Annotated in this window: 52 protein-coding genes and 1 pseudogene (2 of these 53 running past the window's edge); 26 read left to right on the forward strand and 27 right to left on the reverse strand. The window is 73.6% G+C overall.

Annotation, left to right across the window (positions count from 1 at the left end; translation table 11 throughout):
* Together amrS and AB0E19_RS01725 are read right to left on the reverse strand one after the other, a co-directional pair.
* On the reverse strand, positions 1-895 hold the 5' portion of the coding sequence (gene amrS / locus AB0E19_RS01720) for an AmmeMemoRadiSam system radical SAM enzyme (protein WP_362171478.1). 542 nt of this gene lie to the left of the window's left edge; the window shows 895 of its 1,437 coding nt (coding positions 1-895); the start codon lies at positions 893-895; its stop codon lies off the left edge, out of view.
* Positions 896-1,325: 430 nt separating this feature from the next.
* Positions 1,326-1,910, reverse strand: coding sequence for a S1 RNA-binding domain-containing protein (locus tag AB0E19_RS01725; RefSeq protein ID WP_362171481.1), 585 nt, complete (start codon positions 1,908-1,910; stop codon positions 1,326-1,328).
* Positions 1,911-2,045: 135 nt separating this feature from the next.
* Between AB0E19_RS01725 and AB0E19_RS01730 the strand changes: the two genes are divergently transcribed.
* Positions 2,046-2,609 (forward strand): GNAT family N-acetyltransferase, encoded by a 564-nt coding sequence (locus tag AB0E19_RS01730; protein WP_362171484.1) that lies wholly within the window; start codon positions 2,046-2,048, stop codon positions 2,607-2,609.
* Between the two features lie 123 nt (positions 2,610-2,732).
* Here the strand turns inward: AB0E19_RS01730 and AB0E19_RS01735 are convergent, their stop codons facing one another.
* The gene (locus AB0E19_RS01735; protein WP_362171487.1) at positions 2,733-3,725 is read right to left on the reverse strand and encodes a helix-turn-helix domain-containing protein; all 993 of its coding nucleotides are present in this window, start codon (positions 3,723-3,725) and stop codon (positions 2,733-2,735) included.
* A 130-nt stretch (positions 3,726-3,855) separates the two neighbouring features.
* Here AB0E19_RS01735 and AB0E19_RS01740 point away from each other — a divergent pair, with 130 nt between their 5' ends.
* Positions 3,856-4,695, forward strand: coding sequence for a dienelactone hydrolase family protein (locus AB0E19_RS01740; protein WP_362171490.1), 840 nt, complete (start codon positions 3,856-3,858; stop codon positions 4,693-4,695).
* A gap of 196 nt (positions 4,696-4,891) precedes the next feature.
* Here the strand turns inward: AB0E19_RS01740 and AB0E19_RS01745 are convergent, their stop codons facing one another.
* The 3 genes from AB0E19_RS01745 to AB0E19_RS01755 all read right to left on the reverse strand — a co-directional run bounded on the left by AB0E19_RS01745 (position 4,892) and on the right by AB0E19_RS01755 (position 8,301).
* Positions 4,892-6,562 carry an ADP-ribosyltransferase domain-containing protein gene (locus tag AB0E19_RS01745; protein WP_362171493.1) on the reverse strand — a complete coding sequence of 557 codons (1,671 nt, stop codon included), beginning with the start codon at positions 6,560-6,562 and terminating at the stop codon, positions 4,892-4,894.
* An 85-nt stretch (positions 6,563-6,647) separates the two neighbouring features.
* Positions 6,648-7,538 carry a macro domain-containing protein gene (locus AB0E19_RS01750; RefSeq protein WP_362171496.1) on the reverse strand — a complete coding sequence of 297 codons (891 nt, stop codon included), beginning with the start codon at positions 7,536-7,538 and terminating at the stop codon, positions 6,648-6,650.
* A 94-nt stretch (positions 7,539-7,632) separates the two neighbouring features.
* Positions 7,633-8,301: a class I SAM-dependent methyltransferase gene (locus AB0E19_RS01755; RefSeq protein ID WP_362171499.1), complete on the reverse strand. Its 669-nt coding sequence runs from the start codon at positions 8,299-8,301 to the stop codon at positions 7,633-7,635.
* A 180-nt stretch (positions 8,302-8,481) separates the two neighbouring features.
* On the opposite strand from AB0E19_RS01755, the gene AB0E19_RS01760 reads away from it, so the two are divergent.
* From AB0E19_RS01760 to AB0E19_RS01770, 3 genes are all read left to right on the forward strand, one after another.
* Positions 8,482-8,856 (forward strand): hypothetical protein, encoded by a 375-nt coding sequence (locus AB0E19_RS01760; protein WP_362171502.1) that lies wholly within the window; start codon positions 8,482-8,484, stop codon positions 8,854-8,856.
* A 154-nt stretch (positions 8,857-9,010) separates the two neighbouring features.
* Entirely contained in the window at positions 9,011-9,370 is a 360-nt protein-coding gene (locus AB0E19_RS01765; RefSeq protein ID WP_362171505.1) for a metalloregulator ArsR/SmtB family transcription factor, read from the forward strand.
* Between the two features lie 205 nt (positions 9,371-9,575).
* Positions 9,576-11,627 carry a phosphocholine-specific phospholipase C gene (locus tag AB0E19_RS01770; protein WP_362171508.1) on the forward strand — a complete coding sequence of 684 codons (2,052 nt, stop codon included), beginning with the start codon at positions 9,576-9,578 and terminating at the stop codon, positions 11,625-11,627.
* Between the two features lie 46 nt (positions 11,628-11,673).
* On the opposite strand, the pseudogene AB0E19_RS01775 reads toward AB0E19_RS01770, so the two are convergent.
* The 4 genes and pseudogenes from AB0E19_RS01775 to AB0E19_RS01790 all read right to left on the reverse strand — a co-directional run.
* A pseudogene (locus AB0E19_RS01775) lies at positions 11,674-12,090 on the reverse strand (heme-binding protein); the annotation flags it as partial.
* Positions 12,091-12,400: 310 nt separating this feature from the next.
* A complete protein-coding gene (locus AB0E19_RS01780; RefSeq protein WP_362171511.1) occupies positions 12,401-13,405 on the reverse strand; it encodes a HEAT repeat domain-containing protein in 1,005 nt (334 codons plus the stop codon).
* 3 nt (positions 13,406-13,408) lie between these two features.
* The gene (locus AB0E19_RS01785) at positions 13,409-14,080 is read right to left on the reverse strand and encodes a HEAT repeat domain-containing protein (RefSeq protein ID WP_362171514.1); all 672 of its coding nucleotides are present in this window, start codon (positions 14,078-14,080) and stop codon (positions 13,409-13,411) included.
* An 87-nt stretch (positions 14,081-14,167) separates the two neighbouring features.
* Positions 14,168-14,620: an Lrp/AsnC family transcriptional regulator gene (locus AB0E19_RS01790; RefSeq protein ID WP_169092188.1), complete on the reverse strand. Its 453-nt coding sequence runs from the start codon at positions 14,618-14,620 to the stop codon at positions 14,168-14,170.
* Between the two features lie 112 nt (positions 14,621-14,732).
* On the opposite strand from AB0E19_RS01790, the gene AB0E19_RS01795 reads away from it, so the two are divergent.
* Positions 14,733-15,350 (forward strand): LysE family translocator, encoded by a 618-nt coding sequence (locus AB0E19_RS01795; RefSeq protein WP_362171518.1) that lies wholly within the window; start codon positions 14,733-14,735, stop codon positions 15,348-15,350.
* Between the two features lie 86 nt (positions 15,351-15,436).
* Here the strand turns inward: AB0E19_RS01795 and AB0E19_RS01800 are convergent, their stop codons facing one another.
* Positions 15,437-16,027 carry a dihydrofolate reductase family protein gene (locus AB0E19_RS01800; RefSeq protein WP_362171521.1) on the reverse strand — a complete coding sequence of 197 codons (591 nt, stop codon included), beginning with the start codon at positions 16,025-16,027 and terminating at the stop codon, positions 15,437-15,439.
* A gap of 362 nt (positions 16,028-16,389) precedes the next feature.
* Here AB0E19_RS01800 and lanL point away from each other — a divergent pair, with 362 nt between their 5' ends.
* The 4 genes from lanL (at position 16,390) to AB0E19_RS01820 (ending at position 21,323) form a co-directional block, all read left to right on the forward strand.
* The gene (gene lanL, locus AB0E19_RS01805) at positions 16,390-19,074 is read left to right on the forward strand and encodes a class IV lanthionine synthetase LanL (protein ID WP_362171524.1); all 2,685 of its coding nucleotides are present in this window, start codon (positions 16,390-16,392) and stop codon (positions 19,072-19,074) included.
* A gap of 81 nt (positions 19,075-19,155) precedes the next feature.
* A complete protein-coding gene (locus AB0E19_RS01810) occupies positions 19,156-19,311 on the forward strand; it encodes a VenA family class IV lanthipeptide (RefSeq protein ID WP_362171527.1) in 156 nt (51 codons plus the stop codon).
* A gap of 99 nt (positions 19,312-19,410) precedes the next feature.
* Positions 19,411-20,451, forward strand: a complete 1,041-nt coding sequence (locus tag AB0E19_RS01815) for an ATP-binding cassette domain-containing protein (protein ID WP_362171530.1) — start codon at positions 19,411-19,413, stop codon at positions 20,449-20,451.
* Positions 20,448-21,323, forward strand: coding sequence for an ABC transporter permease (locus AB0E19_RS01820; RefSeq protein WP_362171533.1), 876 nt, complete (start codon positions 20,448-20,450; stop codon positions 21,321-21,323). Before AB0E19_RS01815 ends, AB0E19_RS01820 begins: the two co-directional genes overlap by 4 nt.
* A 38-nt stretch (positions 21,324-21,361) precedes the next feature.
* Here AB0E19_RS01820 and AB0E19_RS01825 read toward each other — a convergent pair whose 3' ends face one another.
* Positions 21,362-22,312: a WYL domain-containing protein gene (locus tag AB0E19_RS01825; RefSeq protein WP_362171536.1), complete on the reverse strand. Its 951-nt coding sequence runs from the start codon at positions 22,310-22,312 to the stop codon at positions 21,362-21,364.
* Between the two features lie 39 nt (positions 22,313-22,351).
* Between AB0E19_RS01825 and AB0E19_RS01830 the strand changes: the two genes are divergently transcribed.
* Positions 22,352-22,837: a hypothetical protein gene (locus tag AB0E19_RS01830; RefSeq protein WP_362171539.1), complete on the forward strand. Its 486-nt coding sequence runs from the start codon at positions 22,352-22,354 to the stop codon at positions 22,835-22,837.
* Here the strand turns inward: AB0E19_RS01830 and AB0E19_RS01835 are convergent.
* On the reverse strand, positions 22,834-23,472 hold the full coding sequence (locus tag AB0E19_RS01835; RefSeq protein WP_362171542.1) for a hypothetical protein: 639 nt from the start codon (positions 23,470-23,472) through the stop codon (positions 22,834-22,836). The genes AB0E19_RS01830 and AB0E19_RS01835 overlap by 4 nt on opposite strands.
* Before the next feature lie 95 nt (positions 23,473-23,567).
* On the opposite strand from AB0E19_RS01835, the gene AB0E19_RS01840 reads away from it, so the two are divergent.
* Both AB0E19_RS01840 and AB0E19_RS01845 read left to right on the forward strand, forming a co-directional pair.
* A complete protein-coding gene (locus tag AB0E19_RS01840; protein ID WP_362171545.1) occupies positions 23,568-23,945 on the forward strand; it encodes a VOC family protein in 378 nt (125 codons plus the stop codon).
* Positions 23,946-24,088: 143 nt separating this feature from the next.
* Complete coding sequence (locus AB0E19_RS01845; protein WP_362171548.1) at positions 24,089-24,769, forward strand: beta-glucanase; 681 nt, start codon at positions 24,089-24,091, stop codon at positions 24,767-24,769.
* A gap of 46 nt (positions 24,770-24,815) precedes the next feature.
* Here AB0E19_RS01845 and AB0E19_RS01850 read toward each other — a convergent pair whose 3' ends face one another.
* The gene (locus AB0E19_RS01850) at positions 24,816-25,475 is read right to left on the reverse strand and encodes a substrate-binding domain-containing protein (RefSeq protein WP_362171551.1); all 660 of its coding nucleotides are present in this window, start codon (positions 25,473-25,475) and stop codon (positions 24,816-24,818) included.
* A gap of 121 nt (positions 25,476-25,596) precedes the next feature.
* On the opposite strand from AB0E19_RS01850, the gene AB0E19_RS01855 reads away from it, so the two are divergent.
* The 7 genes from AB0E19_RS01855 (at position 25,597) to AB0E19_RS01885 (ending at position 32,701) form a co-directional block, all read left to right on the forward strand.
* A complete protein-coding gene (locus AB0E19_RS01855) occupies positions 25,597-26,364 on the forward strand; it encodes an IclR family transcriptional regulator (protein ID WP_362171554.1) in 768 nt (255 codons plus the stop codon).
* A gap of 114 nt (positions 26,365-26,478) precedes the next feature.
* Complete coding sequence (locus tag AB0E19_RS01860; protein WP_362171558.1) at positions 26,479-27,705, forward strand: 4-hydroxybenzoate 3-monooxygenase; 1,227 nt, start codon at positions 26,479-26,481, stop codon at positions 27,703-27,705.
* A 33-nt stretch (positions 27,706-27,738) separates the two neighbouring features.
* The gene (locus AB0E19_RS01865; protein WP_362171561.1) at positions 27,739-28,764 is read left to right on the forward strand and encodes an amidohydrolase family protein; all 1,026 of its coding nucleotides are present in this window, start codon (positions 27,739-27,741) and stop codon (positions 28,762-28,764) included.
* Positions 28,765-28,790: 26 nt separating this feature from the next.
* On the forward strand, positions 28,791-29,480 hold the full coding sequence (gene ligK / locus AB0E19_RS01870) for a 4-carboxy-4-hydroxy-2-oxoadipate aldolase/oxaloacetate decarboxylase (protein WP_362171564.1): 690 nt from the start codon (positions 28,791-28,793) through the stop codon (positions 29,478-29,480).
* A gap of 5 nt (positions 29,481-29,485) precedes the next feature.
* On the forward strand, positions 29,486-30,406 hold the full coding sequence (locus AB0E19_RS01875) for an amidohydrolase family protein (RefSeq protein WP_362171567.1): 921 nt from the start codon (positions 29,486-29,488) through the stop codon (positions 30,404-30,406).
* A gap of 26 nt (positions 30,407-30,432) precedes the next feature.
* A complete protein-coding gene (gene ligA / locus AB0E19_RS01880; protein ID WP_362171569.1) occupies positions 30,433-31,737 on the forward strand; it encodes a protocatechuate 4,5-dioxygenase subunit alpha in 1,305 nt (434 codons plus the stop codon).
* A 1-nt stretch (position 31,738) separates the two neighbouring features.
* Entirely contained in the window at positions 31,739-32,701 is a 963-nt protein-coding gene (locus AB0E19_RS01885; protein ID WP_362171573.1) for a Gfo/Idh/MocA family oxidoreductase, read from the forward strand.
* On the opposite strand, the gene AB0E19_RS01890 is transcribed toward AB0E19_RS01885, so the two are convergent.
* Together AB0E19_RS01890 and AB0E19_RS01895 are read right to left on the reverse strand one after the other, a co-directional pair.
* Positions 32,691-34,160, reverse strand: a complete 1,470-nt coding sequence (locus AB0E19_RS01890; RefSeq protein WP_362171575.1) for a chlorohydrolase family protein — start codon at positions 34,158-34,160, stop codon at positions 32,691-32,693. The genes AB0E19_RS01885 and AB0E19_RS01890 overlap by 11 nt on opposite strands.
* 54 nt (positions 34,161-34,214) lie before the next feature.
* Positions 34,215-34,892, reverse strand: coding sequence for an aspartate/glutamate racemase family protein (locus AB0E19_RS01895; protein WP_362171578.1), 678 nt, complete (start codon positions 34,890-34,892; stop codon positions 34,215-34,217).
* A 472-nt stretch (positions 34,893-35,364) separates the two neighbouring features.
* Between AB0E19_RS01895 and AB0E19_RS01900 the strand changes: the two genes are divergently transcribed.
* Together AB0E19_RS01900 and AB0E19_RS01905 are read left to right on the forward strand one after the other, a co-directional pair.
* A complete protein-coding gene (locus AB0E19_RS01900; RefSeq protein ID WP_362172304.1) occupies positions 35,365-35,967 on the forward strand; it encodes an ankyrin repeat domain-containing protein in 603 nt (200 codons plus the stop codon).
* A 179-nt stretch (positions 35,968-36,146) separates the two neighbouring features.
* A complete protein-coding gene (locus AB0E19_RS01905; protein WP_362171581.1) occupies positions 36,147-37,010 on the forward strand; it encodes a maleylpyruvate isomerase family mycothiol-dependent enzyme in 864 nt (287 codons plus the stop codon).
* A gap of 7 nt (positions 37,011-37,017) precedes the next feature.
* On the opposite strand, the gene thpR is transcribed toward AB0E19_RS01905, so the two are convergent.
* Both thpR and AB0E19_RS01915 read right to left on the reverse strand, forming a co-directional pair.
* Positions 37,018-37,641 carry an RNA 2',3'-cyclic phosphodiesterase gene (thpR, locus tag AB0E19_RS01910; RefSeq protein ID WP_362171584.1) on the reverse strand — a complete coding sequence of 208 codons (624 nt, stop codon included), beginning with the start codon at positions 37,639-37,641 and terminating at the stop codon, positions 37,018-37,020.
* Between the two features lie 98 nt (positions 37,642-37,739).
* Positions 37,740-38,789 (reverse strand): hypothetical protein, encoded by a 1,050-nt coding sequence (locus AB0E19_RS01915; RefSeq protein ID WP_362171587.1) that lies wholly within the window; start codon positions 38,787-38,789, stop codon positions 37,740-37,742.
* 111 nt (positions 38,790-38,900) lie between these two features.
* On the opposite strand from AB0E19_RS01915, the gene AB0E19_RS01920 reads away from it, so the two are divergent.
* Both AB0E19_RS01920 and AB0E19_RS01925 read left to right on the forward strand, forming a co-directional pair.
* On the forward strand, positions 38,901-39,275 hold the full coding sequence (locus tag AB0E19_RS01920; RefSeq protein ID WP_362171590.1) for a PadR family transcriptional regulator: 375 nt from the start codon (positions 38,901-38,903) through the stop codon (positions 39,273-39,275).
* Positions 39,272-39,844: a hypothetical protein gene (locus tag AB0E19_RS01925; protein ID WP_362171593.1), complete on the forward strand. Its 573-nt coding sequence runs from the start codon at positions 39,272-39,274 to the stop codon at positions 39,842-39,844. The genes AB0E19_RS01920 and AB0E19_RS01925 overlap by 4 nt, the downstream gene beginning before the upstream one ends.
* A 29-nt stretch (positions 39,845-39,873) precedes the next feature.
* On the opposite strand, the gene AB0E19_RS01930 is transcribed toward AB0E19_RS01925, so the two are convergent.
* The 5 genes from AB0E19_RS01930 to AB0E19_RS01950 form a co-directional block, all read right to left on the reverse strand.
* A complete protein-coding gene (locus tag AB0E19_RS01930) occupies positions 39,874-40,044 on the reverse strand; it encodes a hypothetical protein (RefSeq protein WP_360608941.1) in 171 nt (56 codons plus the stop codon).
* Positions 40,045-40,056: 12 nt separating this feature from the next.
* Complete coding sequence (locus tag AB0E19_RS01935) at positions 40,057-41,514, reverse strand: GH1 family beta-glucosidase (RefSeq protein WP_362171597.1); 1,458 nt, start codon at positions 41,512-41,514, stop codon at positions 40,057-40,059.
* Positions 41,515-41,603: 89 nt separating this feature from the next.
* On the reverse strand, positions 41,604-42,695 hold the full coding sequence (locus AB0E19_RS01940) for a DUF1996 domain-containing protein (RefSeq protein ID WP_362171600.1): 1,092 nt from the start codon (positions 42,693-42,695) through the stop codon (positions 41,604-41,606).
* A 44-nt stretch (positions 42,696-42,739) separates the two neighbouring features.
* A complete protein-coding gene (locus AB0E19_RS01945) occupies positions 42,740-44,917 on the reverse strand; it encodes a discoidin domain-containing protein (protein ID WP_362171603.1) in 2,178 nt (725 codons plus the stop codon).
* 127 nt (positions 44,918-45,044) lie between these two features.
* Positions 45,045-47,237, reverse strand: coding sequence for a discoidin domain-containing protein (locus tag AB0E19_RS01950; RefSeq protein ID WP_362171606.1), 2,193 nt, complete (start codon positions 47,235-47,237; stop codon positions 45,045-45,047).
* Positions 47,238-47,428: 191 nt separating this feature from the next.
* Here AB0E19_RS01950 and AB0E19_RS01955 point away from each other — a divergent pair, with 191 nt between their 5' ends.
* A complete protein-coding gene (locus tag AB0E19_RS01955; protein ID WP_362171609.1) occupies positions 47,429-48,448 on the forward strand; it encodes a LacI family DNA-binding transcriptional regulator in 1,020 nt (339 codons plus the stop codon).
* 81 nt (positions 48,449-48,529) lie between these two features.
* Here the strand turns inward: AB0E19_RS01955 and AB0E19_RS01960 are convergent, their stop codons facing one another.
* The 4 genes from AB0E19_RS01960 to AB0E19_RS01975 all read right to left on the reverse strand — a co-directional run bounded on the left by AB0E19_RS01960 (position 48,530) and on the right by AB0E19_RS01975 (position 53,160).
* Positions 48,530-49,897 carry a GH1 family beta-glucosidase gene (locus tag AB0E19_RS01960; RefSeq protein WP_362171612.1) on the reverse strand — a complete coding sequence of 456 codons (1,368 nt, stop codon included), beginning with the start codon at positions 49,895-49,897 and terminating at the stop codon, positions 48,530-48,532.
* Between the two features lie 71 nt (positions 49,898-49,968).
* Positions 49,969-50,808, reverse strand: a complete 840-nt coding sequence (locus AB0E19_RS01965) for a carbohydrate ABC transporter permease (RefSeq protein WP_362172307.1) — start codon at positions 50,806-50,808, stop codon at positions 49,969-49,971.
* Between the two features lie 37 nt (positions 50,809-50,845).
* Positions 50,846-51,838 carry a sugar ABC transporter permease gene (locus tag AB0E19_RS01970; RefSeq protein ID WP_362171615.1) on the reverse strand — a complete coding sequence of 331 codons (993 nt, stop codon included), beginning with the start codon at positions 51,836-51,838 and terminating at the stop codon, positions 50,846-50,848.
* An 11-nt stretch (positions 51,839-51,849) separates the two neighbouring features.
* Positions 51,850-53,160: an extracellular solute-binding protein gene (locus tag AB0E19_RS01975; RefSeq protein WP_362171619.1), complete on the reverse strand. Its 1,311-nt coding sequence runs from the start codon at positions 53,158-53,160 to the stop codon at positions 51,850-51,852.
* Between the two features lie 171 nt (positions 53,161-53,331).
* Here AB0E19_RS01975 and AB0E19_RS01980 point away from each other — a divergent pair, with 171 nt between their 5' ends.
* Positions 53,332-54,847: the 5' portion of an ROK family transcriptional regulator gene (locus AB0E19_RS01980; protein WP_362171622.1), read on the forward strand. The gene runs 44 nt beyond the window's last position; 1,516 of the gene's 1,560 nt are visible here — the first part of the coding sequence; the start codon lies at positions 53,332-53,334; its stop codon lies off the right edge, out of view.

Here is a 54,847-nt window from a genome sequence, read left to right on the forward strand (position 1 = left end):
AGACGTTGCCGAGGTAGACATGGCGAAGTCCCATGCCCAGCGCGGTGTTTCGCGCCCTCTCCAGACGGTCGACGGGGGTCCGGACGGTGTCGGTCATCTTGTAGTCGGGGTGGAAGCGCACGAAGTGCGTCGGCACGTCGGGGCTGAGGCGCTCGCCGACGAAGGTCGCCATGTCGCGGGCGGTCTTCTCGTCGTCGCTGAGGTCGGTGACCATCAAGGTCGAGACCTCGACGTGCTTTCCGGCCCGGAAGACCCGCTCCGTCCCCTCCAGGACCGGCTCCAGCCAGCCCTTGGTGATCCGGCGGTAGTACGTCGGGTCCAGGGACTTGACGGACACCGAGAAGATGTCGATGACCGGGAGGAGTTCGTCGATCGCCTCGCCGGTGATGAAGAAGGCGGACTTGTAGAGGTTCACGAGGCCGGCGGCCTTGGCGAGCGCGGCGGTCTCGACGACGAACTCGTGCCAGACGACCGGGTCGTTGTACGTCCAGGAGATCACCTTGATCCCGTGCCGGACGGCGATGTCAACAACCTGCTCGGGCGTGTACCGGTGGACGTCCTTGTCCTCGACGTGACGCGCCTGCGACGTCTTCCAGTTGTGGCAGTAGTCGCAGTTGAGCATGCAGCCGACGTTGCCCATGGACAGGATCCGGGCGCCGGGCGCGTAGTGGAACACGGCCTCGGTCTCGATGGTCTCCTCGGTGGCGTGCACCGACCGCCCGTAGTTCAGGGTCACCAACCGGCCGTCACGGTTGGCGCGCACCCGGCAGAAGCCGTGCTGACCGGGCCGGATACGGCAGTTGCGGGGACTGAGGTGGCACCGGACGACGTCGTCGTCCAGGCGCTCCTCCAGACGTGCGGGGCGGGCCTCGCTGTTCCAGTTCGTCTTCGTCACGTGCGGTCCTTCCACGAAGGAGGGGTGAGGAGGCGACGGGGAGGTACGGGGGTGCGGGTGCCGGCGCGGGTTTCGGCGTGCGGGTGCCGGCGTGCGGGGTGCCGGGAAGGCGGGCGTCTTGGCAGGGTCTGCCCGGTGAACCACCGTTACGGGACTTGAGGATTGTTGAACGTTCCTCACGGTGCCTGGCGACGAGCATGACCGAGCCCCCTCGCCGCCGTCAAGGCATCGACGGGTCCGGCTCCGCGTCGGTGAACACGTCATCGCTCCGCGGGAGTTCACCGGAGGAGGGCGACGAACGGGTCGGCGTGCGGGCGCTCGTCCACGGGTGGGCCCGGACACGGGCATGCGTCCTGACTGAGGGGCACGTCCCGCGGACAGGGCCCTTGCCTGGTCCTTGCCGGCCTGCCCGGTCCGGGCAGGCGGGCCGTCACGGGGCCTGCACGGCGCCTTCGTGCCGACCACGCTGCGGCGCGGAGAGGAGAACCCGGCGCCTCGACGGGTCGATCTCCGTGACGACGACGGCGATCTCGTCCCCGGTGTCGACGTTCTCCACCGGACCCGTCTCAGGGCGGCCGTCCGCCGTTCTGAAGGGGAGCAGCCCGACAATCCCGTCCCCGAGGTCGACGAAGACGCCGATGGGGACCACCTTCTCCACCGTCCCGCGGAGTTCCCGGCCCACCGGCGTGCGGTCGGCGAAGGCCCGCAGGGGGTCGGGCTCCAGCGCCTTCAAGGACAGTCTGGCCTCCGCGTTGTAGGTGTCGAACTGGAGGAGCTCGCCCGAGACACGCTGACCCACCTGAACGACATCAGTGGGATCGACGAAGTACCGCCACGACAGTTCGGGGAAGGAGATGAACCCCACACCGGGGAAGAGGGGATGGGCGGGTCCGTCGTCCAGGGCCACGAAGACCCCGAACCGCTCGATCGCCGCGACGGTGCCCGACAGGATGTCGCCGCAGTTCAGGGACTCCAGGAACGCCCAGAGTTCCGGGCTCTCGGACTGCCAATCCATACCCCCACCCTGGCACTGCACGTCGTGTCCCGACCATGTCCCGGACGCTCTGGAACGATCGGCCGGACGCGTCCTGGCGGCCGGCGGGCCCGTGCGGTGGACCAGGGCCGTCGGAGCTCTGGCAGGCTCCTTCGTATGACGCGTGCACGTGCCCTTGAATCGGAGTCCGGCCTGGAGTTGCTTCAGATCTCGCGGCCGGACGGTGTCGGGCCCCGGCTCCGGCGGGAGTTGCTCGACTGCTGGATCGCCGTGACCAACGCGGGCGGGGCAGCCGGGTTTCCGTTCCCGCCGGTCGGTGACGGTGAGGTCGGGCCGGTCGCGGACGCGATCGTGGCCGGGCTGAGTTCCGAGCGGTGCCGGCTGGTGGTGGCCCGGGGCGGCGGGGAGCTCGTCGGCTGGGTGCTGCTTCGCCGCGATCCGGACCGGCTCGTCGGACATTGGGGCAGCATCCATCATCTGCAGACCCGGCCCGACCGGCGCGGGCGGGGAGCCGGGGCGGCCCTCGTCGGGGAGGCGCGGAGGATCGCCCGGGACGAACTGGGGCTCGAACAGCTGCGGCTCGCCGCCCGGGGTGGCGAGGGACTCGAGGAGTTCTACGCACGGCTCGGCTGGCGTGAGGTGGGGCGGTGGCCGGGCGCGCTCCGGCTGACGCCCGGTGACGATCGCGACGAGGTGTTGATGCTGCTCGCGCCGTTGTGAGGATTCCGGGAGCCGGTTCGGCGGCCGGCCGCGAGGGCGGTCGCCGGATGCGGCGTGCAGGGCAGGGCAGGAGGGTGCCCGGGGACCCGCGGCGGTCGTGGGGACCGTGCCGTGCCCCCTCCCTCACCGGGCGCCCGGGTCCGGCGACGTGGCCGTCGTCGCGCGGTACACGCTGGGGCGGCGGCCCGTGTGGCGGGTGAAGACGGCCGAGAAGGTGCCGGGGTCGCGGTAGCCGACGTCCGCGGCGATCGTCGCGATGGTGCGGTCCGTGGTCTCCAGGAGGTGGCGGGCCCTGCGGACGCGGGCGGCGTGGAGGTACGTGAGGGGCGACCGGCCCGTCTCCGCGCCGAACCGGCGCAGCAGGGTGCGGGTGCTGACGCCGAACTCCCGGGCGAGGGCCGGCAGGTCGTAGCGGGCCGCGAGGTTCTGGTCGAGGTGGCGCATGACGGCGGACGAGAAGGCGTGACCCGTCGCCGGGAGGAGGGCCGCGTCGACGTACGGGGACTGGGAGGAGCGGGTGTCGTCGAGCAGGGCGACGCGCGCCGTGGCCCGGGCCGTGCCGGGGCCGTCGTGGTCGCGGACGAAGCGCAGCGCGAAGTCGTACATCGCGCTGAACGCCGCCGTGGTCGTCACCCCGCGGTCGGTGACCACCAGGCTCTCCGGGCGTACCCGCACCTCGGGGTAGCGGCGCGCGAAGCGGTCCGCGTGGAGCCACGAGGTCGTCGCCTCCCGGCCGTGGAGGAGTCCGGCCTCCGCCAGGAGGTAGGAGCCGACGCAGAGCGACACCACGGCCGCTCCCGCGGCGGCCCGCTCCCGGATCGTGGCGAGCTCCGGGGCGAGCGCCGCGAGCGCCGCGTCCGGGTCGAGCGCGGGCGGCAGGTCGAAGCCGGGGACGATCAGGACGTCGGCCGGGCGGACCGCCGCGACGTCGACACGGGCTCCGCCGGCCGCGAGGACCCGTCGGCGCGGCGAGACCACGGAGGTCTCGTACGAGGGCTCCGTGCGGCCCCGCGCGGCGGTGACGTGCGCGGCCATCGTCAGCAGGTCGGGGACGCCGTACACCTCCGACGCGAAGCAGCCGGGGTAGGCGAGGACGCTGACGCGCAGCGGGCTCATGGGCGGTTCCTCCCGGTGGGCCGTGGTCGGTCACCGTGGCGATGGCAGCGGCGGTGGGTGGCGGGATACCCCGGAGTATCGGCGATATCGCCCGTTCCGGGGAAGGCCGGGGCTCGTCATGCTGTCGGCCATGCATGGAGAGCGGAAGAAGAAGCTCGACGACCCGCTGGACGACTTCTCGTGCCGGGTCGTCGAGGTCGAAGGCGTCGGCAAGCGGGTGTACGTGACCGGGGCGGGGCCCGCCGTCGTCCTCATGCCGGAGATGCCCGGCATCAGTCCCGACGTGGCCCGGTTCGCCCGGTGGATCCGGGACGCGGGCTTCTCGGTGTACGTGCCGTCGTTGTTCGGCGTCGACGGGGCCTATCCGCTGGCGGAGGCGGCCGGGACCGTCGTACGGCGGGCCTGTGTCAGCTCCGAGTTCCGGGCGTTCGCCGGCGGCGGGACCAGTCCCGTGGTCGCCTGGTTGCGGGGGCTCGCGCGGGTGGCGCACGCCGAGCGGGGCGGGGCCGGGGTCGGGGCGGTCGGGCTCTGCTTCACCGGCAACTTCGCCCTGTCCATGACGCTGGAACCGGCCGTCGTCGCCCCCGTCGTCAACCATCCGTCGCTTCCACTCGACGACCCCGCGGGGCTCGAACTGGGCGAGGAGGACGCGGTCGCCGTCGCCGAGCGGGTCCGGCGCGACGGGCTGAAGGTGCTCGCCTACCGCTTCGAGGGCGACCGCTGGTGCACGGGCCGGCGGTTCGCCGCGTACCGCGCGCTGCTCGGCGAGGCCTTCGACGGGCGGGTCCTTCCCGCCGGGGCGGCGAACCCCGACCCGCCGCCGTTCTTCCGCGAGGTGGTCGGCTGCGCGCACAGCGTCGTCACCGCCCACCTCGTGGACACCGCCGGTCACCCCACCGTGCGGGCCCGGGACGAGATCATCGCGTTCCTGGCGGAACGGCTCTCGCCCCCGGCGGAGTCGTCAGCGTGAGGGAGCCGCCGCCTGTGCCGCCTGCGTCGTCCGGTCGGCGAGGAGGCGGAGCGAGCGGGCGGTCTCCGAGGCGGGTTCGACGTGGTGGACGCAGAGGGTCCCGGGTGGACCTCCAGCAGGTCACCCTCGCGCCCACCGGCCGGGCGAGCCGACCGCCGCCGCGGGACGGCCGTTGCCCGGCACGGCCCCTGCCCGGTCAGGAGACGAGGCGGGTCTCCACCTCCCTGAGCTTCACGGTGCACAGTCCGCCGCGCTCCGCCTTGACGTCGGTGACCTCCAGCTGGGTGCCGGGGGCCAGGATGTACTCCTCCTCGCCGGTGAAGGCGGAGAAGCTGCGGATGCCGACGGCGCGGGCCGGCGTCACCTCGAACAGAGTCCGCTTGCCCCGGCTGCCGAGGAACGAGCGGGCGACGCCCAGCTCGGAGGTGCAGGAGGAGACGCCCCACCAGGTGACCGTCTCCCCCAGCGGGTACTGGGCCCGCAGGTCGAGGGCGACACCGCGCCACAGGGGTTCGGTGCGGGCGGGGAGCGACTCCACCGCCGAGTAGAGCAGCCGCAGGTAGGGCAGGTACGGCACGACGCGGTGGCGGTCCGGGGAGCGGAGGACGGCGTTGATGTTCCGGTAGAAGCCGGACTCGCAGGTGTAGAGGTAGAGCGCGGCGATCGCGTCGGCGGAGAGCCCCGCGCCGGCCTGCTCGTCGGCCCGCCGCTTGCCGAAGTCGCGGGAGCGGTCGATGTGTCCGGCGAGGCCGCGCAGCACCCGGGTGACCGGCGCGACGGCGTCCTCGAACGGCATCAGCGGGGTGTCGAACACGCCGGTGAGCGGGGGCAGGACGTGCCCCTCGTCACGGACGCTGGTGAGCCGCTCCAGGTACAGCTGGTGGAGCTCCATCGTCGAGGTGATGAAGGCGCCCATGCGGGCGGCGACGTCGTTCTCCGGGCCGCCGCCGGTACCGGTGCCCGGCGTCGTGGAGCCCGTGCCGCCGGCGGCGCCGGCGGGGGGCCGGTCCCAGCCCTTGCTCGGCAGCCAGTCGACGGGGTCGGCGCCGAGGGACATCAGGGCGTCGTTCACGGTGGCGAGGTGGTCGCCGTCGCAGAAGAGGTCGCCCTGCGCGGCCGGGTTGGCGTGGTCGATGTGGCGGACCTCGACGCCGGGGTAGTTCTTCTCCAGGCTCTGCACGGTCTTCTTGAGGCTGCGGGCGTGGGCGCCCCACCAGGCGAAGACGACGCCCCGGTCCTCCGGGTCCTCCGCCTCCTGCTTGGCGCGGAGGATCTCCTCGACGATCCGCTCGGCGACGGGTCGCCAGAACGAGGTGTGCCGGTCGGTGGCCAGGGCGCCGTCGGCGCTGGCGGTCAGCGAGGCGTTCAGGAGGAGGACGCCCTGGGTGAGCATCGCCTGGAACCACTCGGGTGGCTGGACGGTCTCGCGCTCCTTCAGCAGGGCGCGGATGTCCTTGATGGGGGTCTTCTTGACGATGCCGTACTTCCACATGGCCGCCGCCTTGATGAGGCAGCGGATGCTGACGACCCGTCCGAACTGGCTGTCCTTCCAGTCGTTGAAGGTGTTGTCGAACATGGCGATGCCGGTGGCGCTCTCCGGCCTCGGGTAGGGGTTCTGGCCGAAGACGACGACCTTCCATTTGTGCGCCGGGTGCGGCTTGAGCGCCTGGAAGGTGAGCTCGCGGACGGGCACCACCTGCGGGCTGCGGCCGGGGCCGATGAACCGGTCGGCTTCCGCACGGGCCTCGATGACCGGCTTGAGGACGGGCAGCCAGGGCTCGCCGCCGCCGGTGAACAGCTCGGCGAGGGCGAGCGGGTCGTTGGGGTCGGGCTGCGGCGAGGGCGTGGCGGTGGTGGTGTCGCTCATGGCGGCGGAGCTCCCGGTGGTCGTGCTCGCGGGGTGGGCGGTGGCGGGGGTGTGCGACGCGGTGGCGGCGGCCGGCTGGGCGCCGTCAGCGGTGCAAGGGGTGCCCTGCGGCGTGTGCGCCTGCGACGAGCCCGCCGGGGACTGCTCCTTCGGCGACGCCCCCGTCCCCGATGCCCCCTTTGGCGACGGCTCCTTTGGCGACGCCCCCTTTGCCGACGCCTCCTTTGCCGACGCCTCCTTTGGCAGGGGCTCCTTTGCTCGCTGCTCCTTTGGCAGCGGCCCCGCCTTCGGCCGGGGCCGCGTACTCCTCCGGTGTCCCGCCCGGCGGCACGATCCGTACCCGGGTCGTGGGCGAGGCCTGGCCGATGGCGGAGAGCTGGGCGGTGATGGTGGCGCGCAGCTCGTCGTCGTCCTGGAACCAGTGGTCGTGGAAGAGGGTGTAGCCGGTCCACATCAGGTTGGCGCACACCCGGGCGGGGACGCGGCCGGTGCGGGCTCCCATGCCGACGAGCGCCACCGAGCGGATGCTGCCGGGCGCCTTGCGGTTCTGCCGGTGGACGGCCTGGAAGGCGGCCGCGCAGGCCATGGCGACGTTCAGCGTCTCGCTCACGTTCTGCGACGAGGCGACCATGGTCGGCGTCGAGATGACGAAGCGCGGCACGGTCGCCCCCGAGGGGACGCACACCGCGCTGCCGACCGGCATGCTGCCGTCGAAGCGGTCGGCGATCGCCTTACGGACCCTCAGCTGGATCCCGGCGCCCAGGTGGCGCTTGATCGCCGCGTCGACGCCGCCGTCCATCCTGCCCGCCGCGTTCGTCGGCGTGACCCAGGCGTCCACGTCCTCGTCGAGGATCGAACCCCGCCGGATCTCGATGCCGGGAACGTCGGCGAAGGCGGCGCGCCAGGCCTGCACCACCCCCGCGTTGACATCCGTCAGCACCACCCTGAGCGCGGTGTCCACACAGCCGTCGGTCATCGAAGCCCCCTGTCGGAACGGTGTCGTGCGACTCTCTCGCAACACCTCCGAAGCTAGTGGGCCCTACTGACAACGGCGTTCGGCGAGCCCGCCGTCAGGCGTCCCGCCGGGCCGTCACGACCACGCCGGGGCCCCGCGTCCCGTCGGCGGGAAGCCGCAGTTCGGCGACCGTCCGCAGTCCGGCGTCCTCGATCAGCGCGACGAGCTGCTCCGGCTGCCACCGGTGGGTCGTCCACCGGACCGGCACTCCGAAGTACGCCTCGGTGCGCAGCAGGTCCCCGTCGCCGACGTGGAAGGCGGTGACGAAGTGCCCGCCGGGCTTCAAGGCCTGTGCGAAGTGGGCGAGGACCTGCGGGAGGATCTCGCGGGGGAGGTTGAAGAGCGACCACCAGCCGAGCACTCCGCCGAGGGAGGCCTCGGCGAGGTCGAGTTCGGTGGCGGAGGCGACGTCGAAGCGGCACTGCGGGTGGAGCCGGCGCGCGTGCTCGATCATCCGGGGCGAGAGGTCCACGCCGGACACGTCGATCCCCCGCTCGGCGAGGTACGCGGTCACCGTCCCGGGCCCGCAGCCGACGTCGAGGACGGGTCCGAGTCCGCGCACGGTGTCGGCGAAGGCGTCGACGGAGGCCTTGAGCCAGGGTTCCCGGCGGATGTCGCCGATGCCGGTGTTCAGCACCATGTCGACGTAGTTGTCCGCCACGCGGTCGTAGGAGTCGCGCACGGTGTCGAGGTCGTCCGGGCGGTCGATGGGGTGGTTGGTCATCGGCCCACGATAGACCGCGCGGAATTGGCGCGATGTCCTATGCCCGGGGCATCGTCTTCCGGCGAAAGCCCCTCGTTCCGGGCGCCTTTGGTGTCTAGTGGAGTCCGTCCGTGAGGACCACCCGGCCGTGGGGGCCTTGCCGCCGGGCCGGCATGTCGAGAACCGAGGGAGCACGTACTGATGGTGAGTGTGGAGACGTCTCTGAAGGAGGCGATGACCTCCATCGAGGGGAGCGTGGGGGCCGCGCTGGTCGACTACACGAGCGGCATGGCGCTCGGCACGCTGGGCGGGGGCAAGGACCTCGACCTGAGCGTGGCGGCGGCCGGCAACACCGACGTCGTCCGGGCGAAGCTGCGGGCGATGGAGATGCTGGGCATAGAGGAGGGCATCGAGGACGTCCTGATCACCCTCGACACCCAGTACCACCTCATCCGGCTGATCAAGGGGCGGGGCAACAACGGCCTGTTCCTGTACATCGTCCTGGACAAGAGCCGCGCGAACCTGGCCATGGCGCGGCACCAGCTGAAGCGGATCGAGGCGGGCCTGGAGCTGTAACCGTCCTCCTGACACCCGGCTCCGCACGCCCACTACTTGAAGAAATCTTCAAGTCGACACATCCGAAAGTGACGCAGTCGAGGGCGGGCGGAAGCCGGGGCACGGGAGGATGGGCGCCGTCACCAGAGGTCGGAACGTCGGGGAGAGTCGTCGTATGCAGGTGCCGCTGTACCAGGCCAAGGCGGAGTTCTTCCGCATGCTCGGACATCCGGTCCGTATCCGCGTCCTGGAACTGCTCCAGTACGGCCCTCTTCCCGTACGCGAGCTGCTCAAGGACATCGACGTCGAGCCGTCCAACCTCAGCCAGCAGCTGGCCGTCCTGCGCCGCTCGGGGATCGTGGTCTCCGTCCGCGACGGCGCCACCGTCAGCTACGCGCTCGCCGGCGGCGACGTCGCCGACCTCCTCAAGGCCGCGCGCCGCATCCTCACGGAGCTGCTCGTCGGCCAGAGCGAGCTCCTCGCGGAACTCCGCCACGCCGAGGACGCCACGGTCCCGCCCGCGCCGCGCGGCTGACCGGACACGGCGCTCCCGCCGCCCTCGCATGTCAGGGGCGGGTTCCGGCGCTTCCTGGGAGCGGGGGATTTCTCCGTGCGTACAGCGGGAAGTCACGGAACGGTCGTGGGGTGGTGGTTCTCGGGCGCTCTTCTTGTGGCGCTCCGCGCCGGTCCACGGCCGGCGCCCGGTTCCCGTATCCGCTCGTCCTCCGGAGGCTTCCCCCATGGCCGATCTCGATCGTCGCAGGTTCCTTCAGCTCGCAGGTGGTGCCGTCGCGTTCAGCGCGCTCTCCGAGTCCATCGCCCGGGCCGCGGCGATCCCCGCGCAGGGGTCCACCGGCACGATCCAGGACGTCGAGCACATCGTCGTCCTCATGCAGGAGAATCGTTCCTTCGATCATTACTTCGGAGCGATGAAGGGCGTCCGCGGCTTCGGCGACCCGCGCCCCGTGACGCTGCCGAGCGGGAAGTCGGTGTGGAACCAGGCCGACGGCTCCAAGGTCACGCTGCCCTTCCGCCCGGAGAGCGCGAAGCTCGGGATGGAGTTCCTCCAGGGGCTCAACCACGACTGGGCGGGTGGCCAGAAGGCGTTCAACCACGGGCGTTACGACCAGTGGATTCCGGCCAAGACCAAGGCGACGATGGCGCACCTGACCCGGGACGACATCCCCTTCCACTACGCGCTCGCCGACGCGTTCACCATCTGCGACGCCTACCACTGCTCGTTCATCGGCTCGACCGACCCGAACCGCTACTACCTGTGGTCGGGTCACACCGGCAACGACGGCACCGGCGGCGGCCCGGTCCTCAACAACGCCGAGGCCGGATACGGCTGGAAGACGTACCCCGAGCGCCTGGAGGCGGCCGGGATCTCGTGGCGGGTCTACCAGGACATCGGCGACGGCCTGAACGCGGCCGGCTCCTGGGGCTGGATCAACGACGCGTACCGCGGCAACTACGGCGACAACTCGCTGCTCTACTTCAACACCTACCGCAACGCCCAGCCCGGGAACCCGCTCTACGACAAGGCCCGCACGGGCACCGACGCCAAGGCGGGCGAGGGGTACTTCGACCGGCTGCGCGCCGACGTCCAGGCCGGGCGGCTGCCGCAGGTCTCCTGGATCGCCGCCCCCGAGGCCTTCTCCGAGCACTCCAACTGGCCCTCGAACTACGGCGCCTGGTACATAGCCCAGGTCCTGGACGCGCTGACCTCGAACCCGGACGTGTGGGCGCGTACGGCGCTGTTCATCACGTACGACGAGAACGACGGCTTCTTCGACCACGTCGTCCCGCCGTACGTCCCGGCCTCGGCGGCGCAGGGCCTGTCGACCACGCCGACGGCGCTGGACCACTTCCCCGGGAAGACGGGGTACGTCGCCGGGCCCTACGGCCTCGGCCCCCGCGTCCCCATGATCGTCGTCTCCCCGTGGTCCACCGGCGGCTACACCTGCTCCGAGACCTTCGACCACACCTCGGTCATCCGCTTCATGGAGAGCCGCTTCGGCGTCCAGGAGCCGCAGATCTCGCCCTGGCGGCGGGCCGTCTGCGGCGACCTGACCTCGGCCTTCGACTTCGGCCTCAGCCGGCCGCAGCCGGTCGCGCTGCCGTCCACCGCCGGCTACTACCCGCCGGACCGCGACCGCCACCCCGACTTCCCCGCCACCGCGCCGGCCGTCGGCACGATGCCGCGCCAGGAGCCCGGGGCGAAGCCGACGCGTCCGCTGAAGTACGCCCCGTACGTGGACGGCGCCGCCGACACCACGGCGGGCACCTTCCGGCTCGCCTTCAGCGGCGGCCCGTCCGCCGGCGCCCAGTTCTACGTGACGTCCGCGAACCGCACCGACGCCCCCTGGACGTACACGACCGAAGCGGGCACGTCGATCGCGGACACCTGGAACACCAAGTACTCCAAGGGCACCACCGACCTCACCGTGCACGGCCCCAACGGCTTCCTGCGCCGCTTCCGCTCGCCGGGGAAGACCGCCGTCCCCGAGGTCACCGCCCGTCACGACGCGGCCGGCTCCCTGCGCCTCACCTTCACCAACGCCGGTGCCACCACGACCGTGACCCTCGTCAACGCCTACGCGGGCGGCCCGCAGACGCTGACGGTGGCCCGCGGCGCGACCGTCACCCACACCGTGCCGCTCGCCGACTCCGGCCGGTGGTACGACGTCACGGTCACCTCGCCCGCCCACACCGACTACGTCCGCCGCCTGGCCGGGCACGTGGAGACGGGCGCGGAGGGCGTGACGGACCCGGGCATCCTCACGTACTGACCCACCCGGGGCGGCACGCGCGCACCGTGTGCCGCCCCCTCGGTGGTCAGTGGCCGAGGGCGTCGATGCCCGCCTGGGCGAACTGCTCGTCGAGGAGTCCGCTGGGCGCGCCGGCGACGCCGATGCCGGCGATCGGGGAGCCCTGGTACCGGATGGGCAGGCCGCCGGCGAGGAACAGGGTGCCCGGGATGTCGGCGAGCGTCGGGGTCTGTTCGAGGCGGCCGACGAGCACCGACGTCGGGGCGTTGAACGACGCGGCGGTGTACGCCTTGCGCTGCGCGGACTCGTACGTGTGGGGGCCCGCGCCGTCGCCGCGCAGCACGACGATCGCGTTGCCGCTGCGGTCGAGGACGGCGACGCTGACCCGCTGCCCGGCGGCGGCCGCCGCCGCGAGCGCGGCGCGCGCGGCCTTCTCGGCGGCCCGTTCCGTCAGGTGCGCGGTGGTGACCACGTTCTGGGGCGCGACGCCGTCGCCGGTCGTCGGTCGTCGGCGCGACGCACGCCGCAGACCGGCAGGGGGCGTCGCCCGCCGCCTGCGCGGGGACGGCCAGGCCGAGGCCCAGGCCGATCGCCATCAGGGTGCCGCAGGCTGCGGCGCGTACACCCGGCGTGGATCTCTTCACGGACTCTCCCGGCTCGTTCGCGGCGGCCGGCGGGGCGCGGGCCGCCTTCGTAGCGGCATTGCAGCGTCGCCGGGGCCGCGCGCCGGGCACCGACACGCCCCGCTGGGCCGGACGGCCGAAGTGCCCCGCCGGGCGGTGGGGCGCGGTCGGTCAGCGGCTGTCGCGGAGGCGGAGCAGGTACGTCGCGGTCAGCGCGACCGCGGGGTCCTCGTCGTGCGTGAGGCCGGTGAGGGCGCGGCCGGCGGCGGGACCGGGGATGTCGGCGAGGGCCTGGGTGAGCCGGCCCCTGGCGGCGGGCCCGGTGGCGGCGTCGGCGAGGCGGGCGAGGAGCCCGGCCGCGAGCGCGTCGCCCGTGGTGTCGTCGGTGGCCAGGGCGGCGAGCGCGTCGGCCGCGTCGGTGTCGTTCCGGCCGTCGACGACCATCGCGACGAGCGTGGGAACCGCGTCGGCGTCGCCCCTGTTGCCGAGCGCGAGGGCCGCCTGGCCTCCGACCACCGGGTCGGAGTGGGCGAGGGCGGCGCGGAGCAGGGCGGTCGTCCCCTCGCCGGGGAGCCCGGCGAGGGCGCGCACGGCCCGTTCGCGTACGGCGGCCTCCGGCGAGTCGAGCCCCTGGGCCAGAAGGGCCGGGCCGCCGTCGCCCGAGCGCGCGAGGGCCCAGCGGAGGGCGCCCGCCACATTGGGTTCCGTCTCGCCGAGCGCGGCCTCCACCAGCGCCTCCACGGGTACGGGGACCTCCTCGGCCGCGGCGAGCGCGGCGCGCTGGCGGGTGTCCTTGCTCGCCGAGCCGAGGGCCTGGAGCAGCGCCACGACCCGCAGGGCGTCGTCCCAGCCGGCGGGTTCGGTGGCGTCGATGCGGCGCAGCCGGGTGAGCAGTTCGGTCTCGGCCGCGATGCGGGCGCGGGTCTGCTCGATGAGGTCGCCGACGAGGCGCCCGGGGGTGAAGCCGGGGTCGTCGAGGGCGCGGCCGATCTCCCGCAGCGACAGCCCCAGCGAGCGGAGGCTCTCGATGTGGAAGATCCGCCGGATGTCCTCGTCGCGGTACTCCCGGTACCCGGAGCCGGTGCGGTCCGAGGGCCGCACCAGGCCGAGCTTCTCGTAGTGCCTGAGCATGCGGGCGCTGACGCCGGAGCGACGCGCCACCTCACCGATCAACACGCCCTAGTGTCCCTCCCCCGGGGCCCCGTCGAGCGCCACGACCCGCTTCGCCTCCTCGATCGCGTACCCGAACCCGGTGTCGGGGTCGTGCAGGATCCGCCGGGTGGCGAGGGCGTGGGCGCGTGCCTGCGGGTCGGGGGCGGACGCCGCGGTGTCCAGGACCGGCAGGATCGCGTCGCCGAGTCCGATCAGGGCCCGGCTCAGGCTGAGCTGCGTCTCCTGCCCGCCGCGTCCCAGCTGGGTGGCGAGCACGGCGGCGAGGGCGGGCTCCTCGCCGTCCGGGACGAGCAGGACGGCCGTCCGCCAGGCGGCCCTGGCGACCTCGTCGTCGGGGTCGGTGAGGTGCTCACGGGTGATCGCCGGCCAGGCCCGACGGTCGCCGATCTTGGACAGGGTGTGCAGGGCCTGGCTGCGTGCCCGGGCCCGCTCCGCACCGAGCTCGCCGAGCACGCGGGGCAGCGTCAGGGACTCCGGGTGCCGGGTCAGGGCCCAGGTCAGCATGTCGCGCACGAAGAACTCGGGCTCGACCGCGCACCGCTCGACGAGCGCGTCGACGAAGCGCGCGTCGGGCGTGGTGCCGACCGCCAGGGCGGCCTTGAGCCGCACCGACGGGCGGTCGTCCGCGAGCGCCCGGAGCGCGCGGCGTACGTCAGGGTCCTGATACGTCGTGGTCATCGGGACCACCTCCTCGCCCGGCAGTCAAAGGCTTGTCACCGTGTCAAGGTCAAGCGCGCCGCCGGCCCCCTCCGGCCCGGGGGACGGTCACTGGGGCAGCGGGCGGTCGTCGACGACGTGCTTCATGACGAGGGTGGAGGTGAGGCGCTGGACGCCGGGGAGGCGGGCGAGCCGCTGGTCGTAGAGCTCCTGGAAGGCGGGCAGGTCGGCGGTGGCGACGCGCAGGAGGTAGTCGGGCTCGCCGAAGAGGCGCTGGGCCTGGAGGACGTGGGGGACGGCCGCGACGGCCTCCTCGAAGGCGGTGACGGTGTCGGGGTCCTCCCAGCGGAGGGTGGCGAAGACGAGCGCCTCGAAGTTCAGGCCGACGGCGGCCGGATCCACGACGGCGCGGTAGCCGCGGATCGCTCCGGCGCGTTCGAGGTCGCGCAGCCTGCGGTGGCAGGGCGAGACGCTGAGCCTCACGCGGGCGGCGAGCTCGGTGACGGTCAGACGGCCGTCCTGCTGCAGCTCCGCAAGAATCTTCCGGTCCATGGCATCCATGGAGAAGATTCTCCCCCGATGGGCTCCTCAGTGGGGTAAAGAAGGGAATACTTTCGGGCACTTCTTGCCTAGCCTTCCTCACGTCATACGGCACGTGAGAGGGCTCGGACCATTGGACACGACGACACTGGCGGCCTTCCTGGCCGTGGACCTGCTGCTGGTCCTCACGCCGGGCGCGGACTGGGCGTACGCGATCTCGGCCGGACTGCGCGGACGGTCGGTCGTCCCCGCCGTCGCCGGGCTCGTCGCCGGATACGCCGGATACACCCTGCTCGCCGTCGCGGGCCTGGTCGTCCTCGTCGCGAGCTCACCGGCCGTCCTCACCGCGCTGACCCTCGCCGGCGCCTGCTACCTCGTCCGGCTGGGCATCGGCGTGCTCCGGCAGCCGGCCGTCCTGACGGTCTCCGACGAGGCCGCGGGGGCGTCGAGGGCACAGCTCGCGCTGCGCGGCATGGGGATCAGCGGCCTCAACCCGAAGGCGCTGCTGCTGTACTTCTCGCTCTTCCCCCAGTTCATCGACCCGGCGACGGGCTGGCCGGTGGCCGCGCAGACCGGTCTCCTCGGCTCCCTCCACATGACCGCCTGCGCCGTCGTCTACCTCGGCGTCGGCGTCCTCGCCCGCACGGTGCTGCGCGGCCGGCCCACCGCCGCGCGCGCGGTGACGCGCGTCTCCGGCGTCATGATGATCGCCATCGGCGCCCTGCTGCTGGCCGAGCACCTGGCGGGCTGACGGGCCCGCCCCTCACCGCCCTCCGCCCCCCGTCCTCCGCCCCCCGTCCTCCGTCCCCGTCCTCCGCCCTCCGCCGCCCGCCTCCGTCATGCTGTGCGGGTGTGGACGAGGAGGACGGCGCGCGCGTCGAAGGTGCGCGTCCCGGCGAGCGTGAGCGGGGTGCGGGCCTCGGCCGGGTGGAAGGCGGGGCGGCCGCCGCCGAGGAGGACCGGGTGGACGACGACGTGGTACTCGTCGATCACGCCGTGCCCGGTGAGGTGGGCGGCGAGGTCGGAGCCTCCGAAGAGGACCAGGTCGTGGCCGGCCTCCTTCAGGGCCGTCAGTTCCTCCGCCACGTTCTCGGAGAGGACGCGGGTGTTGAACCCGGCCTCGCCCGGAGAGCCCTCGCCCAGGGCGCCCTCGCCCAGGGTGCGGGAGACGACGATCTTGGGCGCCTTGCGCCAGACCGGCGCGAAGGCCAGGTCGTGCGGGTCCTGCGAGTACCGCTCGGCCTGCGGCCAGAAGCCCGACATCAGGTCCCACACCTTGCGGCCGTAGAGGAAGACCGTGCCCTCCGGGGTCAGTTCCCGCGAGTGGGCGGAGAGTTCGGGTCCCATCTCCGGCCAGTCGAACTCCCCGTTCGGGCCCTCGATGTAACCGTCGAGGGACTGGTGCACGAAGTGGATGAGCTTGCCCATGATGTCGACCGATCCTCGCGTGTACGCCGGTGCCCCTGCGACACCGTCGCCCTTGGGTCGGAGCCGCGAAGGCGGTCTCGACATCCGGCGCGGCACTTTCTCGGGAAATTTTCCCGGGGCATGCCCGCGGACTCCTCCCCGACGCGTCCGGCACCCGCCTCGCGGGCCCCGAAGGCCTGGTCAGGATCGTGTGGAACCCCCTGGTGAGCCGGTGTGCGCCCTTCCGCGCCGGTCGCACCTCATGGTGGGACAACGTCGGCGCGCGCTCGGCGGAACCGGTGAATCCGGCCCCGGGTATGTGGGTCCGACACGTGCGCCGGGCACGTTCCCGCCAGCGGTTCTCGCAGTCGAGAGGGATGGGCATGACGAGCCACGCCACCGAAGCCTTACTCGAAGACCTCCTCCACCGGGCCCTGCTCGCCACGGACACGGGCGAGCGCTGGGCGACCGGGTCCGACGACATGTGGTGCCGGGTGACGCCCCTCGACGGGGAGCAGCGCCCGCAGGGCTGGAAGCTGCACGTGTCGGCGACGGCCGCCTCCGCGCCCACCGTCCTCCTGAAGTCCCTGGAAGTGCTGCTGCCGGACGCGTCGGGATTCAAGTTCGCCCGCTCGCTGGAGCGGGTCGGCGCGCTCAACTCGCGTGCCACACCGCGCGGCAGCTCCGGGAAGTTCCTGACGGTGTACCCGCGTTCGGACGCCGACGCGGCCCGTCTCGCCGCGGAGTTGCACCGCGCGACGGCCGGCCTCGCCGGCCCCCGGATCCTCTCCGACCAGCAGTACGCCGCCGACAGCCTGGTCCACTACCGGTACGGCGCCTTCGTCGGCCGGCGGCGGCTCTCGGACGACGGCCTGCTGGTCTGGTACTTCGAGGACCCCGACGGCAATCCCGTGGAGGACCGGCGCACCGGGCGGTACACGCCCCCGGAGTGGGCCGTGAGCCCCTTCCCCGCCCCGGCCCACGTCCCCTCCCCCGCCCCGGCTCCCGCCGCGCCAAGCCCCGTGGTGGTCGGCGACCGGTTCGCGGTGCGGGAGGCGATCCGGCACACCAACAAGGGCGGGGTGTACCGCGGCAGCGACGTCCGCACCGGCCTGGCCGTCGTCATCAAGGAGACCCGCCCGCACGTGGAGGCCGACGCCTCCGGCAGCGACGTCCGGGACTGGCTGCGCGCCGAGGCCCGGACGCTGGAGAAGCTGCGGGGCTCGGGGCTCGCGCCGGAGCCGCTGGCGCTGTTCGAGCACGCCGGGCACCTGTTCCTCGCGCAGGAGGAGGTGCCGGGCGTCCCGCTGCGGACCTGGGTGGCCGAGCGCTTCCGCGACGCCGGCGGCGAGCGGTACGGGGCCGAGGCGACGGCCCAGGTCGCCCGGCTCGTCGACCTGGTGGCCGCCGCCCACGCACGCGGCTGCGTGCTGCGCGACTTCACGCCCGGCAACGTGATGGTCCGCCCCGACGGCGCCCTGCGCCTGATCGACCTGGAGCTGGCCGTCCTCGCGGACGACGCCGCGCTCCCGACCCGGGTGGGCACGCCCGGCTTCAGCGCCCCCGAGCGCCTGCTCGACGCGCCGGTCTCCCCGACGGCCGACTACTACAGCCTCGGCGCGACCGTGTGCTTCGTCCTCGCCGGCAAGGTGCCGAACCTGCTGGCGGAGGAGCCGCACGACCGGCCGGCGGAGGAGCGGCTCGCGGAGTGGCTGGACGCCTGCCGCGTCTCCGTACGACTCCCGGACGGGATGCGGGAGTTGATCCTCGGTCTGATGCGGGACGATCCGGACGCGCGCTGGGACCCGGCCAGGGCCCGCGAGGCCCTCGGGCGGATGGCCGGCGGGCCGGCGGCGCGCCCTTCGCGGCCGTCCTCGCCCGGGTCCGCCCCGGCCCCGGCCGACGACGTGCTCAGGAGCGCCGTCGACGGGATCGTGCGGCACCTCGTCGACACGATGACGCCCGAGGACGACCGGAGGCTGTGGCCCGTCTCGACCCTCGCGGGGGAGACCGACCCGTGCACGGTGCAGCAGGGCGCCGCCGGTGTCCTCGCGGTGCTCACGCGGTACTTCGAGCTGACCGGCGACCCCCGGCTGCCCGGACCGCTCGCCGCCGCCGGGCGCTGGATCGCCGACCGCAGCGACCCGCGGTCCGCCCGTCCGGGCCTGCATTTCGGCACCGGCGGCACCGCCTGGGCGTTGTACGAGGCCGGGCGGGCCGTCGAGGACCGGGCGCTCGTCGACCACGCCCTGGCCCTGGCGGTGGCCCCGCAGCGGCCGACGCCCAGCCACGACATCACCCACGGCACGGCCGGCAGCGGCATGGCGCGCGCGCATCTGTGGCGGCGCACCGGCGATCCGCGTCTCGCCGCGCTGGTCGGCGAGGCGGCCGACCGGCTGGCCGACGCGGCCCGGCACGAGGGGTCGGGGGTGAGCTGGCCCGTGCCGGCGGAGGCCGTCGCCCAGGAGGCGGGCAAGCGCTACCTCGGCTTCGCCCACGGCTCGTCGGGCATCGGCTGCTTCCTCCTCGCCGCCGCGTCCGTCACCGGCCGCCCGGACCACCGGGAGCTGGCCGTGGCGGCGGGCGAGCACCTGGTGGCGCACGCGGTGGACGTGGGCGGCGCGGCCCAGTGGCCGGCCCAGACGGGGGACGTGCCGACGGCTCCGTACTGGTGCCACGGCTCGGCGGGCATCGGCTCGTTCCTGGTCCGGCTGTGGCGGGCGACCGGGGACGACCGGTACGGCGACCTCGCCCGCGCCGCCGGCCGGGCGGTCGTCGAGCGGGCCTCGCGCGCCGCGCTCACCCAGTGCCACGGCCTGGCGGGCAACGGCGACTTCCTCCTCGACCTGGCCGACGCCACCGGCGACCCGGTCCACCGGGCGCGGGCCGGCGACCTGGCCCGCCTCCTCGTCGCCGAACGGTCCGTGCGCGGCGGCCACGTCGTCTTCCCCAACGAGTACGGGGAGGTCTCGACGGGCTGGAGCGACGGCTCCGCCGGAATCCTGGCGTTCCTCCTGCGGGTGCGCCACACCGAGCCCCGGCACTGGATGGTCCAGCCGCCGGTCTGAGCGACGGCGGACACGCCGCCGTCGCACCCAGAGGAACAGCGCAGCAAAGAAACACGACACACCACGAAGAAGGAGAAGACCATGGAGAACAAGGACCTCGACCTCCTCGCCCGCCTGCACGCCCTTCCGGAGACCGAGCCGGTCGGTGTCGACGGCGCGGCCTTCGGCGCCACCTGCGAGTGCGTCGGCCTGCTGACGCTCCTCAACACCGTCTGTATCGGTATCAGCTGCGCGTAGCCCGCGTCGCCTCCCCCGGTCGGTGGCTGTCCCGGGACAGCCACCGGCCGGGGCGAGGCCCCGGCCCGCCCGCCCGGCCCCACCGACGAGGACGAGACCATGCCGCTGCACCCCGGTGACCACGACTCCCCCCGCACCGCCGCCGCGCGCCCCACACCGTCGGCCGGCCCCGTCCCCTCCGCCATCCGCACGCGCGGCCTCGTCAAGAGCTTCCGGGGACCGGACGGCACCCCCACGCACGCGGTGCGCGGGCTCGATCTGGACGTGCGCCAGGGGGAGACGTTCGCGTTCCTCGGCCCCAACGGCGCCGGGAAGTCCACGACCATCGCGATGCTCTGCGCCCTCACCCGCCCCACCTCCGGGTGCGCGACGGTGGCGGGCGCCGACGTGCTCACCGAGCCCGACCTGGTACGGAGCAGGGTCGGGCTGCTCTTCCAGCACAGCGCCCTCGACACCGACCTGACGGCCGAGCAGAACCTCCGCGTCCACGCGCGCCTGTACGGGCTCCCCCGCGGCGAGGCCCGCCGCCGCACGGCCGAGGCGCTCGACGTCGCCGGTCTGTCCGACCGGCGCCGCGCGCCCGTCCGCACCCTGTCGGGCGGCATGCGGCGGCGTCTGGAGCTCGCCCGCCAGCTGCTGCACTCGCCCGGCGTGCTGTTCCTCGACGAGCCGACCACGGGCCTCGACCCGCACGCCCGCGTCCTCGTCCGGGACCACCTGCGGACGCTGCGCGACCGGCACGGCAGCACGCTCTTCGTCACCACCCACTATCTCGACGAGGCGGAGCACTGCGACCGTCTCGCCATCGTCGACCGGGGCCGGCTGGTGGCGCAGGGGACGCCGCACGAGGTGAAGGCGGCGATCGGGGACGACCGGGTGGCGCTGCGCACGAGCGACGACGCGGGCGCGCGGCGGGTCGTCGCCGCGCTCGCCCCGCCCGGCCGGCCCGTCACGGTCGACGGGGACGGCCTCTGGCTGCGCGTGCCCGAGGGCAGTACCTGGATCCCCCGCCTGTGCGCGGCGCTCGGCTCACACGGCATCGCCGTCCACGCCGCCTCCGCCACCCCGCCCACGCTCGACGACGTCTTCTTCCACCACACCGGCCGCAGCATGACCCCGGGGGAAGGGAACGGCCGATGACGACCCTCACCGGCACAGGCACAGGCACAGGCGCGGGCGCGGGCGCGGCCACGACCGCCCGGCCCGGCACCGGACTCCGGCACGAACTGCGCGCGGTGCACGCCCTGGTCCACCGCGATCTGCTCCGCCTCGCCTGCCAGCGGGTCCCCACCGCGCTGATGCTGCTCCACCCGGTCCTGTACCTCTTCATCCTGGGCGGCGGCCTGGCGGCGCTGATCCCCGCCGCCTCCCTCGGCGTCGGCTACCGGACGTACCTCTTCCCGGGAATGCTGATGATGACCGTGCAGACCCCGGCGATCATGGTCGGGATCCGGCTGATCACCGACCGGCAGAGCGGCTACCTCCGCGAACTCCTCATGGCCCCCGTGGGCCGCGCCACCCTCCTCCTCGGCAGCTGCGCCGGCGGCACGCTGGTGGCGACGGTCCAGGGCGCGGTGCTCCTCCTCCTGGCGGGCACGGTGGGGATCCCGTACGACCCGGTGCTGCTCGCGCTGCTGCTCGGCGGCATGGTCCTCGCGTCGTTCGCCATCACCGCGCTGTCCCTGGCGCTGGCCGTGGGCCTGCGCGCTCCGGAGACCTTCCACACGCTGCTCGGCCTGGTGATGATGCCGCTCCTCTTCCTCTCCGGCGGCTTCTTCCCCCTGACGTCCCTGCCCGGTTGGGCGCAGGCCCTGGCGGCGGCGAACCCCCTCGCGTACGGCGTGGACGTCCTGCGCCGCTCGATCGCCCTCCGGGCGCCGGAACAGGCGGCGGCCGACGGCCTCGCCTGGGCCGGCCACCAGCCACCGCTCCTCCTCGAAGCGGGCCTCCTCCTGGCGGTGGGCGTGACGGCCCTCCTCTGGGCGGCCCGCCGCTTCGGCCGCCCGGAGTAGCCGGCCCGACCGGGTGCGGGTCCCCGTCCGCGCCCGGGTCAGCCGTACCGGGCCGCCAGGGTCCGGGCCGTGGCGGCGATGCGGTCGCGGAGGGCGGGCGGGGCGAGGACCTCGACGTCCGTGCCGAGGGCGAGGAGGGTGGCGTGGGCGTGGTCGGGGGTCTCGACGGGGAGGGTGGCGCGGGTCCAGCCGTCGGGTTCGGGGACGCCGTTCTCGGCGAGGGCGCGGGCGGCGGCGCCGGTGAGCCGGGCGGCGCCGCGCGGGGAGATCCGGACGACGGCCTCGCCCTGGTGGAGGCGGGCGTGGAAGTCCTCCTGGCAGGCCCGCCAGTGCGCGGCGAGGTCGAAGCCCTCGGGGCGGTCCGCCTCCTCGTCGGTGACGGTCAGGTCCAGGATCCGGTCGACCCGGTACGTCCGCGGTCCCGGCCCGGCGACGAGGTACCAGCGGCCTGCCTTGAGCACCAGGCCGTACGGTGCGAGGCGCCGGTCGACGTCGGTCGGCTCCTTCCAGCGCCGGTAGCGGACGGCGAGCACCCGCCCGGCGCGGACGGCCTCGGCGACCTGCGGCAGGAAGCGGGTGTCGTCGTCCTCCGCGTACCAGCCGGGGGCGTCGATGTGGAAGCGGGCGCGCAGCCGGTCGACGTGCTCGCGGAGCGGGGCGGGCAGCGCGGCACGCAGTTTCAGCTGGGCGTCGGCGAAGTGGGCGCCGAGGCCGAGTTCCTCGGCCGCGCCGGGCAGCCCGGCGAGCACGAGCGCCTCGGCCTCGCGCGCGTACAGGCCGGTGAGGCGGGAGCGGTGGCCGGCGAGCAGCCGGTAGCCGCCGCGGTGCCCGGCGTCGCCGTAGAGCGGCACGCCCGCGGTGTGCAGCGCCTCGACGTCCCGGTAGACGGTGCGGACGGAGACCTCCAGCTCCTCGGCGAGCTCGGTGGCGGTCATCCGGCCGCGGGTCTCCAGGAGCAGAAGGATCGTCAGCAGTCGGCTCGACTTCACTGACACAAGGTGTCAGTGAAGTCCTCCTACAGTCCAGCCATGGCTTACGCGGAGAAGCACCTCATCGCCCTGGAGGCCGTCGGGATCGGCGGCCGGCACGTCAAGCGCTACCACGTCACGGCCGACCCGGACGGGATCGAACCGGAGGTGGAGAAGGCCGCCTACGCGCTGCTCCCCGAGCTCCTGCCGGAGCCGGACGGCACCCCGGCGGCGAGCTTCGCCGTCCTCCACCGGGGCGACGACACCGGGGCGTACCTCAACGTCTACAGCTGGGCGTGGGACAACGTGCTCCACTTCGCGGGCGCCGCGGCCGGCCAGCCCGCGCTCGATTGCCCCGACACCGACCCCACCCACTTCGTCCGCCTCACGGGCACGGCCCGGGACCGCTCGTGGATCGGCTGCGTCTGGGAGCTGGCGCCGCTCGCGCACGAACGCGCCGCCTGGATCCGCCACGTCCTCGCCCCCGACACCCCGGACCTCCCCGCGTACCTCGCGGACGCGCTCCGCTCGGGCACGACGGACTAGCTCATCCCGCAGGACGCGAGCTTCGCCGTGTCCCCCTTCCCGGGGGTCATCAGGGTGAGGGGCTCGGTGACGACGCGGGAGCCCCTCCGCACCCGGACGTCGACCGTGCCGACCGTCAGATCGGGGAACTCGACGGCGTGGACCCGCCGCCGGCCGTCCGCCATGACGCCGACGTCCTTCACGGGGACCGGTACGCCGTCGCAGGTCACGGACTCGACGGTCTCGTGCTCGGCGCCGAAGACCACGTTCCAGCCGACGGCCGCCATGGCGACCAGGCGGACGAGCCGGGGCTTCTCCCCCACCGGCGGCGTGTGGGGAGCCGAGGCGCAGGCCACCATGGTCATTCCGACGGCGGCACCGTGGCAGAACCGGCCGTCCGGGGTCTCCCAGACGAAGAGCGCCCCGCCGGTCGACTCGGCGGCGACCAGCAGTCCCTGGGGACCGGGCGCGTTGCGTCCGGTGGCGGCGGCCCGCATCGTCTCGCCCGCTGCGGCGACGGCGTCCTCCACGCTCCCGATGGTGGTGGTGGCGCCGGCGGACGGCGTGGGGCTCGGCGACGCCGTTGCGGACGCCGACGCCGTCGGCGTCCGCGCCGGGCTCTCCGTGCCCGCGCAGGAGGTCACGGCCAGCACCACGCATGCCAGGAGAGCGCCGGCTCTCGACCCTCGCACCATTCCCCCGCCTCCGGTCCGGCCCGCCTCGACCACAGTGGTCCCCTAGTCTGCTCCGCATGATCGGAAAGCTGCAATGCGTGGTGCTGGACTGTCCCGACGTCATGGAACTCGCCCGTTTCTACGCGTCGTTGCTCGGGGGCGAGGTCAACCGGCCCGATCCCCGGTGGACGCTCGACGACGACTGGGCGACGCTGCACGGGGACGGCGGGCTCGTGCTGGCGTTCCAGCGGGTGGCCGCGTACCGGCCGCCTCGCTGGCCGGATCCCGTCCACCCCCAGCAGTTCCACCTCGACCTGGGCGTGGCGGATCCGGAGCGGGCCGGGGCGGAGGTCCTCGCGCTGGGGGCGACGCTCCTCGACGGCGGTGACGGGAAGCGGAGTTGGCGGGTGTACGCGGATCCGGCGGGGCACCCGTTCTGCCTCGTGCGGGACTGAGCGCGCCGTTCCCCGGGGCGGGCGCGGGACCGGCGGACCCGTGACGAGTTCCGGACAGGAATTTGCGATTCCGCATGGGGGGCGCGGGAGCGGGGAGCCATGGCGTGTCCGTTGTCGGCCGATTCACCCCGCGAGGAGCCGCCATGTCCGTGCCGTATCCCCCGTCGCCCGACGAGCCGGTGTTCGCCGCCGACTTCGGCTCGCCCTCGCAGTGGGTCGCCGGGCGTTCCTGGGCCTATCCGGACGGCGGGCCGGTCAACCCGCTCGACAACAAGCTCGACCACCTCGTGGACGATCCCGCCTACTGCCGCTCGGGCGTCTTCCGGGCGACCCGGCGGCCCGACGGCCTGTGGGACAGCGGGCTGCTGACGACCGAGGGCAGCGAGGAGGCGTTCGAGGTCCGGGCGGGGGACGTGCTGGAGGCCCGGGTGCGGCTGCCGTCGGAGACGGGGGCCTGGCCGGCGATCTGGACCTGGCGCGACGGCGGGCAGGAGATCGACGTCTTCGAGTACCACCCGGACAACCCCGACCTGCTGGAGCTCTCCAACCGCGTGCGGGGCACGCATCACTACCACCGTTCGCCCGACGTCCGGCCCGGGGGGTGGGTGGAGCTGCGGACCGAGTTCGGGGCGCGGTCCGTGGTGTGGTGGGTGAACGGCACCCGGGTCTTCGCAGACGGCCGGGGCGTCGGGCGCTCCTGGCACGCCTGCCTGATCGTCAACCTCTCGGTCTGCGCGGGCCGTTACCACCCCGCGCCCGATCCCGGGACGACCGAGATGTCCTTCGAGGTGGCGGATCTGCGGGTCTTCCGGAGCCGCGGGTGACGGAAACCGTGCCCCGGGCCTGCCCGGCGGGCCTGGGTGCCCCGCGTCAGGCCCTGGTCATTCCGCGGGCCGCGGCGCGCCGCGCCGCCTCGTCGCCGGCCAGGAGGGCCAGGGCCTCCCGGGCGCGGGCCGGGGCGGTGGTGGCGGCGAGGACGGCGGCGCCGAAGAGCGAGGTGATGGCCGTGTCGCCGGGCAGGGGGCCGAGGACGGCGACGCCCGGGAGGTCCATCAGTTCGCTGTGCTGCTGGAAGGCCAGATCGGCCCGGCCGGAGGCGAGGAGGCTGCCGGCGGGGACGCCGGGCGGAGCCTGGACCAGGCGGTCGGCGAGGGTGTCGGCCAGGGCGAGACGGTGGAGCAGGTCCAGCAGGGCCGTGCCGCTGGGGCCGGTGGAGTAGGCGATGGCGGTCGCCGAGGTGAGGGCGGTGCGGAGGTCGTCGACCGTGTCGAAGGCCGGGGCCGGGGCGTCCGCCGGAACGGCGGCGACGACCGGGGAGACCCACAGCGGGCGGGCCGTTCCCGGCACCACGTGTCCGTCCCGCTCCAGGGCGGTCACCGCGTCGGCGGCGAGGACGAGGAGGTCCGCCTCGGCGCCCTCGCGCACCCGGCGCGCGATCTCCACCCCGCCCGCGGACTCGAAGCGCATCCGCGTCCCGTCGGCCAGGCGGAGGTGCGCGCCGAGCTCCGCGAGGACCGGGCGGGTCGCCATCGAGGAGAGTCCTACGAGTTCTCGGTGCATGTCGAGGCCTCACGTCGTCGCGTCGGGATCGGGATCGGCATCGGGAGAGGAGCGCGGCCGGCGGCTCGGGCGGGTCTGCGAGACTGGCGGCGTGAGCACGACCCGGAGCACGGCGGCAGGCAAGGTACTGGAGGTGCTCGCGGTCTTCGACCGTGAGCACCCGGCGCAGACACTATCCGAGATCGCCCAGCGGACCGGCCTGGCCCTGAGCACCGCGCACCGGGTGGTGAGCGAGCTGGCCGCGTGGGGAGCCCTGGAGCGGGGCGAGGACGGGGCGTGGCACGTGGGGCTGCGGCTCTGGGAGATCGCCTCGGGCTGTCCCCGGACGCAGATCCTGCGCGACGTGGCGCTGCCGTTCATGCAGGACCTCTATGAGGTGACGCACGAGAACGTGCAGCTCGCGGTGCGCGAGGGCACCGAGCTGGTGTTCGTGGAGCGGATCGCCGGGCACCGGTCGGTGGAGCTGCTCACCGGGGTCGGGACCCGGTTCCCCGTGGGGGCGACGGGCATGGGGCGGGTGCTCCTGGCGCACGCCCCGAGGGACCTCCAGGAGGAGGTCCTGGGCGCGCCGCAGCGGGCGTGGACCCCGCACACCGTCACCGATCCGAAGACGCTGCGGGCGCAGTTGGACCGGATCCGCCGGGAACAGGTCTTCGTCAGCGACCGGCAGTTGTCGGAGAGCACGGTGGCGGTCGCCGCGCCGGTGCGGATCGGACGGTCGGGGCCGGTGGACGCGGCGCTCGGGATCGTGGTCACGGCACAGGGCGCCGACCGGGCGCATCAGCTGCGCGAGCCGCTGCTGCGGGCCGCGTACGGGATCTCCGACGAACTCGGCAGGCGGACGCGGACGACGGAGTGAGTTCGGGACCGGCTTCCGCCTGACGGAAACGCCGCAGACCGGGGGCAGGCCAGGCTGGCAGCGTTCGGGCCGTTCCGAACCGTTCGGATCGCTCACACCTGCTGGGGAGATGCCATGGCCGACGTCCCCGACGTCCCCGACGTCCCCGTCGACTCCGTCGTCCCGGTCCCGGTCGCGGTGGTCGGCGCGGGGCCCGCGGGCCTCATGCTGACGCACCTCCTCGGCCGCGCCGGGATCGAGACGATCGCGCTCGACACCCGCACCCGCCACGAGATCGAGACGACCCAGCGGGCCGGGATCCTGGAGGCCGACGTGGCCCGGGACCTGGTCGACACCGGGGTCTCGGACCGGATCCTGCGGGAGGGGTACGAGCACGAGGGCGTCGAGCTGCGGTCGGCGGGGCGCGCGTACCGGATCGACTTCCGGGAGCTCGTCGACGCGTCCGTGTGGCTGTACCCGCAGACCGACGTCTTCACCGACCTGGCGGACGCCCGCGAACGCGACGGCGGCACGGTCCACTTCGGGGTCCGCGACACCGAGGTCCTCGACGTCACCACCGACGCCCCGCGGGTGCGCTACACGGCGCCGGACGGGACCCGGCACGAGATCCGGGCGCGGTACGTCGTCGGCGCCGACGGCTCGCGGAGCATGTGCCGCGACCTGGTGCCGGAGGACCGGCGGGTGCGGTACGGCAAGGAGTACCCCTTCGCCTGGTTCGGGATCCTCGCCGAGGCGCCGATGAGCGCGCCCGAGCTGGTGTACGCGCACTCCGAGCACGGATTCGCGCTGATCAGCCAGCGCACGGAGGCCGTGCAGCGCATGTACTTCCAGTGCTCCCCCGACGACACGCCCGACGCCTGGTCCGACGACCGGATCTGGGAGACGCTCCAGGCGCGGGTGGCCGGCGAGGACGGCTTCCGGCTGGAGGAGGGGCCGATCACCGAGAAGACGGTGCTGCGGTTCCGCTCCTTCGTGCAGGAGCCGATGCGCTGGGGTTCGCTGTTGCTCGCCGGGGACGCCGCGCACACGGTGCCGCCGACCGGCGCGCGTGGGCTCAACCTGGCGCTGCACGACGTGAAGGTGCTCGCCGACGTGCTGCCGCGGGCGCTGGGCGTGGCAGGTGAGGCCGCGCTGGAGGAGTACCAGCCGCGCGCGCTGCGCCGGGTGTGGCGGGCGCAGAACTTCTCGTACTGGATGACCCGGCTGCTGCACACCGGGCCCGGGTCCTCCGCCTTCGACCTGCGGCGGCAGCTCGGCGAGCTGGAGAACGTGGTGGGGACGCGCGCCGGACGGACGTATCTGGCCGAGCAGTACACCGGCTGGCCCACCCGCGAGCGCTGAACCCGCCGACCACGACGAGCACGAGGCTTCCCCATGATCATCGACTGTCACGGTCACTTCACCACCGCCCCTCCGCAGCTCGCGGAGTGGCGCGACCGCCAGATCGCCGCCGTCGAGGGCCGCGGCCCCTCCCCCGACCCCGCCGAGTTGGTCATCACCGACGACGAGCTGCGCGCGGCGATCGAGGGCAACCAGCTGCGCCTGATGGACGAGCGCGGCAGCGACCTCACGGTCTTCTCGCCGCGGGCCAGCTTCATGGCCCACCACATCGGCGACTTCGCCGTCTCCTCGGCGTGGGCAAGGATCTGCAACGACCTGGTCCACCGGGTGAGCACCCTCTACCCCGACCGGTTCGCCATGGGCGCGATGCTGCCGCAGTCCCCGGGCGTCGACCCCGCGACCTGCCTGCCCGAACTGGCCCGTGCGGTCGAGGAGTTGGGCGCCGTGACGGTGAACCTCAACCCCGATCCGTCGGGCGGCCGTTGGACCGCCCCGCCGCTGACCGACCGCAGCTGGTACCCGCTGTACGAGGCGATGGTCGCGTACGACATCCCGGCGATGATCCACGTCAGCACCTCCTGCAACCCGGCCTTCCACACCACCGGCGCGCACTATCTGAACGCCGACACCACGGCGTTCATGCAGCTCGTGCAGGGCGACCTCTTCGCCGACTTCCCGACGCTGCGGTTCGTCATCCCGCACGGCGGCGGCGCCGTCCCCTACCACTGGGGCAGGTTCCGCGGCCTCGCGATGGCGCTCGGCAGGCCGGACCCGGAGGCGCTGCTCGACAACGTCTTCTTCGACACCTGCGTCTACCACCAGCCCGGCATCGACCTCCTCACGCGGGTGGTGCCCAGCCGGTCCGTCCTCTTCGCCAGCGAGATGATCGGCGCGGTCCGCGACGTCGACCCGCGCACCGGCCACCACTTCGACGACACCAAGCGGTACGTCGACGCCACCCCGCACCTGTCGGACGCGGAACGCGCCGCCGTCTACTCCGGCAACGCCCTGCGCGTCTACCCCCGACTCGCCGCCCGACTCGCCGCGGCCGGCCGCTGACCCCACACCTTCCAGGAGAAGCACGCATGGAACACACCGAGATCGGCGTCGTCCGCACGACGATCGACCGGGCCGACCCGCAGGCCGTCGCCGCGCTGTCGAAGTACGGCGTCGCCACCGTCCACGAGGCGATGGGCCGGGTCGGGCTGATGCGCCCCTACCTGCGCCCCGTCTACCCGAAGGCCCGGATGTGCGGCACGGCCGTGACCGTGCTCCTGCAGCCCGGCGACAACTGGATGCTGCACGTCGCCGCCGAGCAGATCCAGGACGGCGACGTCGTCGTCGCCGCCTGCACGACGGAGAGCGAGGACGGCTTCTTCGGCGAGCTGCTCGCCACCTCCTTCCGCGCCCGCGGCTGCCGGGGCCTCGTCATCGACGGCGGGGTCCGCGACGTCGCCGACCTGGAGGGCATGGACTTCCCGGTCTTCTCCCGCGCGGTCAACGCCAAGGGCACCGTCAAGGCCACCCTCGGCTCGGTCAACGTGCCGGTCGTCTGCGGCAACGCCCTCGTCCGGCCCGGTGACGTGGTCGTCGCGGACGCCGACGGCGTCGTCGTGGTGCCGCGCGAGCGGGCCGCCGAGGTGGCCGCGGTCTCGGCCGCCCGCGAGGCGAACGAGGAGGGCAAGCGCGCACAGTTCCGCGCGGGGAAGCTCGGCCTGGACATGTACGGGATGCGCGGCCCGCTGGCCGAGCTCGGACTGCGCTACGAGGACTGAGGACGATGAGCAGCAGTTTCGAGAAGACGCCGGGCTGGCTGGACTGGTACGCCGGTCCGAGCCGGCCCGCGTTCCGGCTGCCCGTCGGCGCCGTCGACGCGCACTGCCACGTCTTCGGGCCGGGCGAGGAGTTCCCGTACGCCCCCGAGCGCAAGTACACGCCCTGCGACGCCTCCAAGGAGCAGCTCTTCGCGCTCCGCGACCACCTCGGCTTCAGCCGCAACGTCGTCGTGCAGGCCACCTGCCACGGCGCCGACAACTCCGCCATGGTCGACGCGCTGCGGGCCTCCGGCGGGCTGGCCAGGGGCGTGGCGACGCTGCGGCCCGACGTCACCGACGCCGAGGTGCGGGAGCTGCACGAGGCCGGTGTGCGCGGGGTGCGGTTCACCTTCGTGAATCGGCTGGTGGACGCGTCGCCCCGGCAGGACCTCCTGGACGTCGTCGAGAAGGTCGCGCCGTACGGCTGGCACGTCGTCGTCTACTTCGAGTCGGCCGACCTGCCCGACCTGCGGGACTTCCTCCTGTCGCTACCCGTGCCGCTGGTCGTCGACCACATGGGCCGCCCGGACACCGCGAAGGACCCCGACGGGCCCGACTTCGAGGCCTTCCTGGACTTCCTGCGGGCCCGCACCGACATCTGGTGCAAGGTGACGTGCCCGGAGCGGCTGACCGTGAGCGGCCCGCCGGCCCTCGACGGGGAGCGGCGGGCGTACCGCGACGTCGTCCCCTTCGCCCGGCGCGTGGTCGAGGAGTTCCCCGACCGGGTGCTGTGGGGCACCGACTGGCCGCACCCCAACCTCACCGACCACATGCCCGACGACGGCCTCCTCGTCGACTTCGTCCCGCACATCGCCCCGACGCCGGAGCTCCTGCGGAAGCTGCTCGTCGACAACCCGACGCGCCTGTACTGGCCCGAGGCCGACTGACCCCCACCACGATCGGAGTTCCGGCCATGCCGCTGGACAAGACCTACAAGCTGGTTCCGGGGACGACCGTCTTCGACGCCGAGCAGTCGGCCAAGGGATACCACCTCAACCAGTTCTGCATGTCGCTGATGACGGCCGAGAACCGCGCCGCGTACCTCGCCGACGAGCGCGCCTACCTGGACGCCTGGCCGCTGCGCGAGGAACAGAAGCGGGCGCTGCTCGACCGCGACCTCAACGCCGCCATGCGCGAGGGCGGGAACATCTACTTCCTCGCCAAGTGGGGTGCCACGCTGGGCTTCTCGTTCCAGCGGATGGCCGGCTCGATGACCGGCATGACCGAGGAGGAGTACCGGGCCATGATGGCCGGCGGCGGCCGCTCCGTGGAGGGCAACCGCATCGACCACGCCGTCCTCGAAGCCGCCCACGCCCCCGCCGCCCCGGCCGAGCACGCGAAGGTCACCGGAGCCGTCTTCACCTCGCACGTCCCCGCGATCGGCGCGGCGATGGACCACGGGAAGACCGAAGAGCCGTACTGGCGCCCGGTGTTCGAGGGGTACGAGCACTCCAGGGCGTGGCTGCGGGAGAACGTGCCCGACGTCGTCGTCCTCGTCTACAACGACCACGCCAGCGCCTTCGACCAGTCGCTCGTCCCGACCTTCGTCCTCGGCACCGGCGCCTCCTACCCGATCGCCGACGAGGGGTACGGCCCCCGGCCCGTGCCCGCCGTCGAGGGCGACCCCGACCTGGCGGCGCACCTCGCGCACTCCCTCATCCGCGACGACTTCGACCTCACCCTCGCCAACGAGATGGCCGTCGACCACGGACTGACCGTGCCGCTGTCGCTGATGTTCGGCGCCGTGGAGAAGTGGCCGTGCAAGGTCATCCCGTTCCACGTCAACGTGGTGCAGTACCCGGTCCCCTCCGGCGCCCGCTGCTTCCGGCTCGGCCAGGCGCTGCGGAAGGCGATCGAGTCGTACGACCGGCCGCTGAAGGTGCAGGTGTGGGGCACCGGCGGCATGAGCCACCAGCTCCAGGGGCCGCGCGCCGGCCTCATCAACCGGACCTGGGACAACGCCTTCCTCGACCGGCTGGTCGCCGACCCGGCCGGTCTGGCCGGGGTGCCGCACCTGGAGTACGTCGAGGAGGCCGGCTCCGAGGGCATCGAGCTGGTCATGTGGCTGATCGCGCGCGGCGCGCTGAGCGACGTCGACGGCTCGGGAGAGGTCGCGGTCGAGCACCGCTTCTACCACGTGCCGGCGTCCAACACCGCCGTCGGCCACCTGATCCTGGACAACCGCCCCCGGGCCGAAGAGCCCGCCGAGAAGGAGTGACATGACTGACGACCGGACCCTGCGGATCGCCCTGGCCGGCGGCGGAGCCTTCGGCGCCAAGCACGCGGCCGCGCTGAAGCGGATCGAGGGCGTCGAAGTGGCCGCCGTGGTGAGCAGCGGCCTCGAACGCGCGCGGAAGTTCGCCGCCGAGCACGGCGTGGGACGCGCCGTCGGCTCCCTCGACGAGGTGCTCGCGATGGACGACGTCGACGCCGTCGTCCTCGCCACGCCCACCCAGCTGCACGCCGCGCAGACCCTCGCCTGCCTGGAGGCGGGCAAGCACGTGCAGGTCGAGATCCCGCTCGCCGACTCGCTCGGCGACGCCGAGGCGTGCGTGGCGGCGCAGGAGCGCACCGGGCTCGTCGCCATGGCGGGCCACACCCGGCGCTTCAACCCCAGCCACCAGTGGGTGAAGCGGCGCATCGACGCGGGCGGGTTCACCCTCCAGCAGATGGACGTGCAGACGTACTTCTTCCGTCGGACGAACCTCAACGCGCTGGGGCAGCCGCGGTCCTGGACCGACCACCTCCTGTGGCACCACGCGGCGCACACGGTCGACCTGTTCGCCTACCAGACCGGCTCGCCGATCGTACGGGCGAACGCCGTGCAGGGGCCGATCCACCCCGAGCTGGGCATCGCGATGGACATGTCGATCCAGCTGCAGGCGGCGAACGGCGCGATCTGCACCCTGTCGCTGTCGTTCAACAACGACGGCCCGCTGGGCACCTTCTTCCGCTACATCGGCGACACCGGCACCTACCTCGCCCGGTACGACGACCTGTTCACCGGCAGGGACGAGCCGATCGACGTGAGCGGCGTCGACGTGTCGATGGACGGCATCGAGCTCCAGGACCGCGAGTTCGTCGCCGCGATCCGCGAGGGCCGCGAGCCGAACTCCTCCGTCGCCCAGGTGCTGGCCTGCTACCGCACGCTGGCGGCGCTGGAGGAGCAGCTCAGCGGCTGACCCCGGAGCGGAAGGAGCCGGGGAAGAGCTCGGCGGTGGTGCGGTGGAGGTAGTCGCGGCCCGCGTAGGCGTCCTTCATGCGGTCGAAGAGGGCCTGGGCGCGCAGCCGCGAGGCCGTCTCGTCGACGCCGGGGACGGTACCGCCGCGCAGGACGGTGCGGCCGTCGACGACGACGGTGTCGACGTCCGCGCCCGAGGTGTTCATGAGCATCGTGCGGACCGGGTCGTCGACCGGGCCGGTGCGCGGGCCGTCGAGCCGGACGACGACCAGGTCGGCGAGGGCCCCGGGGGCGAGGCGGCCGAGGTCGTCACGGCCCAGGGCCCTCGCCCCGCCGAGGGTGGCGGCGCGGTAGTAGTCGGCGGCGGAGCCCGCCTCCAGCCGGCCGGTGGTCAGCTTGGAGAGGTTGGTGCCGTAGTCCATGTTGCGGATCATGTCCGGCGGGAAGGAGTCCGTGCCCATGGCGATGGTGACTCCGGCGGCGCGGTAGCGGTCGAAGTCCTCCAGGGCCGCTCCGTACCGGACCATCGTGTGCGGGCAGTGGACGATGCCGGCGATCGTGGCCAGGTCGTCGAGCTCGCCCGCGTACGGGGTGCCGACCTCGCTGTGGCCGCCGATGTAGATCGCGTGCGGGATCAGCAGCCGCCCGCCGAGCAGGCCCGTCTCCTTCAACAGGCCGAGCGGGGTGGTGTGGTGACGGTCCGCCAGTTCCCGGAGTTCACCGGTGCCCTGCAGGCAGTGGAGGCGTACCAGGCAGTCGAGGTCCTCCGCGGCGCGGGCGGTGGCGCGCATCAGCTCCGGTGTCAGGGTCTCGATGCGGCAGGGCAGCAGCGCGCCGCGGATCAGGCCGTCGTGCGCGCCGTCGACGTCACGGACGAAGCGGATCGCGTCCGCCAGGCCCGCCTCTCCCCGCTCCGGGCGCCAGTGGAGGGTGCGGGTCCCGTCGGCGGTGACGACGGGCACGGCGCTGCGGTAGCTCGGGCCCAGGTACGCGCGCAGGCCCAGACGGGCGGCGCTCTCGGCGACGCTCATCAGGTCGTCGTAGGTCTCGGCCCAGTCGGAGTGGGTCTCGGCGGCGATGGGCATCGCGGTGGTGATGCCGTTGCGGAGGAGCTGGCCGAGGGCGTACTCGCGGAGGAAGGCGCGGTCGTCGGCGTCGAAGACCGCCACCGGGCCGCTGTCCACGTACTCCTGCGACCACTGGAGTCCCCGGCCGTCGGCGTGCCAGGTGTCCAGGAGGGCGTGGTCGATGTCCGCGAGGGCGTCCAGGTCCACGAAGCCGGGGCCCACCAGGGCCGATCCGGCGTCCACGACGACATCGCAGTCGGCGGGGTCGTGGCCGTGGCCCACGTGCACGATCCGGTTGCCCTCGTACACGACCTGGCCGTCGCGGATCAGGACGTGGTCGTCGGCCTCGGGGTCGTAGCCGACGACGTGGCTCGCGGTGACGAGGGTGCGCATGCGGGGCTTCCTTGGTCGGAGGGTCGTCCGAGGGTACGGACCGGGCGGCGGCGTTCAGCGGGCGGGGGCGAGGAGGCGCAGGACCTCGCGGCTCGCGGCGGGGATCGGGCCGACGACCGGGACCGGGAAGCGGTCGCGGAGCGCTTCGGCGGCCTCGCCGAGGGGACCGCCGCCGATCACGACGGCCTCGGCGCCGTCCTCCCGCACGCACGCCTCCACCGCTTCGGCGAGGCGCTCCGTCATCTCGTCGGGGCGCGCGGCCAGCCGCTGCGGGTCGCCGGGGGTGAGTCGGACGCCGGTGTACCGGGCCGACCGGCCGAGGCGGGCGACGCGGGCGTCGATCGCGGCGACCAGACCGGGGGTGGTGGTGGCGATGCCGAAGCGCCGGCCGTCCGCGCCGGCCTCGCGCAGGGCGGCCTCGGCGATGCCGATGACGGGGACGGCGGTGCGGGCGCGGAGCTCCTCGACGCCGGGGTCGCCGAAGGCGCCGATGACGAGGGCCGCCACCTCGGGGCCGTCCGGGCCCGTGAGGAGGGTGTCCGCCGCGTCGAGGACGTGGGGGACCGAGGCGCGCAGCAGGTCCTCGTCGACGAGCATCCGCGGGCCGGCGGCGACGGTGACGCCGCGGACGTCGAAGCCGTCCCTCGGGCGCAGGGTGCGGCGCGCGATCGCGGCCATCATCGCGGTCGTGGCCCGGTCGGTGTTGGGGTTGACGAGCGCGACGAGGGTCATGCGTGCGTCTCCTTCTCGGTGGCGGCGGACGGACCATGGCATGTCGGTATCCAAGCCCATGGTCCGGGTGGGCGTATCGACCGATCGGCTGACCCCCGCCTCGGCCGTCCGCTCTCGACCCGTACCCGCCGGGTCGACCGTCCGGGTCGCGGGCCGGACCCAGGATGGAGGCAGAGCGGGACGGCGCGAACGCCTCCCACCGAGTCGGAGGAGTGTCCGTCCATGCCGCAGATCTCGAAGCGCGCCCGTGTCCTGGCCGGCGGTGCGGCCCCGGTCGCCCCGGCCGCCGGCACCCCCGCCGAGTAGCACCACCAGGCCACCGATGCGCACCCCCACTCCCGCACGGCCCCCGCTGCTCGACCCGGCCCGGCTCCGTGCCGGGGTCCGGGCCGGGTTCGCGGTGGTCGTGCGGACCGGCATCAGGACCGCCGCGCACGCCCTGCGCCGACCGCCCTTCCCGAGGAGGAACCCCATGACCGCCGCCGACCTCGCCCTCCGGGCCGCCGTACACGCCGACGACGCCGACGCCGTGCGCGAGGCGCTCGCCGGCGGCGCACGGATCGAGCACCGCGACGAGCACGACCGCACCCCGCTGCTGCTCGCCGCGGCCGAGGACCGGGTGACGGCCGCCGCGGCGCTGGTCGCCGCCGGCGCCGACCCGAACGCCCGGGACGACCGCGAGGACACCCCGTGGCTGGTCACCGGCGTGACCGGAAGCGTCCCGATGATGCGGGTGCTGCTGACCGCACGCCCCGCCCCCGACGTCGCGCTCACCAACCGCTTCGGCGGCACCAGCCTCATCCCGGCCGCCGAACGCGGCCACGTCGACTACGTACGGGCGGTGCTCCGCGCCACCGACACCGACGTCGACCACGTCAACAGGCTCGGCTGGACCGCCCTGCTGGAGGCCGTGATCCTCGGCGACGGCGGCCCCGCGCACCAGGAGGTCGTGGAGCTGCTGATCAGCGCGGGGGCCGCACCGCACCTCCCGGACCACGACGGCGTCACCCCGCTCCGCCACGCCGAGCGGCGCGGCTTCGCGGAGATCGCCGGGCTGCTCGCCGCCGTCCGCTGAGCCGCGTCCGCGGGGCCGGGATCTCGGGGCCGGGATCTCGGGGTGGTCGGGCAGAAGGACAGGTGGGCATCGTCGCCAGAGGACGCTCGCGGGGTGTCCGGTTCGTGATGCGCGGGGGCTGTCGCCCGGGGCTACCCGACGGTAACGTGCGGGGCCGTCCACAGCCTTGGGGGAGACACATGGATGTCGTCACGATGTTCGATCCGGTCGCCGAGCACGAGCGGACGCGTGCCGCGCTGGAGGGCGCGGTCGGGCGCCTGGCGGACCTGGCCGCCGGGATCGAGGCCTGGGAGGTGCCGTCGGGAGTGCCGGTGTGGTCCGTGGGGGACGTGGGCGCGCACCTCGCCGCCGTCTACCTCGCGTACCGCTCCGCCGTGACCGGCGACGGGGGCGTCGACTGGGACGGGCTGCTCACGGGCCGGGAGGGATCGTCGTTCGGGGAGCGGATCGCCGCCGTGAACGCGCTGTCTGTCGGGCTCATCGCCGGGGAGGAGCGCAAGCGCCTGGGTGCGATCCTCGCCGAGCGGAGCGCGGCCTTCCTGCGGGACTCGGCGGGGCTCGCGCCCGACACGCCGGTCCCCGCGCCCTGGTACGGGCCGGGGCGGACCGTTCCGCTCGCGGCGGCGACGGGGCTGATGCTCAGCGAGACCCTGGTGCACGGGCTCGACATCGCCCGGGGCGCGCGGCGGCCGTGGACCATCCCACCGGCGGAGGCCTCGCTGGTGATCGGGCAGGCGATGGTGACGATGATGCCGCTCGCGCTCGACGCGGAGCAGGCGAGGGACGCGCGCATCGCCTTCGACCTGGTCCTGAAGGGCGGTCCGCGGCTCGCCGTCGACGTGCGGGACGGGGCGGCCACCGTCACCCGGGACCCGGGGCCGCGCGCGTACGACTGCCGGATCGTGGCGTCGCCGACGGCGTTCCTGCTCGTCTCCTTCGGCCGGCTGCCGATCTGGAAGGCGATCGCGCTGGGCCGGATGCGGGCCGGCGGACCCCGGCCGTGGCTCGCGCCCCGACTGAGCCGATTGATCACCGCGCCCTGACAGCACGTCAGGCTCCGGCTGCGGGTCCGGGTCCGGCTCCGGGTCCGGTGAACGGCCAGGACGCGATGTCCCGGTAGCGGACCGGGGCGGGCCCCCGGGCGTCGTCGCTGCCGACGAGGTGGAGCCGCGCGGTCGGCCACGCGCGGCCCTCGAAGCCGTCGAGCACCCCGACCGCCTCCGGCACGCCGGCGAGGTCGCCGCGGCGCGCCCGGGCCAGCGTCAGGTGCGGCCGCAGCGGACGTCCCTCGTAGGCGATCCCGGCCCCCTTGACGAGTTCCCGCACGTCGTCGGCGAGCCGGTGCAGGCCGGGGACGTCTCCCGCGATCCCGCTCCACAGGACGCGGGAGTCGAACTGCCCGCCCCCGCGGAGCGAGAGCTCCAGCGGCCCGCGCCCCGCCGCGAGCTCCGCGAGCGGGGCGCGCAGCCGGGGCACGACGGTCACCGGCAGCTCGCCGAGGAACGCGAGCGTGATGTGCCAGTCCTCGATCCGGTTCCAGCGCATCCCGGGGTACGCCGCGTAGGCCGGCGCCAGCGCCCGGGCGAGCTCGTCCTTGGCGTCGTCGGGCGGCGCCAGGGCGATGAAGACGCGGATGGTGGCGGGGGTGGCGGCGGAGCGGGACGTGTCGTTCACGGAACGATTCGTACCGTGCCGGGCCCGGGGCCGTGCGGGCGGGTCCCGTTACGCGGCGGCCGGTGCGGCCGTCCCGTGCCGGGGCCCGCCCGGCGGGTTCACCAGTCGCCGTCGGCGACCGGGGCGCCCGGCGGGGGCGGCGGCGGGCCGAGCGGCTTGACCTGCCACGGGGCCGGCGGGGTCCACGGGTCGAGGTCGTCGCCCAGCCACTCGCCCACCGGCTTCACGTCGGCGAGGGCGTCGGAGGGGGCGAGGTCGGTGCCGTCGGGGTCGTCGTAGTCGTACCAGGGAAGGCCCGCGCGGGTGTAGGCGGCGCGGTCGGCGGGCGACGGCGGGGGCTCCTCGCCGGTGATGCGGCGCCACTCGGGCGGCGTCACCAGGTGGACGAAGACGCGGGCCTCGGGGGTGTCCGACCAGTCGCGGGAGGCACGTTCGTCCTGGTAGACCTCCTGCCGCATGGTGCCGCCGGCACCGATGCCCATGGCCGCGCCGGCGGGGGGCGGGCCCGCGGGGGCGGCCATCGGCATCGGCGGCGGGCCGCCGTAGCCGCCGTACGACGGCCGGGGCGAGGCGGCGCGCCGGCGGGCCCGCTCCTCGGCGAGGCGCCGCTGCTCCTCGCGCCAGGCGGCGCGGAGCTTCGGGTTGAGGGGGAACGCCTGGAGCTGGAGGCCGCCGACGGTCTCCTCGCCGGTGACCTGGCCCTCGACGGTCGCGCCCATGCCGAGCGGGACGGCGACGAACTGGCGCACCGTTCCCTTGCCGGAGTTGATGCCGTCGAGCCACGGCTGGCGGGGCAGCACCACGTAGTTCTGCGGGCGGCGGGAGAGCTTCCCGGTCCACTTCTCGCCGGAGACGGCGCAGACCTTGCCGACGCCGATCTGGAGCGCGGTGGGCTCCGGGCTGCCGGCGAAACTCAGCCACATCGCCTCGCGGAGGTAGACCGGCAGCATCACGCCGCCCTTGGCCCGCCACTGCTCGGGCACGGTGTCGGGGTAGTCCTCGACCCGCCGGAGCGGAAAGGTGCCGAGGCCCGGCGGCAGCCGGTGGGTGCCGCTCTCCGGCAGCCGCAGCGTCCGCACGAAACGGACCCGCACCCCGTCCCCCAGCACCAGTGTGTCCCCGTCGATCCTGGTCGCGTTCGCTGTCACCACGTCTCCCCTCGTTTCGGCACCGTCCCCCGTAACACGTCCGGCCGGAGCGGCCGGTTCCCGTCGGGCCGTGGCTTGTCGGCGCCCCCTCGCGGCAGTATCTTGCATTGCATGGTTCCTGGTAACGCAAAGAACGACGACGCCGGGGGAAGGGTCCCCAGCCAGCTCCGCAAGGGCGTGCTCGAGTACTGCGTCCTCGCGCTGCTCAGGGACGAGCCGAAGTACGGCGTCGAGCTCCTCGCCGAGCTCGCCTCGGTCAGCGTGATGACCACCAGCCAGGGCACGATCTACCCCCTCCTCTCGCGACTGCGGCGGGAGGGGTTCGTCGACACCGAGCTGCGCGAGTCCCCCAGCGGGCCGCCGCGCCGCTACTACGCGCTGACGGCCCTCGGCCGGACCGCGCTCGCCGAGTTCGCCGGGGCGTGGCCGCACTTCCGGGACGCCGTCGACCATTTCCTCAACGACCCGCAGGGGGACACCGCATGAACGCCATCGACCACCCGCTCGTCGCGGCCTACCTCGACGCCGTGGCCCGCGAGACCGCCGGCCTCCCCGCCGAGCGCCGGGCCGAACTCCTCGCGGACCTCCGCGAGCACATCGAGGTGAGCGAGGCCCACGACGACGACGCGGTCCGCGCCGTCCTCGCCGAGCTGGGCGAGCCCCGCACGGTGGCCGCCTCCGCGCTCGCCGAGGAGGGGACGCCGGCCCCCGCGGCCACCGCCGCGCCGGCCGGGCCGCTCGCCGGCCGTCAGGCCGCCCGGATCATCGCGGTCCTGCCCGCCCTCGGCGGGCTGCTGATCCTGGGCTCCCCGTTCGCGGGCACCCTGGTCCTGGCGATCGGGCTCGCGCTGCTGTGGAAGACGCCGCTGTGGGACGCCCGGCACAAGCGGATCGGTACGGCCACGGCCCTGGCCGTACCGGTGCTGCTGCTCCTCGGCGGGCTGTTCCTCGCCGGCGGCGGGATCGGCCCGGTGGAACTCCTGGTGATCGGCGTGTTCTCGATCGGCGTGCCGGTCTCCGGCGCGCTCGTCCTGACGCGGGCGCTGCGCGCCTGACTCCCGGCGCGGCCGCTCCTCGCGGGCGGCTACTCCTCGCGGGCCGCCTCGGCCACGGCGCGTTCCTCGTCGAGGTCGGCCTGGGCGTGGGTGTAGAGGTCGCGGACGAACGACCTGGCGTCCTCCGCCGAGATCCCGGCTCCGAGGCCGAGCAGTCGTGCGGTCCAGGCGGCGAGCGGGTCGCCCTGCTCTTCGGCCATGACGTCACTCCTTCAGCCCCCTCCTCCCATCGTCCGCCCCGCGGTGACCGCCCGCAATTCCGCTCCGGCGGTGCCGCGCACCCGGCGGGCCGTGTCGCGCAGCCAGTGGGCGCTGCGCTTGGGCGTGCGCGTCTGGGTCGGGTAGTCGACACGGACGAGTCCGAAGCGCTGGGCGTAGCCGTACGCCCACTCGAAGTTGTCGAGGAGCGACCAGGCGAGGTAGCCGCGGACGTCGGCGCCGGCCGCGCGGGCCCGGGCGACGGCGGCGAGGTGGGCGGAGAGGTAGGCGGTGCGGTCGCGGTCGTCGACGTGTCCGTCGGCGTCGGGGGCGTCGTCGTAGGCGGCGCCGTTCTCGGTGACGACCATGGGGGTGCCGGGGTAGTCGCGGGCGATCCGCAGCAGCAGGGCGGTGAGGTCGTGGGGCATGACCTCCCAGCCGAGCCCGGTGACGGGCAGCCCGCCGTGCGGGAGGGCCCGGGTGACGGGGCGGCCCTGGCCGTCGGTGCCGGCGCCGTGCTCGTCGGTCCCCGAACTCCGCATCGAGCGGTAGTAGTTGACGCCGAGGGTGTCGATGGGGGTGGCGATGGCGGCGAGGTCGCCGTCGCGGACCGGGATCTCGACGCCGTGCGCCGCGAGGTCGGCGATCAGGTCGTCTGGGTAGCGGCCGCGCAGGATCGGGTCGAGGTAGAAGCGGAAGCCGAAGGCGTCGGCGCGGCGGGCGGCCTCGTGGTCGGCGGGGCTGTCGCCGGCGGGGGCGCTGGTGCCGAGCAGGTGGGTGACGGCGAGGTCGAGCGGGTGCCGGGCGTCGGCGCGCAGCCGCCGGGCGGCGAGGCCGTGGGCGAGGTGCAGGTGGTGCACGGCGGCGACGCCGTCGGCGAGGGAGCGTCCGCCGGGCGCGTGGACGCCCTCGACGTGCCCGAGGACCGCCGAGCAGAACGGCTCGTTGAGGGTGGTCCAGTGGGTGACGCGGTCGCCGAGCCGGTCGTGGACGAGCGCGGCGTAGTCGGCGAAGCGGTGGGCGGTGTCGCGGGCGGGCCAGCCGCCGGCGTCCTGGAGCTCCTGGGGCAGGTCCCAGTGGTAGAGCGTGAGCCAGGGGGTGATGCCGCGGCCGAGGAGTTCGTCGACGAGCCGGTCGTAGAAGGCGAGTCCCTTCGGATTGGCCGGGCCGCGCCCGCCGGGCTGGACGCGCGGCCAGGAGACGGAGAAGCGGTACGTGTCGAGTCCGAGGTCCGCCATGAGCGCGACGTCCTCGGGCATGCGGTGGTAGTGGTCGCAGGCGGTGTCGCCGGTGTCGCCGTTGTCGATCGCGCCGGGCACGCGGCAGAAGGTGTCCCAGATGGAGGGGGTCCGGCCGTCCTCGGCCGCCGCGCCCTCGATCTGGTACGCGGAGGTGGCGGCGCCGATGCGGAAGTCGGGCGGGAGTCGGGCGATCAGGGCGTCGTCGGCGGGGAAGCGGGCGTCGGCGGTCATGGGCGGGTGCTCTCCGGTGACAGCGGTACGGGGGCGGCCCGGGCGCCGCGACGGGCGTCCGGGCCGCCCCGTACGGGGTGGACGGGGGGTCAGGGCAGGATGTGGTCGGCGTTCAGCACCGTGCCGCGCTCGGGGCGGTACAGGTCGAAGCCCCGGGTGTCGCACTGGAGACCGCCGTTGATGCAGTGGTCGACCAGGGCCTTGAGGGTGCGCTCCTCCCACGCGTTGAAGAAGTCGTAGTGGAAGGAGTAGCCGCGGCCGCTGGCCAGCCGGACGCGGCTCATGTCGCCGTTGACCGGCCAGGCCATCTTGAACTCGATCATCGGCAGGGCGACCGGGTGGGAGGCCGGGCACATGTTGTCGTTGGCGCCGGGCTTCACGACCGGGTACGCCATGTGGCTCTTGTGGTCGGGGGTGTCGAGGTGGAGGCCGTTCCAGCAGCTGGGGGCCTGCATGCGCAGGTTGAGCTGGACGTCGGGCCGGCTCGGACAGCTCGCCGGGATGTCGGTGTTGAAGAAGCTGTCACCGCATTCCCAGCCCTCGACGAAGCCCTTGTGGGCGCGGAACTCCTGCTCGGTCTGCATCGGGTTGCCGACGACGAAGCGAAGCCCCTTGGGGAAGGGACGCACGCTGCGGTAGTCGGTGACGCCGGCCTTGTAGTAGATGACCTGCGGGCCGACGGGCAGGATCTTCTGGTCGCCGTTGTACAGCGAGGGCATCCAGTAGGCGGAGGCGTCCGCGGGCGCCTTGCAGGTGGTGGCGCCGCCGTAGAGGGAGGCGGTGGTGCTGGCGGCGTTCGTCGAGGTGTTGCCCATGAACGTGTGGTCGTGGGACTTGCCGAACTGGCCGGGGTAGACGATCGGGTCGTCCGGCGCGGTGTGGGTGACGGCGCAGCCGGCCTGGAACTCGTGGTGGTAGGCCGGGGGCGGAGTCTCCGTGGACGGGGTGACGCCGGTGACCGGCGGGTTCGCGGGGATGTATCCGTCCCCGTCGGCGTCGTCGCCCGACGCCTGGGTGGAGGCGGCCATCTGGTGGCCGACGTGGTTCGCGGCCGCGGCGACGGCGGGCGGGATGCCGGCGGCCGGGTCGGTGGCCTGGGCCATCGTGCCGATGCCGAGGGCGCCGGCGATGAGGGCCGTACTGACGAGGAGTACGGAGAGCCGCTTCGGACTCGATCTCATGGGGATCTCCTCAGTGGGGTGGGAGGAAGGGTGGTGCGGGCCGGTCAGCTGTAGACGCCGAACTCGTGGAGGGAGTAGCCCCAGCCGGTGCCGCGTGCGGTCAGGTGCAGGCGGACGTGGCGGGCGGTGGCCGCTGCCTCGATGGTGTCGATGTCACCGTTGCCGGCGGTCTGGGTGTGGATCGTGCGCCAGTTCTGGCCGTCGTCGGAGACCTGGACCTCGTAGGCGCGGGCGTAGGCCGGGTCCCAGACGAGCTGGAGGCGGGAGAAGGCGCGGACGGAGCCGAGGTCGACCTGGATCCACTGCGGGTCGGCCCAGTCGCTGGCCCAGCGGGTGTTCGGGTTGCCGTCGGTGGCGTTGCCGGCCGGGCAGGGGCAGTCGCCGTAGGACGCCTGGAAGGAGGAGGCGGTGGTGGTGCGGCCCTGCGCGAGGTTGGTGCCGGCGACCGGCGGGGCGACGACCTTCATCGACTTCGTCTCGATGCCGGCGTTGCCGCGGCCGTCCTCGGCCTGGACGTACACCTTCCACACGCCGAGCTTCTCGGGGGCGGTGACGGTGAGGGAGCCGTCGGCGCCCAGACGGTGCGGGGTCTCCAGGAGCCGCTTGTCGCCGTTGGCGTAGTTGCCGCTGAGGAAGACCTTCGTGGTGACGGCGTCGCCGTCGGGGTCGCGGACGTCGGCGCGGATCGTGAACTCGCCGCCGGCCGGGGCGGATCCGGACGGGGTGACGGTCATGTTCGTGATGACGGGCGGGGTGTTGTCGCCGGCGGTGCTGCCCGTGTACGCCTTCTTGAGGGCGTAGTAGGAGAGCCGCTTGAGGCCGTCGGGCAGGAGGTTGAACCAGACGCCGCCGAAGTCGTGCTCGGTGCCGTAGTGGAAGACGGTGGCGCCGAGCGCGACGCCCTGGTGCCCGGTGACGCAGTTCCAGGCGCGGGTGTAGCCCTCGGCCTTCTGCACGTCGGTGGGCTCGTCGGCGACGCCGTTGGCGTCCTTCGGGGTCTCCCACTCCCCCGCCGGGCCGGTCTCGGTGATGAGGTACGGCTTGGTGTAGCCGCCCTGCTCCCAGTCCTCGCGGACGCCGCACATGTCGCCGTAGGCGTTCATCGAGTAGAGGTCGAGGTCGGGGGCGTTGCGCTTGTAGTAGGGCCAGGCGCCGGTCCAGGCGTCCGTCGAGGTGACGGGATGGTCGGGGTCGATGGTGTGGATCTTCTTGGCGACGTCGTTCACGAAGCTCGTGTAGGCGTTGCGCTGGGCTTCGAGCTCGGCGCCCGAGTAGCAGTTCTGGAGGCCGAGGACGGACTCGTTGCCGACGTTCCACATGAGGGTCGCGGGGTGGGACCTGTACTCCTCGACCCACTTGGCGAACTCGTTCAGCATGGTCGTCTTGTACGTCGTGTCGGTGACGTAGTTCGCGCAGCCGCCGGAGCCGGGGCCGCCGCCGGGCTGGAGCCAGAAGCCGTTCATGACGCGGATGCCCTGGGCGGCGGCCGCGTCGAGGAGCGGCTTGGTGGAGCCGTCGGTGCCCCAGGTGCGGATGGTGTTGACGCCCAGCGACTTCACGTCGGGCATGTAGCGCCCGGCGTCGGCGACGGCCGGACCCCAGGTGACGCCCTTCACGGTGTAGGGCTGTCCGCCGACGGTCAGCTGCCAGTTCCCCTGGCTTCCGGTGACGCGGACGGCGCCCCCGCCCTGGGGCGGGGTGCCGTCCTCCTCGCCGTACACCTTGAACTCCCAGAGGGAGAGGCCGTATCCGCCGGAGCGGGTGACGCCCTGGAGGCGGACGTGGCGGCCGGTGCCGGAGACGGCGATCTCGTCGGTGCCGCCGTCGGAGCCGGTCACGGACTTCACGGTCCGCCAGTCCGTGCCGTTGTCGGAGAGCTGGATGTCGTACGCGGTGGCGTGGGCGGCCTCCCAGTTCAGCACGATCCGGCTGACGGTGGCGGTGCGGCCGAGGTCGACCTGGATCCACTGGCCGTCGCTCCACTGGCTGGCCCAGCGGGTGCCGGGGTCGCCGTCGACGGCGGCGGAGGCGGGGAAGCCGGCGCCCTCGGTGGAGGAGGCGGTGGCCGTCCTGCCCTGGGAGAGCAGGGTCTCGGCGGCGGAGGCGGGGGTGGCGGCGAGGGCGGTGAGCGAGCCGGCGAGCAGGGCGCCGAGCGAGACGAGGGAGGCGGCGGTACGGGTGCGGGGGCGCCGGACGGATCCGGTGGCGGTGTGCGCGGGCATGACGGCTCCCTTACGGGTGCGGTGGGGGAAGTGGGGTGCCTTCCGGGCGGCGCAGCGGGACGGGTCGCCGCCCGGAAGGAGTCGGGGGGCCGGGGCACGGCGGCGGGCGCCGCGCCCCGGCGGGCCGTCAGGGGAAGCTGACGACGGTGGAGGGCACGGTCGAGGTGCCGGCGGGGATGGTGGACGCCCCGGTGTCGTTGATGACGTGGTTGTAGTGGCCCATGCCGCCGAGGGAGACCACCAGGAGGCTGTGGAACTTCACCCCGGGCTTGACGGGCGCCTTGAAGCCGTGGTCCTGGACGATCGTCGGGTCCACGTTGTAGTTGCAGTAGCTGCCGAGTCCCCACGCCTCGTGGGTGTTCACCGAGTCGTCGACGCGGTAGGCGGCGTAGCCCTTGGTGGCGCCGTTCTGGATGGCGGCCTGGTCGGGGGCGTCGTACGCCTTCTCGTTCTGGTAGAAGATGGTGCGGCCGCGCTCGCCGTACCACTCGACGTCGTACTTGTTGAAGTGCTCGACGAAGAGGCCGGTGGCGAGGACGTCGTCGCCGTGGACGCGGACGCCGTAGTCGGCGCGGTTGGTCTCCCAGCCGACCCCGTCACCGTGGTCGGCGCGCCAGACCCAGGTGTGGTCGACGATGACGTCGTCGCTGTTGACGACCATGCTGGTGGTGGCCTTGCCGGGGCCGGCGCCGCCGATGCGGATGTAGACGTCCTGGACGGTCGTCGGGTTGGCGGCGTGGTCGGTGGCGGAGTTCTGCGGGCCGAGCTCCAGCAGGACCGGGGAGTTGACCGGGCCGGCGTCGACGAGGAAGCCGGCGAGGCGGACGCCGTCGACGTCGGCGACCTTCATGGCGGCGACGCCGTTGTCCGGGATGATCGTGGCGAGACCGAGGCCGAGCACGATGGTGTTCGCGCGGTCGATCTCGATCGGCCGGTCGACGTGGTAGACGCCGGGCGTGAAGAGCAGGTGCAGGCCCTGCTGGACGGCCTGGTTCATGGTCGCGGCGGTGGTGCCGGGCTTGACGACGTAGAACTGGGTCAGCGGGATCTTCTCGCCCTGCGGGGTGCCGTTCGCCCAGGTGGTGCCGCGGGCGTTGGTCCGCTTGGCCGGGGAGAAGACCTTGTACTGGTTGTCCTCCCAGATCAGGTACGGCTTCTCGCGCGAGATCGGGGTGGTGTCCAGGGTGGTGTAGCGCGGCTCGGGGAAGGAGGTCGCGGGCGCGCCCTCGGTACCGGAGAAGGTCTGGTTCCAGACGCTGTTGGACCAGCCGCCGATCGTGCTGTCGCGGGTGTACCACTGCTGCTGCGAGTAGTTGCCGACCTGGCCGTCGATCTTGGAGTCGGCGATGTAGCCGCCGGAGGCCCAGCCGTAGCCGTTGGGGGCGAGGTTGAGGCCGCCCTTGACGTGCATGCGGCGGAAGGAGGACGCCTGGGAGACGGCCCACCGGTCGGTGCCGTTGACCGGGTTGAGGGCGAGGCCCTCGGCGCCGCGCCAGAAGTTCTGGGTGGCGTTGCCGTTGAACCAGCCGGCGTCGACGGTGACGTCGCCGTTGATGGTGGTGTCGTCGGGGCGGACGCCGAGGCCGGCGATCTGGGTGTAGAAGCCGAGCTGGGCGTTGAGGCCGTTGTACGTGCCGGGCTTGAGGAGGAAGGCGTGGCGGCCCGCGCCGAACTGGGCGGACTCCTGCTCCTGGAAGACGGCGTCCAGCTTGGCCTGGAGGCCGGGCGTGGACGGGTCGTAGACGTGCACGTTGGGGCCGAGGTCGCCGCCGCCGGGCAGCGTCGGGCCGGTGCCGTCGGTGGAGCCGTACACCTGGAACTCCCAGAGGGAGTAGCCGTATCCGGTGCCGCGGGTCAGGCCGTTCATGCGGACGTAGCGGCCGGAGCCGGAGAGGGCGACCTCGTCCGTGCCGCCGTCGCCGGCGGAGACGGCGGTGACGGTGCGCCAGTCGGTGCCGTTGTCGGAGGCCTGGATCTCGTAGCCCTTGCCGTAGGCGGCCTCCCAGGTGAGGACGGCCCGGCTGAGCTGCCGGCTGGCACCGAGGTCGACCTGGAGCCACTGGGGGTCCTGCCACTGGCTGGCCCAGCGGGTGCCGAGGTCGCCGTCGACGGCGGCGGAGGCGGGGAAGACGGCCCCTTCGAGGGAGGAGGCGGTGGCCGTCTTCCCCTGGGAGAGGAGGGCCTCGGCGGCCTGGGCCGCGGTCGTGGGGACGACCGCGAGCAGGGTGCCGGCCAGGGCGGCGACGAGGGCGCCGGCCGTGGAGCGGCGGAGTGCGGGGGTGGGGCGCCGGCGAGCCGGCGGGGACCCAACGGGGGACATAAGTCTCCTCGGTGAAACGTGGCGGACACGTGGGAGAGCGCTCTCCCGAAACCTTGCACGGGCCCGGAGTTGACGGTCAAGCCATACGACACGACTTTTCTTTTGGCTTGCATTAAGCATCGATCACCCAGGGGTCCCGGAGAGCGCGGACGTGCCGACCACCGGACGGACCGCACCGATAAAGTGCGTGGATGGGGAATCGAGGACCCACCCTGGAGGACGTCGCGCGCGAGGCGGGGGTGTCGCGCGCGACCGTGTCCCGGGTGGTCAACGGCGTGCGGAACGTGGCTCCGGAGATCCAGCGGGCGGTGCGCGAGGCCATCGCCCTCACCGGATACGCGCCGAATCAGGCCGCCCGCTCCCTGGTGACCCGGCGCACCGGCGCCGTCGCCCTGGTGCTGTCGGCCACGGGCGGCTCGTTCACCGCCCGGCTCTTCTCCGACCCCTTCTTCGGACGGGTCGTCGACGGCGTCCTCCCGGTGCTCCGCGAGCGCGCCGTGCAGCCCGTGCTGCTGGTCGCGGAGTCCGAGCCGGCCCGGGCGCAGCTCGTCGACTACCTGCGGCGCGGCGGGGCCGACGGCGCGCTGGTGGTGCCGCTCGACGAGGACGACCCGCTGCCCGGGATGCTCGTCGCGGCCGGACTCCCGACGGTGCTCTTCGGCAGCCCCGGCGCCGGCGTCGGCTACGGCTGGGTGGACCTGGACAACGCGGCGGGCGCCCGGCTGGCCGCCGACCGCCTGTGGGCGTCCGGGCGGCGGCGCCCCGCGACGATCGCGGCGCCCGTGACGGCCCCGGCCGCGCGCGCCCGCCTCGACGGCTTCACGGCGGCGCTCGCGGCCCGGGGCGTGACCGACGTGCCGGTCGAGCACGGGCTCTTCACCGAGGAGAGCGGCCGGGAGGCGATGGCCCGGCTGTGGCGGCGCGACCCGGGGATCGACGGGGTGTTCGCGGCGAACGACCTGATGGCGCGGGGCGCCTGCCGCTTCCTCGCGGAGCGGGGCGTGGCGGTCCCCGAGCGGGTGGCGGTGATCGGCTTCGACGACTCGGTGGCGGCCCGGGCGTCCGCTCCCCCGCTGACGACCGTGCGGCAGCCGGTGGAGGAGATGGCCTCGGCGATGACCCGGCTGCTCCTGGCCCGCCTGGACCCGGGCACGCCGGAGACCGGTTCGCGGGTCTTCGAACCGGTCCTGGTCGTACGGGAGTCGGCCTGACCCGGGAGGGCCGGGCAGGCCCGGAAGACCGCCCCCCTGACGGCAGGGGCGGCCTTCCGGGCGGTCGGGGGTGCCGGTCGGTCAGCCGCGCAGGTCGCGGTGGGCGCGGATGAGTTCCGCGTAGCGGCGGCCGCTGGTCTTCAGGGTGCGCTTCTGGGTGGCGTAGTCGACGTGGACGAGGCCGAAGCGCTTGTCGTAGCCGTAGGCCCACTCGAAGTTGTCCAGGAGCGACCAGGCGTAGTAGCCGGCGAGCGGGGCGCCCTTGCGGACGGCGCTCGCGCAGGCGGCGAGGTGCTGCTCCAGGTAGCGGGTGCGGTCGGGGTCGTGGACGGCGCCGTCGGGGCCGGTGGTGTCGGGGAAGGCGGAGCCGTTCTCGGTGACGTACAGCTCGCGGACGCCGTACTCCTCGGTGAGCCGCAGCAGCAGGCTCTCCAGGCCGGCCGCCTCGATCTGCCAGTCCATGCCGGTGCGGGGCACGTCGGGGAGGCGGACCTCGCGGGCGTACGGGACGGGGCCCTCGGGGTCGTCGGCGACGGTGACCGGGAAGTAGTAGTTGAGGCCGTGCCAGTCGAGCGGGGCGGCGATGGTCTCCAGGTCGCCGGGCTTCTCGGGGAGTTCGACTCCGTACAGCTCGCGCATGTCGGCGGGGAAGCCCCTGCCGTACACCGGGTCGAGCCACCAGCGGTTGCCGTGGCCGTCCGCGCGGCGGGCGGCGGCGAGGTCCTCGGGGCGGCTGGAGGCCGGCTCGACGGTGGAGTGGTTCGTGACGAGGCCGACGCGGGCGCCGGGCGCGGCGGCCCGGATCGCGGCGGTGGCGAGGCCGTGGCCGAGGAGCAGGTGGTACGAGGCGCGGACGGCGGCCGTCAGGTCGGTGAGGCCCGGGGCCATCCGGCCCTCCAGGTGGCCGATCCAGGCCGAGCAGAGCGGTTCGTTGAGGGTGGCCCAGCGGGTGACGCGGTCGCCGAGCCGGTCGGCGACGACGGAGGCGTAGGCGGCGAGGTGCTCGGCGGTCTCGCGGGAGGTCCAGCCGCCCCGGTCCTGGAGGGCCTGCGGCAGGTCCCAGTGGTAGAGGGTGACGTTCGGGGTGATGCCCGCGTCGAGGAGGCCGTCGACGAGCCGGTCGTAGAAGTCGAGTCCGGCGGCGTTCACGGGCCCGTCGCCGCCGGGGAAGACCCGGGGCCAGGCGATCGACATCCGGTAGGTGTCGGTGCCGAGCTCCTTCATCAGGGCGAGGTCCTCGGGCCAGCGGTGGTAGTGGTCGCAGGCCGTGTCGCCGGTGTCGGCGTTGTCGATGGCGCCGGGCACGCGGCAGAAGGTGTCCCAGATGGAGGGGGCGCGGCCGTCCTCGGCGACGGCGCCCTCGATCTGGTAGGCGGAGGTGGCCGTGCCCCAGGCGAAGGAGGGCGGGAAGGCCGCCAGGTCGATCGGGGCGGCGGTGGGGTCGGACACGGGGTGCCTTTCTGCGGTACGAGGCTGGGGGCGGGACGGGGGACGCAGGCGGTCCTGGCGCCGGGCGGCGGTCACTTGACCGCGCCCGCGGTGAGGCCTGCGACGAGGTAGCGCTGGAGGAGGAGGAAGCCGGCGACGACGGGGACGCTCACCACGAGGGAGGCGGCCATCACCTGGTTCCAGTAGACGTCGTTCTGGGTGGCGTAGCCCTGGAGCCCGACGGCGAGCGTGCGGGTGGTGTCGTTGGTCATGACGGAGGCGAAGAGGACCTCGCCCCAGGCGGTCATGAAGGCGTAGACGGCGACGGCGACGATGCCGGGGCGCGCGGCGGGCACGATCACCCGGAAGAGCGCGCGGATCGGGCCGCAGCCGTCGACCTTCGCCGCCTCGTCGAGCTCGCGCGGGATCGAGTCGAAGTACCCGGTGAGCATCCAGATGGAGAAGGGCAGCGAGAAGGTCAGATAGGTGAGGATCAGGCCCTCGCGGGAGCCGAAGAGGGCGAGTCCGGTGGCGTTGCCGATGTTGACGTAGATGAGGAAGAGCGGCAGCAGGAAGAGGATGCCGGGGAACATCTGCGTCGACAGGACGGTGACGGTGAAGACCCGCTTGCCGCGGAAGGTGTAGCGGCTGACGGCGTACGCGGCGAAGATCGCGACGGCCACGGAGAGGACGGTGGCGGCGCCGGAGACGACGAGCGAGTTCACGAAGTAGTCGGCGAGCGGCACCGTGTCCCAGATGTCCGCGTACGGGCGCAGGGTGAGCCCGGACGGGATCCACTCGAACTTCCCGGAGACGTCCTCCAGCGGCTTCAGCGAGCTGGAGACCATCACGTACACCGGCAGCAGGACGAAGCCGGCGAGGAGGGCGAGGACGATCCGCCGGGTCCACAGGAAGGACCGGGGCGGGGCCATCGGGGAGCGCGGACGGGCGGCGCGGGCGTGGGCGGCGTCAGACATCGGAGGTCTTCCTTCCGCGGGTGGTGAGCAGGAGGTAGACGCCCGTGACGAGGAGGAGGAAGAGCAGCAGGAGCACGGACATGGCCGAGCCGGTGCCGAAGTTCCAGGTCTGGAAGGACGACTGGTAGATGTGGAGCGAGATGAGGTCCGCCGCTTCGGGGGCCGCCTCGCCGAAGAGGACGAACGGCGTGTTGAAGTCGTTGAAGGTCCACAGGAAGAGGACCAGGACGAGGACCTGGTTGACGGAGCGCAGGGACGGCAGGGTGATGTGCCGGATCTGCTTCCAGATGCCGGCGCCGTCGAGGGCGGCGGCCTCGTACATGTCGCGGGGGATGTTCTGGAGCCCGGCCATGACGGTGAGGAAGGCGAAGGGCCAGCCCTTCCACACGGAGACGGCGAGCAGGGCCCAGAAGCTGTTGTCCCCGATGAGCCAGAAGGCGGGGCTGTCGCCGATGCCGAGCTGGTCGTGGAGGAAGTGGTTGATGAGGCCGTTGTCGCGCTGGAACATGAAGGCCCAGGTGATGACGGCGGCGTAGACGGGCAGCGCGTACGGGACGAGGAAGAGGGTGCGCAGGAAGCCCCGGCCGCGGAAGTTCTCCTGGAGGAGGATCGCGGCGGCCGTGCCCAGCAGCCAGCACAGGCCGACGGAGAGCAGGGTGAACTGGCAGGTGGTGAGGAAGGACTTGAGCAGCGACTGTCCGACGGCCCCGTCGAAGTCGATCGAGACCGAGAAGTTGTCCAGTCCGGCCCAGGGGGCGGAGGCCCAGTCGCGGATGTAGAACTGGGTGAGTTCCTTGAAGCTCATGCCGATGCCCATGAGCATCGGCACCAGGTGCACCAGGAGTTCGAGCAGCAGCGCGGGCAGGAGCAGCAGGTAGGGCAGTGCGAGGCGGCGGCGCCCGGAGCGGCGCGCGGTGGGCGCCCCTCCGGGTGCGGCCTTGCGCACCGCCGGCTCCCGCGCGGGGGTGACGGCGGTCTGGGTCATGGGGCCGGTGCCTACTTCTTCGGCATCTGCTGCTGGGCCTTGTCGAGCTTGGCCTTGACGGACTCGGTGGTGACGGGCCGGCCGGCGGCGGCGTCGGCGAAGAGCTCCTTGACGGCGGTGCCCACGACGGTCTCGAACTGCGACTCCTCCGGGACCTGCGGGAGCGCGGCGGCGCTGGTGGCGAGGGTGTCGCGGATGACGGCGAGGGACGGGCCGGAGAAGGCGGCGTCCTTCTGGGCGGTCTTGACCGGCGGCACGGAGCCGTAGGTCTTGTTGAGGGCCGTCTGCTCCTCGTCGCTGGTCATGAACTTCACGAACTTCAGGGCGCCGTCGAGGTTCTTGGTGTTCTTGAAGACGGCGAGGTTGATGCCGGCGACCATCGAGTTGGTGGCGGTGCCGGTGCCCGGCTTGCCGGCGGCGACGGGGGCCGGGACGACGCCCCACTCGTCCTCGCTCATGCCCTGGGAGGCGAAGGTCTGGGACGGGGTCTGCCAGAGGACCATGCCCGTCTTGTCCTTGGCGAAGTCGCTGAGGGACTGGTTCTGGGCGTACTCGGCGTTGCCCGGGGCGACGATCTTGTGGACGGCCATGAGGTCGACGTACTGCTTGACGGCGGCGACGGCGCCGTCGGAGGTGAAGTCCGGCTTGCCGTCGGCGGTGAAGAAGTCGGCGCCGTGCTGCTTGCCGAGGACGAAGACCTGGTGGATGTTGTTGGAGAGGTTGGAGCCCTCGACGCCGATGCCGGACTTGCCGTCCGCGCCGAGCTTCTTGCCGGCGTCGATCACCTCGTCCCAGGTCGTCGGCGGCTTGGCTATGCCGGCGTCCTTGAACATCTGCTTGTTGTAGTAGAGGGCGTAGGCCATCGAGTAGAGCGGGACGGCGGCCGGGTCCTTGCCGGGGGCGCCGGTGGAGCCGAGCGCGGAGTCGACGAAGCGGTCCTTGCCGCCGATGGCGTCGAAGTTCTTCGCGTCCCAGGGGAGGAGGGCTCCGGTGGCCTGGAGGGAGGCGCTCCACGTGTTGCCGATGTTGAGGACGTCCGGGCCCTGGCCGGAGGTGGTGGCCGTGAGGATCCGGTTGAGGAGGTCGGACCACGGGATCACCTCCAGCTTCACCTCGATGCCGGTGCGCCGCTCGAACTCGTCCAGCTCGGGCTGGAGGACCTTCTTGTCGACCTCCAGGCTGGAGCCCTGGTTGGAGGCCCAGTAGGTGAGGGTCTTCGTCGCCTGGCCGCCGCCGTCCTCCCCGCCGCCGCCACAGGCGGTCGCGGTGAGCACGAGGGAGAGGGTGACGGCACCCGTGACGGCGGCTCTGATTCTGCGCATGGCTCCTGGTCCCTTTCAGGGAAGGCGGGAGGACCGACAGGGGGAGCGCCCGGACCGCTCTCCGCCGCGTCGGCTTAATTTAGGATGTGAGTTAAACCCCATGAGAAGGTCGCGTCAAGGCTTGTCGTGCGGGTATGTTGCAGCGGACGACTACGAGGGGCGGGGACGAGAGTGCACGCGAAGAGTGGCCGCACGGTGCGCGACCTGCGGCGCGAGAACCGGGCTGCGGTGCTGCGCAGGCTCTACTTCGACGGGCCGATGAGCCGGCTGATGCTGGGCCCCGCGACCGGCCTCTCCTCCGGCTCGATCAGCAACGTGGTCGCCGAGCTGGTCGCGGAGGGCCTCGTCGAGGAGGCCGGCAGCGTCGACTCGGCGGGCGGACGCCCCCGCACCCTGCTGCGGATCGCCCCGGGCAGCGGCTGCATGATCGGCGTCGACATCGGCGAGACGCGGGTCCGGATCGAGCTGTTCGACCTCGCGCTCACGGAACTGGCCCGCACGGAACGCCCGTTGGCGACGTCGGGCCCGCGGACGGGGCGGTACGAGGTCGGGGTCGTCGTCTCCCACCTCCGCGACGGCATCGCGGAGGTCCTGCGCGCGGCCGAGGTCCCCGCGGAGCGGCTGCTCGGCGTCGGGATCGGCGTCCCGGGCATCGTCGAGCACACCGACGCGGACGGGGCGGTGGTGCACGGCCAGACCATCGGCTGGGACGCCGTCCCGCTGGAACGGCTGCTGCGCGAGGCCGTCGACCTGCCGCCGGAGGTCCCGTACCGCATCGACAACGGCGCCAAGACCCTCGGCCAGGCCGAGATGTGGTTCGGCGCCGGCCGGGGCGCCCGCAGCGCCGTCGTCGTCCTCTTCGGCTCCGGCGTCGGCGCCTGCGTCGTCACGGACCCGCTGGGCCCCGGGCGCGCCCTGGAATGGGGCCACCTCACGGTCCGCGTCCGCGGCCGCCGCTGCCGCTGCGGGGCCCAGGGCTGCCTGGAGGCGTACGCGGGCGCGGAAGCCCTCCTCGAACGCTGGCGCGAGGCCGGCGGCCTGCCGCCGGAGGGCGCGGACGAGGAGACGGCACTGACTGCGATGCTCGCGGCGGCGTATCCGGCCGACGCCGGACCCCACCGACCCGGGGGCGGCCCGCCCCCGGCGGAAGCGGCCGACGGCGAGCCGCACGACGGCGACCGGGCCGGGGACGGGGACGGGACGGGGACGGTCGAGGCCGCTGCGCAGCCGGTCGGGACGGGTCCGGGGACGGCCGGAGTCAGGACCGGGACCGGGACCGGGACGGGTCCGGCCGGCGACCGGGCCGTGGCGGCCGGAGTCGGAGCCGGCGCGGCGGGAAGCCGAGTGGGGGCCGGGTCGGCCGGGGCGCGGCCCGATGCGGCGGCGGTCGTCGTGCTCGACGAGACCGCCGAGTACCTCGGGGCCGGGCTGGCCGATCTGATCAACCTGTTCCAGCCCGAGCGGATCCTCGTGGGCGGCTGGGCCGGGCTCCAGCTCGGGTCGCGGTTCCTCGCGGCCGTGTCCTCGTACGCCCGCGCGTACGCGCTGCGGCACCCCGGCGGACGGACGGAGATCGCGCTCGGCACGCTCGGGCCCGAGGCGGTGACGGTCGGGGCGGGGCTCCTGCCGCTGGTCGACTTCTTCGCCCAGGGCGGGCGCCGCCCCGAGCGGGCGCCGAGCATCCCGG

Source organism: Streptomyces sp. NPDC047974, assembly GCF_040653375.1.
Lineage (GTDB): Bacteria > Actinomycetota > Actinomycetes > Streptomycetales > Streptomycetaceae > Streptomyces.

Bases quoted from the DNA above. Each gene is read 5' to 3' on its own strand.
- AB0E19_RS01925 (WP_362171593.1), top strand. From the start codon at position 39,272: ATGAACGCCATCGACCACCCGCTCGTCGCGGCCTACCTCGACGCCGTG.
- AB0E19_RS01820 (WP_362171533.1), top strand. From the start codon at position 20,448: ATGACGACCCTCACCGGCACAGGCACAGGCACAGGCGCGGGCGCGGGC.
- AB0E19_RS01770 (WP_362171508.1), top strand. From the start codon at position 9,576: ATGGCCGATCTCGATCGTCGCAGGTTCCTTCAGCTCGCAGGTGGTGCC.
- AB0E19_RS01815 (WP_362171530.1), top strand. From the start codon at position 19,411: ATGCCGCTGCACCCCGGTGACCACGACTCCCCCCGCACCGCCGCCGCG.
- AB0E19_RS01755 (WP_362171499.1), bottom strand. From the start codon at position 8,301: ATGACCAACCACCCCATCGACCGCCCGGACGACCTCGACACCGTGCGC.
- AB0E19_RS01940 (WP_362171600.1), bottom strand. From the start codon at position 42,695: ATGAGATCGAGTCCGAAGCGGCTCTCCGTACTCCTCGTCAGTACGGCC.
- AB0E19_RS01840 (WP_362171545.1), top strand. From the start codon at position 23,568: ATGATCGGAAAGCTGCAATGCGTGGTGCTGGACTGTCCCGACGTCATG.
- AB0E19_RS01950 (WP_362171606.1), bottom strand. From the start codon at position 47,237: ATGTCCCCCGTTGGGTCCCCGCCGGCTCGCCGGCGCCCCACCCCCGCA.
- AB0E19_RS01955 (WP_362171609.1), top strand. From the start codon at position 47,429: ATGGGGAATCGAGGACCCACCCTGGAGGACGTCGCGCGCGAGGCGGGG.
- AB0E19_RS01735 (WP_362171487.1), bottom strand. From the start codon at position 3,725: ATGAGCCCGCTGCGCGTCAGCGTCCTCGCCTACCCCGGCTGCTTCGCG.
- AB0E19_RS01845 (WP_362171548.1), top strand. From the start codon at position 24,089: ATGTCCGTGCCGTATCCCCCGTCGCCCGACGAGCCGGTGTTCGCCGCC.
- AB0E19_RS01765 (WP_362171505.1), top strand. From the start codon at position 9,011: ATGCAGGTGCCGCTGTACCAGGCCAAGGCGGAGTTCTTCCGCATGCTC.
- AB0E19_RS01865 (WP_362171561.1), top strand. From the start codon at position 27,739: ATGATCATCGACTGTCACGGTCACTTCACCACCGCCCCTCCGCAGCTC.
- lanL (WP_362171524.1), top strand. From the start codon at position 16,390: ATGACGAGCCACGCCACCGAAGCCTTACTCGAAGACCTCCTCCACCGG.
- AB0E19_RS01935 (WP_362171597.1), bottom strand. From the start codon at position 41,514: ATGACCGCCGACGCCCGCTTCCCCGCCGACGACGCCCTGATCGCCCGA.
- AB0E19_RS01750 (WP_362171496.1), bottom strand. From the start codon at position 7,538: ATGACCGACGGCTGTGTGGACACCGCGCTCAGGGTGGTGCTGACGGAT.
- AB0E19_RS01800 (WP_362171521.1), bottom strand. From the start codon at position 16,027: ATGGGCAAGCTCATCCACTTCGTGCACCAGTCCCTCGACGGTTACATC.
- AB0E19_RS01890 (WP_362171575.1), bottom strand. From the start codon at position 34,160: ATGCGCACCCTCGTCACCGCGAGCCACGTCGTCGGCTACGACCCCGAG.
- AB0E19_RS01790 (WP_169092188.1), bottom strand. From the start codon at position 14,620: ATGGATGCCATGGACCGGAAGATTCTTGCGGAGCTGCAGCAGGACGGC.
- AB0E19_RS01725 (WP_362171481.1), bottom strand. From the start codon at position 1,910: ATGGATTGGCAGTCCGAGAGCCCGGAACTCTGGGCGTTCCTGGAGTCC.
- AB0E19_RS01785 (WP_362171514.1), bottom strand. From the start codon at position 14,080: ATGACCACGACGTATCAGGACCCTGACGTACGCCGCGCGCTCCGGGCG.
- AB0E19_RS01860 (WP_362171558.1), top strand. From the start codon at position 26,479: ATGGCCGACGTCCCCGACGTCCCCGACGTCCCCGTCGACTCCGTCGTC.
- AB0E19_RS01930 (WP_360608941.1), bottom strand. From the start codon at position 40,044: ATGGCCGAAGAGCAGGGCGACCCGCTCGCCGCCTGGACCGCACGACTG.
- AB0E19_RS01875 (WP_362171567.1), top strand. From the start codon at position 29,486: ATGAGCAGCAGTTTCGAGAAGACGCCGGGCTGGCTGGACTGGTACGCC.
- AB0E19_RS01740 (WP_362171490.1), top strand. From the start codon at position 3,856: ATGCATGGAGAGCGGAAGAAGAAGCTCGACGACCCGCTGGACGACTTC.
- AB0E19_RS01850 (WP_362171551.1), bottom strand. From the start codon at position 25,475: ATGGCGACCCGCCCGGTCCTCGCGGAGCTCGGCGCGCACCTCCGCCTG.
- AB0E19_RS01895 (WP_362171578.1), bottom strand. From the start codon at position 34,892: ATGACCCTCGTCGCGCTCGTCAACCCCAACACCGACCGGGCCACGACC.
- AB0E19_RS01885 (WP_362171573.1), top strand. From the start codon at position 31,739: ATGACTGACGACCGGACCCTGCGGATCGCCCTGGCCGGCGGCGGAGCC.
- AB0E19_RS01945 (WP_362171603.1), bottom strand. From the start codon at position 44,917: ATGCCCGCGCACACCGCCACCGGATCCGTCCGGCGCCCCCGCACCCGT.
- ligK (WP_362171564.1), top strand. From the start codon at position 28,791: ATGGAACACACCGAGATCGGCGTCGTCCGCACGACGATCGACCGGGCC.
- AB0E19_RS01745 (WP_362171493.1), bottom strand. From the start codon at position 6,562: ATGAGCGACACCACCACCGCCACGCCCTCGCCGCAGCCCGACCCCAAC.
- AB0E19_RS01905 (WP_362171581.1), top strand. From the start codon at position 36,147: ATGGATGTCGTCACGATGTTCGATCCGGTCGCCGAGCACGAGCGGACG.
- AB0E19_RS01900 (WP_362172304.1), top strand. From the start codon at position 35,365: ATGACCGCCGCCGACCTCGCCCTCCGGGCCGCCGTACACGCCGACGAC.
- AB0E19_RS01810 (WP_362171527.1), top strand. From the start codon at position 19,156: ATGGAGAACAAGGACCTCGACCTCCTCGCCCGCCTGCACGCCCTTCCG.
- AB0E19_RS01975 (WP_362171619.1), bottom strand. From the start codon at position 53,160: ATGCGCAGAATCAGAGCCGCCGTCACGGGTGCCGTCACCCTCTCCCTC.
- AB0E19_RS01760 (WP_362171502.1), top strand. From the start codon at position 8,482: ATGGTGAGTGTGGAGACGTCTCTGAAGGAGGCGATGACCTCCATCGAG.
- AB0E19_RS01730 (WP_362171484.1), top strand. From the start codon at position 2,046: ATGACGCGTGCACGTGCCCTTGAATCGGAGTCCGGCCTGGAGTTGCTT.
- AB0E19_RS01920 (WP_362171590.1), top strand. From the start codon at position 38,901: ATGGTTCCTGGTAACGCAAAGAACGACGACGCCGGGGGAAGGGTCCCC.
- AB0E19_RS01970 (WP_362171615.1), bottom strand. From the start codon at position 51,838: ATGACCCAGACCGCCGTCACCCCCGCGCGGGAGCCGGCGGTGCGCAAG.
- AB0E19_RS01830 (WP_362171539.1), top strand. From the start codon at position 22,352: ATGGCTTACGCGGAGAAGCACCTCATCGCCCTGGAGGCCGTCGGGATC.
- ligA (WP_362171569.1), top strand. From the start codon at position 30,433: ATGCCGCTGGACAAGACCTACAAGCTGGTTCCGGGGACGACCGTCTTC.
- AB0E19_RS01965 (WP_362172307.1), bottom strand. From the start codon at position 50,808: ATGGCCCCGCCCCGGTCCTTCCTGTGGACCCGGCGGATCGTCCTCGCC.